General features: G+C 44.1%; 48 protein-coding genes and 2 pseudogenes (1 of these 50 running past the window's edge). 34 read left to right on the top strand and 16 right to left on the bottom strand.

The features are described 5' to 3' along the window. A protein-coding gene (locus R7040_RS21455) for a hybrid-cluster NAD(P)-dependent oxidoreductase (protein WP_054701811.1) crosses the window boundary here: on the bottom strand, positions 1 to 1,613 show its 5' portion. The gene continues 205 nt to the left of window position 1, outside the view; 1,613 of the gene's 1,818 nt are visible here — the first part of the coding sequence; the start codon lies at positions 1,611 to 1,613; the stop codon falls past the left edge of the window. A 267-nt stretch (positions 1,614 to 1,880) separates the two neighbouring features. Between R7040_RS21455 and R7040_RS21450 the strand changes: the two genes are divergently transcribed. Together R7040_RS21450 and pyrC are read left to right on the top strand one after the other, a co-directional pair. Further along, the gene (locus tag R7040_RS21450) at positions 1,881 to 2,045 is read left to right on the top strand and encodes a YqaE/Pmp3 family membrane protein (protein WP_005375297.1); all 165 of its coding nucleotides are present in this window, start codon (positions 1,881 to 1,883) and stop codon (positions 2,043 to 2,045) included. Between the two features lie 155 nt (positions 2,046 to 2,200). Then, positions 2,201 to 3,229, top strand: coding sequence for a dihydroorotase (gene pyrC / locus R7040_RS21445; RefSeq protein WP_064354886.1), 1,029 nt, complete (start codon positions 2,201 to 2,203; stop codon positions 3,227 to 3,229). A 95-nt stretch (positions 3,230 to 3,324) separates the two neighbouring features. Here pyrC and R7040_RS21440 read toward each other — a convergent pair whose 3' ends face one another. Continuing rightward, on the bottom strand, positions 3,325 to 4,230 hold the full coding sequence (locus tag R7040_RS21440) for a DUF808 domain-containing protein (RefSeq protein ID WP_062730918.1): 906 nt from the start codon (positions 4,228 to 4,230) through the stop codon (positions 3,325 to 3,327). Between the two features lie 172 nt (positions 4,231 to 4,402). On the opposite strand from R7040_RS21440, the gene R7040_RS21435 reads away from it, so the two are divergent. From R7040_RS21435 to R7040_RS21405, 7 genes are all read left to right on the top strand, one after another. Then, positions 4,403 to 5,323 (top strand): M14 family metallocarboxypeptidase, encoded by a 921-nt coding sequence (locus tag R7040_RS21435; protein ID WP_064354887.1) that lies wholly within the window; start codon positions 4,403 to 4,405, stop codon positions 5,321 to 5,323. A gap of 760 nt (positions 5,324 to 6,083) precedes the next feature. Next, on the top strand, positions 6,084 to 7,028 hold the full coding sequence (locus R7040_RS21430) for an ABC transporter permease (RefSeq protein ID WP_169628858.1): 945 nt from the start codon (positions 6,084 to 6,086) through the stop codon (positions 7,026 to 7,028). Further along, positions 7,025 to 7,978, top strand: a complete 954-nt coding sequence (locus R7040_RS21425) for an iron chelate uptake ABC transporter family permease subunit (RefSeq protein ID WP_085569337.1) — start codon at positions 7,025 to 7,027, stop codon at positions 7,976 to 7,978. Before R7040_RS21430 ends, R7040_RS21425 begins: the two co-directional genes overlap by 4 nt. Before the next feature lie 53 nt (positions 7,979 to 8,031). Then, positions 8,032 to 9,000 (top strand): siderophore ABC transporter substrate-binding protein, encoded by a 969-nt coding sequence (locus R7040_RS21420; protein ID WP_169628857.1) that lies wholly within the window; start codon positions 8,032 to 8,034, stop codon positions 8,998 to 9,000. A gap of 94 nt (positions 9,001 to 9,094) precedes the next feature. Beyond that, positions 9,095 to 11,275, top strand: coding sequence for a TonB-dependent receptor (locus R7040_RS21415; RefSeq protein ID WP_005375288.1), 2,181 nt, complete (start codon positions 9,095 to 9,097; stop codon positions 11,273 to 11,275). Positions 11,276 to 11,539: 264 nt separating this feature from the next. Beyond that, on the top strand, positions 11,540 to 13,150 hold the full coding sequence (locus R7040_RS21410; RefSeq protein WP_064354890.1) for an ATP-binding cassette domain-containing protein: 1,611 nt from the start codon (positions 11,540 to 11,542) through the stop codon (positions 13,148 to 13,150). After that, complete coding sequence (locus R7040_RS21405) at positions 13,147 to 14,838, top strand: ABC transporter ATP-binding protein (protein WP_064354891.1); 1,692 nt, start codon at positions 13,147 to 13,149, stop codon at positions 14,836 to 14,838. Before R7040_RS21410 ends, R7040_RS21405 begins: the two co-directional genes overlap by 4 nt. Before the next feature lie 203 nt (positions 14,839 to 15,041). Here R7040_RS21405 and R7040_RS21400 read toward each other — a convergent pair whose 3' ends face one another. Beyond that, positions 15,042 to 15,830: an AraC family transcriptional regulator gene (locus R7040_RS21400; RefSeq protein ID WP_025768515.1), complete on the bottom strand. Its 789-nt coding sequence runs from the start codon at positions 15,828 to 15,830 to the stop codon at positions 15,042 to 15,044. A gap of 98 nt (positions 15,831 to 15,928) precedes the next feature. On the opposite strand from R7040_RS21400, the gene R7040_RS21395 reads away from it, so the two are divergent. The 3 genes from R7040_RS21395 to R7040_RS21385 all read left to right on the top strand — a co-directional run bounded on the left by R7040_RS21395 (position 15,929) and on the right by R7040_RS21385 (position 17,882). Continuing rightward, the gene (locus R7040_RS21395) at positions 15,929 to 16,834 is read left to right on the top strand and encodes a DMT family transporter (RefSeq protein WP_017821248.1); all 906 of its coding nucleotides are present in this window, start codon (positions 15,929 to 15,931) and stop codon (positions 16,832 to 16,834) included. Between the two features lie 145 nt (positions 16,835 to 16,979). Further along, the gene (locus tag R7040_RS21390; protein ID WP_005375279.1) at positions 16,980 to 17,465 is read left to right on the top strand and encodes an acyl-CoA thioesterase; all 486 of its coding nucleotides are present in this window, start codon (positions 16,980 to 16,982) and stop codon (positions 17,463 to 17,465) included. 171 nt (positions 17,466 to 17,636) lie between these two features. Then, positions 17,637 to 17,882, top strand: a complete 246-nt coding sequence (locus tag R7040_RS21385; protein WP_005375277.1) for a hypothetical protein — start codon at positions 17,637 to 17,639, stop codon at positions 17,880 to 17,882. Positions 17,883 to 18,249: 367 nt separating this feature from the next. On the opposite strand, the gene malG is transcribed toward R7040_RS21385, so the two are convergent. The 3 genes from malG to malE all read right to left on the bottom strand — a co-directional run bounded on the left by malG (position 18,250) and on the right by malE (position 21,985). Further along, positions 18,250 to 19,140: a maltose ABC transporter permease MalG gene (gene malG / locus R7040_RS21380; protein ID WP_005375275.1), complete on the bottom strand. Its 891-nt coding sequence runs from the start codon at positions 19,138 to 19,140 to the stop codon at positions 18,250 to 18,252. Positions 19,141 to 19,152: 12 nt separating this feature from the next. Beyond that, the gene (gene malF, locus R7040_RS21375) at positions 19,153 to 20,727 is read right to left on the bottom strand and encodes a maltose ABC transporter permease MalF (protein WP_005375273.1); all 1,575 of its coding nucleotides are present in this window, start codon (positions 20,725 to 20,727) and stop codon (positions 19,153 to 19,155) included. A 79-nt stretch (positions 20,728 to 20,806) separates the two neighbouring features. Then, positions 20,807 to 21,985, bottom strand: coding sequence for a maltose/maltodextrin ABC transporter substrate-binding protein MalE (gene malE / locus R7040_RS21370; RefSeq protein ID WP_005375272.1), 1,179 nt, complete (start codon positions 21,983 to 21,985; stop codon positions 20,807 to 20,809). A gap of 672 nt (positions 21,986 to 22,657) precedes the next feature. Here malE and malK point away from each other — a divergent pair. The 17 genes from malK (at position 22,658) to R7040_RS21285 (ending at position 40,778) form a co-directional block, all read left to right on the top strand. After that, positions 22,658 to 23,776, top strand: coding sequence for a maltose/maltodextrin ABC transporter ATP-binding protein MalK (malK, locus tag R7040_RS21365; RefSeq protein ID WP_005375271.1), 1,119 nt, complete (start codon positions 22,658 to 22,660; stop codon positions 23,774 to 23,776). 420 nt (positions 23,777 to 24,196) lie between these two features. Further along, the gene (locus R7040_RS21360; RefSeq protein WP_318081526.1) at positions 24,197 to 25,597 is read left to right on the top strand and encodes an undecaprenyl-phosphate glucose phosphotransferase; all 1,401 of its coding nucleotides are present in this window, start codon (positions 24,197 to 24,199) and stop codon (positions 25,595 to 25,597) included. A 10-nt stretch (positions 25,598 to 25,607) separates the two neighbouring features. Then, positions 25,608 to 26,813 (top strand): outer membrane beta-barrel protein, encoded by a 1,206-nt coding sequence (locus tag R7040_RS21355; protein ID WP_136976514.1) that lies wholly within the window; start codon positions 25,608 to 25,610, stop codon positions 26,811 to 26,813. A gap of 12 nt (positions 26,814 to 26,825) precedes the next feature. Then, positions 26,826 to 27,359: a polysaccharide biosynthesis/export family protein gene (locus R7040_RS21350; protein WP_005375265.1), complete on the top strand. Its 534-nt coding sequence runs from the start codon at positions 26,826 to 26,828 to the stop codon at positions 27,357 to 27,359. Positions 27,360 to 27,374: 15 nt separating this feature from the next. Beyond that, positions 27,375 to 29,555, top strand: coding sequence for a GumC family protein (locus R7040_RS21345; protein WP_170960376.1), 2,181 nt, complete (start codon positions 27,375 to 27,377; stop codon positions 29,553 to 29,555). Beyond that, positions 29,533 to 30,342, top strand: coding sequence for a putative capsular polysaccharide synthesis family protein (locus R7040_RS21340; protein WP_005385848.1), 810 nt, complete (start codon positions 29,533 to 29,535; stop codon positions 30,340 to 30,342). The genes R7040_RS21345 and R7040_RS21340 overlap by 23 nt, the downstream gene beginning before the upstream one ends. A 2-nt stretch (positions 30,343 to 30,344) precedes the next feature. Beyond that, positions 30,345 to 31,397 carry a glycosyltransferase gene (locus R7040_RS21335; RefSeq protein ID WP_170960377.1) on the top strand — a complete coding sequence of 351 codons (1,053 nt, stop codon included), beginning with the start codon at positions 30,345 to 30,347 and terminating at the stop codon, positions 31,395 to 31,397. Next, positions 31,363 to 32,610: an O-antigen ligase family protein gene (locus R7040_RS21330; protein WP_064354895.1), complete on the top strand. Its 1,248-nt coding sequence runs from the start codon at positions 31,363 to 31,365 to the stop codon at positions 32,608 to 32,610. Before R7040_RS21335 ends, R7040_RS21330 begins: the two co-directional genes overlap by 35 nt. Before the next feature lie 15 nt (positions 32,611 to 32,625). Continuing rightward, on the top strand, positions 32,626 to 33,459 hold the full coding sequence (locus R7040_RS21325) for a putative capsular polysaccharide synthesis family protein (protein ID WP_005385851.1): 834 nt from the start codon (positions 32,626 to 32,628) through the stop codon (positions 33,457 to 33,459). Next, entirely contained in the window at positions 33,456 to 34,487 is a 1,032-nt protein-coding gene (locus R7040_RS21320; RefSeq protein WP_005385852.1) for a glycosyltransferase family 4 protein, read from the top strand. Before R7040_RS21325 ends, R7040_RS21320 begins: the two co-directional genes overlap by 4 nt. Before the next feature lie 8 nt (positions 34,488 to 34,495). Continuing rightward, positions 34,496 to 35,803 carry an oligosaccharide flippase family protein gene (locus R7040_RS21315; RefSeq protein ID WP_021707644.1) on the top strand — a complete coding sequence of 436 codons (1,308 nt, stop codon included), beginning with the start codon at positions 34,496 to 34,498 and terminating at the stop codon, positions 35,801 to 35,803. Positions 35,804 to 35,805: 2 nt separating this feature from the next. Next, the gene (locus tag R7040_RS21310) at positions 35,806 to 36,201 is read left to right on the top strand and encodes a VanZ family protein (RefSeq protein WP_053350073.1); all 396 of its coding nucleotides are present in this window, start codon (positions 35,806 to 35,808) and stop codon (positions 36,199 to 36,201) included. Positions 36,202 to 36,268: 67 nt separating this feature from the next. Next, complete coding sequence (gene yqfB / locus R7040_RS21305; protein WP_064376751.1) at positions 36,269 to 36,589, top strand: N(4)-acetylcytidine aminohydrolase; 321 nt, start codon at positions 36,269 to 36,271, stop codon at positions 36,587 to 36,589. Positions 36,590 to 36,639: 50 nt separating this feature from the next. Then, on the top strand, positions 36,640 to 37,239 hold the full coding sequence (locus R7040_RS21300) for a TetR/AcrR family transcriptional regulator (RefSeq protein WP_005385858.1): 600 nt from the start codon (positions 36,640 to 36,642) through the stop codon (positions 37,237 to 37,239). Between the two features lie 151 nt (positions 37,240 to 37,390). Beyond that, positions 37,391 to 38,425 (top strand): NADP-dependent oxidoreductase, encoded by a 1,035-nt coding sequence (locus R7040_RS21295; protein ID WP_064376750.1) that lies wholly within the window; start codon positions 37,391 to 37,393, stop codon positions 38,423 to 38,425. 14 nt (positions 38,426 to 38,439) lie between these two features. Then, positions 38,440 to 39,057, top strand: coding sequence for a glutathione S-transferase family protein (locus R7040_RS21290; RefSeq protein WP_005375238.1), 618 nt, complete (start codon positions 38,440 to 38,442; stop codon positions 39,055 to 39,057). 281 nt (positions 39,058 to 39,338) lie between these two features. Next, positions 39,339 to 40,778 carry a catalase gene (locus tag R7040_RS21285; protein ID WP_033906756.1) on the top strand — a complete coding sequence of 480 codons (1,440 nt, stop codon included), beginning with the start codon at positions 39,339 to 39,341 and terminating at the stop codon, positions 40,776 to 40,778. Between the two features lie 195 nt (positions 40,779 to 40,973). On the opposite strand, the gene R7040_RS21280 is transcribed toward R7040_RS21285, so the two are convergent. The 4 genes from R7040_RS21280 to norV all read right to left on the bottom strand — a co-directional run bounded on the left by R7040_RS21280 (position 40,974) and on the right by norV (position 45,079). After that, a complete protein-coding gene (locus R7040_RS21280; protein WP_318096991.1) occupies positions 40,974 to 41,852 on the bottom strand; it encodes an NAD(P)-dependent oxidoreductase in 879 nt (292 codons plus the stop codon). A 184-nt stretch (positions 41,853 to 42,036) separates the two neighbouring features. After that, complete coding sequence (locus R7040_RS21275; RefSeq protein ID WP_206959002.1) at positions 42,037 to 42,375, bottom strand: DUF1971 domain-containing protein; 339 nt, start codon at positions 42,373 to 42,375, stop codon at positions 42,037 to 42,039. A gap of 42 nt (positions 42,376 to 42,417) precedes the next feature. Then, on the bottom strand, positions 42,418 to 43,566 hold the full coding sequence (gene norW, locus R7040_RS21270; protein WP_206959004.1) for an NADH:flavorubredoxin reductase NorW: 1,149 nt from the start codon (positions 43,564 to 43,566) through the stop codon (positions 42,418 to 42,420). A gap of 10 nt (positions 43,567 to 43,576) precedes the next feature. Further along, complete coding sequence (gene norV, locus R7040_RS21265) at positions 43,577 to 45,079, bottom strand: anaerobic nitric oxide reductase flavorubredoxin (RefSeq protein WP_171345498.1); 1,503 nt, start codon at positions 45,077 to 45,079, stop codon at positions 43,577 to 43,579. Between the two features lie 191 nt (positions 45,080 to 45,270). On the opposite strand from norV, the gene norR reads away from it, so the two are divergent. From norR to azu, 4 genes are all read left to right on the top strand, one after another. Next, on the top strand, positions 45,271 to 46,803 hold the full coding sequence (gene norR, locus R7040_RS21260) for a nitric oxide reductase transcriptional regulator NorR (protein WP_258634038.1): 1,533 nt from the start codon (positions 45,271 to 45,273) through the stop codon (positions 46,801 to 46,803). Positions 46,804 to 47,202: 399 nt separating this feature from the next. Continuing rightward, complete coding sequence (locus tag R7040_RS21255; protein WP_318096988.1) at positions 47,203 to 47,721, top strand: transcriptional regulator; 519 nt, start codon at positions 47,203 to 47,205, stop codon at positions 47,719 to 47,721. A 256-nt stretch (positions 47,722 to 47,977) separates the two neighbouring features. Further along, on the top strand, positions 47,978 to 48,628 hold the full coding sequence (locus R7040_RS21250; protein WP_005385872.1) for an HAD family hydrolase: 651 nt from the start codon (positions 47,978 to 47,980) through the stop codon (positions 48,626 to 48,628). 335 nt (positions 48,629 to 48,963) lie between these two features. Then, positions 48,964 to 49,416, top strand: coding sequence for an azurin (gene azu, locus R7040_RS21245; RefSeq protein WP_005375211.1), 453 nt, complete (start codon positions 48,964 to 48,966; stop codon positions 49,414 to 49,416). A gap of 226 nt (positions 49,417 to 49,642) precedes the next feature. Here the strand turns inward: azu and R7040_RS21240 are convergent, their stop codons facing one another. The 6 genes and pseudogenes from R7040_RS21240 to R7040_RS21215 form a co-directional block, all read right to left on the bottom strand. Further along, the gene (locus R7040_RS21240) at positions 49,643 to 49,993 is read right to left on the bottom strand and encodes an ethanolamine utilization protein EutQ (protein ID WP_053303838.1); all 351 of its coding nucleotides are present in this window, start codon (positions 49,991 to 49,993) and stop codon (positions 49,643 to 49,645) included. Then, on the bottom strand, positions 49,990 to 51,306 hold the full coding sequence (locus R7040_RS21235; RefSeq protein ID WP_318081525.1) for an FAD-binding oxidoreductase: 1,317 nt from the start codon (positions 51,304 to 51,306) through the stop codon (positions 49,990 to 49,992). The genes R7040_RS21240 and R7040_RS21235 overlap by 4 nt, the downstream gene beginning before the upstream one ends. 12 nt (positions 51,307 to 51,318) lie before the next feature. Further along, positions 51,319 to 52,602, bottom strand: a complete 1,284-nt coding sequence (locus R7040_RS21230) for an NAD(P)/FAD-dependent oxidoreductase (RefSeq protein WP_318081528.1) — start codon at positions 52,600 to 52,602, stop codon at positions 51,319 to 51,321. Further along, a pseudogene (locus tag R7040_RS21225) lies at positions 52,591 to 52,752 on the bottom strand (rubredoxin); the annotation flags it as partial. The pseudogene R7040_RS21225 and the gene R7040_RS21230, both read right to left, overlap by 12 nt. Before the next feature lie 157 nt (positions 52,753 to 52,909). Then, positions 52,910 to 54,331, bottom strand: a complete 1,422-nt coding sequence (locus R7040_RS21220) for an aldehyde dehydrogenase family protein (RefSeq protein WP_005375192.1) — start codon at positions 54,329 to 54,331, stop codon at positions 52,910 to 52,912. A gap of 1 nt (position 54,332) precedes the next feature. Then, positions 54,333 to 55,520, bottom strand: a complete 1,188-nt coding sequence (locus R7040_RS21215; RefSeq protein ID WP_005375185.1) for an aromatic ring-hydroxylating oxygenase subunit alpha — start codon at positions 55,518 to 55,520, stop codon at positions 54,333 to 54,335. Positions 55,521 to 55,833: 313 nt separating this feature from the next. Between R7040_RS21215 and R7040_RS21210 the strand changes: the two are divergent. Further along, positions 55,834 to 57,576, top strand: a pseudogene (locus R7040_RS21210) (BCCT family transporter). Positions 57,577 to 57,671 lie beyond the last annotated feature (95 nt).

Raw genomic sequence — 57,671 nt, 5'->3', positions numbered from 1 at the left:
TTTTGGTTGTTGCCTACGACTTTAGTTCCATTAAAGTCAATAGCGAGACTTTTCTCTGGCTTTGACGTAAGAGAAGAAACTCCAAACGCTTCTTGATGGTAGTTTTCCTCTGGCAGCCCTTTTCTTAGTAGAAGACTTTTTGCTTTATCCATAAAGCCATCCGGGCCACACACAAACACCTGCCGCTGTTCAACATCTTTGATTTGCTTAATGTGTGACAAACTTAAACGCCCTTTCAAACCAAACCAATCAACAGCAGGTTGCGTTAAACAGACTTTTACTTCTAGCCCTGGGTGCTCACGCTTTAACTGCTCCAACTCTGAGCGACAAGGAATATCATTTTCGGTCCGACATTGATGGTAGAAAACCACGTTCTCCAACTGATTATGATCCGCTAAGTAACGTACCATCGATAGCATTGGTGTTACTCCGCTACCCGCAGAGAGTAACAATAGAGGCTGCGCTTCATGCGTTTTTAGGTGGAACTGGCCATCAGGTTGTTCTGCCTCTAAAACATCACCGACTTGTAAGTTGTCTAAGAGTGAGTTAGAGACTCTTCCACCCGCGATACGCTTTACAGAAATAGCATAACGACCCGGACGAGAAGGACTGGATGATAAGGTATAGCGTCGACCCACTTTCTTACCATCAATATTCACCTCTATTGGTAGGTGTTGTCCTGGCAAGTAATTAGGCAACGAACCTTTGTTTGGCTCTAACCATAAGGTCACAAAGTCTTGGGCAATTTCTTCACGCTCAACACATGTAAGCTTCATGCGCACTGGCGAGTTATCTGCGTAAAACTCCGGCTCTTTGTACTCCAATACTTCAACTTTATCGCCTTGACGAATAATGCCTTCATTTCGCGCGACAAGATTCTGGCCAAAGAACACACCACCGACATCGTTTGCACGGAACTGTTGCAAGGTTTTGAGCGGCTCTTTGCTCTCACGGAATGTGCCTCTTTGGGTATTCACCGTAGTCAGGATACAGCGCTCGCAAGGTTTGAGAGACTCAAACTCTACCTCACCGATTCGTATGCGCTTCCATGAATCTTCTTCAAATGGCTTAGTATCAGAGACAACTAAGTTAGTACGAAACTGATCCATTGAGTGTAGCTCTGAACTTCTTCGGTTCAGCTCATCAAGTGAAGCTTGGCTGATCACTAAAACCGGATAACCATCAGCAAAACTGACGTTTTGACCTAGCTTTTCACGGACACGATTCGATTGCTCACCACTAAACAACAACTCAACGCGTTGCCCCAACACACGACTAAACCAGTCATCTGCATCATCTGTCGTGGTATAGGCAGTAAATGTATCTTTCCAAACCGTTGCAGGTGTCTCCTGCATTTTGAAATCTTGGTAACGGATTTTAAGTGGCTCCATACCCAAACTACTAAACACCACTCCATCGGACAATAAGGCAGACTTAATGGTTACCATTTGCGGATACTTTCGCGCAGTGATCATCGAGCCATCAGCTTTCGCAATCATAAAGCGGCGATCGAAGCTCAATCCTTGTTTCTCAACCCATACGGACGACAGCGATAATCCGCCAACTGACTTAACCGGAAAAACATTAATTTGGGATAAAACGGGTTGCGACATGGCCTTCTTCCTACGGGTGTTTTTTATTTGTTGCGGTATTGTATACTCAAATCACATTAAGTTGCAGAGTCTACTGCCTCTTCATCCATCGCAACTTTCTCGAAACCATATTCTTATAAATTTGGTTTTAGTGACAAGTATTTACTACACTCAACATTCGCGTTTTTTAACACCGTTCTGACCAAATACCGTTTGATAAAGTGTGATACGACACACATAATTCACCCAAGTTATCACTACTCCCATTTATCGATTTGGAGCTTAATTATGGATACAAGAAAACTGGTTCTGATTTTGTTATGTATCTTTCTTCCGCCTGTCGCGGTGTTTATGGAGAAAGGTCTAAATAAAGACTTTTTGATTAATCTAATATTGACGTGTTTCTTCTTTCTACCAGGTACGATCCACGCGCTTTGGTTAACAATGAAGTAACCACTTACACTCTCACTCTTTATAAAATTGAAAAATGGGATGAAATATGAGGGCAATTCCTCTATCATCCTGTCGCCTAAGCGCAAGCGTTTGCTCAAAAGCAAATACGGCGCTTAGGCTCCAATCAGACAACTTTTCAATGGTGGGAGCAATTAATGACAACACTGACTATCACTCGTCCTGACGACTGGCACGTTCACTTACGCGATGGGGAAGTTCTTAAAGACACCGTTCGCGACATCAGCCGCTACAATGGCCGTGCGCTGATTATGCCAAATACCGTCCCACCTGTTACTACAACTGAGCTCGCCCTAGCCTACCGTGACCGAATTATTAAAGAGCAACATGGCGAACAGTTTGAGCCTTTAATGGCGCTTTACCTTACAGATAACACGACACCAGATGAAATACGTAAGGCTAAAGCAACCGGACACATTGTTGCTGCCAAGCTTTATCCTGCAGGCGCTACCACAAACTCAGATTCCGGTGTGACCAATGCGAAAAACATTTATCACGTTTTAGAAGCAATGGAAGAAGTAGGAATGTTACTTTTGGTTCATGGGGAGGTAACACATCACGATATTGATATATTCGACCGAGAAAAAGAATTCCTTGATACCGTCCTCGCTCCTATCGTCAATGACTTCCCTAATCTTAAAATCGTTCTAGAACATATCACCACCGCCGACGCAGCAAACTTCGTTAGCAACGCCTCAGACAACGTAGCGGCTACCATCACTGCCCACCACCTTCTTTTCAACCGTAACCACATGCTTGTGGGTGGTATTAAACCTCATTTCTACTGTTTGCCAATTCTTAAGCGCGGAACCCACCAGCAAGCGCTGATCGAAGCAGCAACTAGTGGTAGCAAGAAGTTTTTCCTAGGTACAGACTCAGCGCCACATGCGAAAGGGGCAAAAGAATCGGCTTGCGGTTGTGCTGGTTCTTACACTGCACACGCAGCGCTAGAGCTTTATGCAGAAGTCTTCGAAAAAGAAGGCAAGTTGGAAAACTTGGAAGCTTTCGCAAGCTTCAACGGTCCTGATTTTTACGGCATTGCACGTAACACAGATACGGTAACGTTAGAAAAATCCGCTTGGGATGTGCCAGAAACGATGCCATTTGGCAATGATATCGTTGTGCCTATTCGAGCAAATGAACAGATCGAGTGGAAAGTGAAGTAAGTACTTTACTGACGTTTCACCTATAAAACAGGGTCATGCTTTTTGTAAAAAGAAGTCATGACCCTTGTTACTATCGTCTCATGTTTTAGATGTGATTATTGACCACGAAGCTTTTCAACCATCGTCCATACCGCAACCACAACTAACCCTGCCACAAAGCCGATAATACCGTTCAATAAAATAGGCAAAATGGCTGTAGCAACCGAATGGCCACTAAAGTTCATAATAATCGGCTCTACAAAGTGATGAATGGCTGGCACGTTGTGCACCACAATTCCTCCACCCACCAAAAACATCGCAGCAGTTCCTACAATGGTTAACAACTTCATCAACTTTGGTGCAAAAGCGACCAAGGCCCCTCCGACTTTCGCCACCCAACCTTTACCGTTTGAGCGACTTTCAAGGTAAAGGCCTAAATCATCTAGCTTCACAATCCCAGCGACTAGTCCATAAACCCCAACCGTCATAATCACTGCAATTAAACTGACAACTAAAATTTGCGTAACAAGACTGGCTCCTGTCACGGTACCTAACGCAATCACGATGATTTCTGCGGAAAGGATAAAGTCTGTTCGAATTGCACCAGAAACTTTACGCCTTTCATACTCTTCTATCGACTCGCCAGTATTAACTAGCTCCTCTTTTTCTTCGTGCGGATGCGAGTGAGGAAACACTTTCTCAAGTACTTTCTCTGCCCCTTCAAAGCAGAGAAATAAGCCGCCAATTAGCAATAATGGCATGATAAGCCATGGAATAATCGCGCTAATAAGTAAAGCTGAAGGAACTAAAATCAATTTATTTTTGAATGAGCCTTTTGCAACCGCCCAAACTACTGGAATCTCTCGCTCAGATGCAACACCAGACACTTGTTGAGCGTTTAACGCTAGATCATCTCCCAACACACCTGCGGTTTTCTTTGCCGCCATTTTTGACATTAAGGCGACATCATCAAGCACCGTGGCAATATCGTCCAACAGTGTGAGTAAACTTGCTCCAGCCATTTTTGGTCTCTTATATGAAATTGAGTAAGTAACAAAATGTAACACCAATGAATCACTCATCAAAGTGATGATTTTGCAAAGAATACCACCCCAAATGGTGTTTTATATTGCCGTAAAGATAAGACGGGTCTAGTCTTGTGATACCTTTCAGCAGTCAAAAGAAAAAGTATAGATGAAAAGTGGATACATTTACCCGATCGGTACTCCTGGCCAACCTTGGACCGAAGAAGAACGTAAAGCTTGGTTAGCAACGCAAGAAGTAAAACGTAGCTACCAAGATGAAGTCGTCAGTAAAATCGATGCCCTACGCGGGCATTTTGATGTTGAACAATATGGTGCGCTCTCATACAACGAGGCACGCTTCCCTCTGTTTTGTATCAAAACACGCAATTGGGATTCAACTAAACCTGTTGTGTTGGTCACAGGCGGCGTGCACGGTTACGAAACCAGCGGTGTACATGGCGCATTAAAGTTTGTAGAAACGGAAGCAGAGCGCTATGCAGAGCATTTCAATATTGTCGTTGCCCCCTGCGTAAGCCCTTGGGGTTACGAGGTGATCAACCGCTGGAATCCAAACGCGATTGATCCAAACCGCTCTTTCTATAAGAATAGTCCTGCCGAAGAATCCGCTAACCTCATAAAGCTAGTTGCAACTTTAGGCGATGTGTTAATGCACATTGATCTACATGAAACGACAGATTCTGACGAAACTGAGTTCCGTCCAGCCTTAGCTGCTCGTGATGGTATTGAGTACATTGAAGGTATGATCCCAGATGGCTTTTACACGGTGGGAGATAGTGAAAACCCTCAGCCTGACTTCCAAAAAGCGGTCATTGAGTCAGTTGCAAAAGTGACTCACATTGCACCAGCAGATGAAAACGGCGAAATCATTGGTTCACCCGTCGTACAGTTTGGCGTTATCAACTACCCAATGGTAAAACTGGGCCTGTGTGGCGGCGTAACAAATTGCGTTTACGGCACGACAACGGAAGTGTACCCAGACAGCCCAACGGTGACCGACGAAGAATGCAACGATGCGCAAGTTGCAGCCGTAGTTGGTGGTTTGAATTACGTACTAAGTAAGCTCGAATAACACAGGTTAACAATAAAGCAACTGACGATGTCTTTGAATTGTGAATCAGCTTTACTTTGCTCCAAAAGCAAGTTGAGACATTAATCCGCTAGTTTATTAGAAATTACCGCATTAACATCGCTAACACTGAAGATGCGAAGCATCACGACTTTATGACGCTATTTTAATGCGGTATCTAATAAATCCTAAAATACAAATGACATCTAGACATCATCGTCACTACTAACTCCTCTTCCTGAACAAACTATCGTCATACCATTTAAATCAAACCTCAACCAACGAGCTTCTGAAGCGAAAAACATCCTTAAACAATAAGAAAGCTTAATGCTCTTTGGCTTTATTTTTTAATCACTTACCCAAAAGCACATGCATTAGCCATTGCCTTGTTTTTATACGCGATTGATCTTTTTAGAGAAACACATATGAACCTCATTGCTTAATCGAAAAAACAAAGATATAATGAAAATAATTATCATTTGTATTTTAATTTTAAATCGAGAACCTCTTTCTCTTTGCATTGAAAGCGGCACTTTTCTTTTGCTAGTTAATCCAGTTTTAAAGCCAAATCAGCACGTTGAATTTTTAGGTATGGCCTAGTGATACTTTGAGGGCTGGATTGTGACCTTAATGTTTATAAAAAATAACTTGGTTATGTTTTGTTGGAATTTAGAACCTATATGCGAATAGATATTCATTATTCGTATTCCATCCCCAAGTCATAAGTTAAGAGAAACTCACTTTATTTTGGGGCAGATTCTGTATGAGTATTCACGTAGTAAGCCTGTTTTTTATACTGTGCTTAACTTCAATTTTCGTCGGCGCAAACCAACTAGATTGGTCGTTATTGCTGACCATGGATGACAAAGCTTGGCTACCGATTACTGCTAGCAGATTACCAAGGCTAATCGCACTAATTCTTACCGGATCTGGTCTCGCAATATGTGGTGTTATTCTTCAACATATTGTTAGAAATCGTTTTGTTGAGCCGGGCACCACAGGCGGTATCGATGCGGCAAAGCTCGGTATTTTGGTATCTATCGTCATGCTTCCATCCTCAGACAAGCTTGAACGTGTGCTCTTCGCTGTACTATTTTGCTTCGCCGCTGGCCTTATCTACATTGCCATCGTACGAAAAATTAAATTCAGTAACTCTGCGTTAATACCTGTGATTGGGCTTATGTTTGGTAGTGTACTAAGTGCTATAGCGGAGTTTTATGCTTATCAAAACAACATCTTACAGAGTATGTCCGGTTGGTTAATGGGAGATTTCTCCAAAGTGGTCCAAGAACACTATGAAATAATTTTCTTGATTTTACCCATCACCCTACTGACTTACTTATATGCACATAAGTTTACTGTGATGGGAATGGGCGAAGATGTTGCGTCCAACTTAGGAATTAATATTGCGTTCACTGCCGCCTTGGGTCTAATGCTAGTTTCCGTGACAGTTGCTATAACAGTGGTGACCGTAGGTGCCATTCATTTTATCGGTTTAGTCATACCTAACCTAGTCGCACTAAAATATGGCGATCACCTTAAAAACACCCTACCAATCGTTGCACTAGGCGGCGCTTCGTTACTTATTTTTTGCGATGTCATAGGCAGAGTTGTTGCCTTTCCTTTTGAAGTCCCAATTGGATTAACAGCCAGTGCTATCGGGGGAGTCATGTTTCTTGTGTTTCTTTTGAAAGGAGCACGAGTATGAGATCACATTACTCAAACATGCGAGTGAGCATTATACTCGTTTGCATACTGTCTATCGCCTTTATCTTTACAAGCTCTGGGTGGGATTTTGATTACGTCATCCCTAAGAGGCTGATTAAACTTGGTGCCATAGTTATTGGGGGCAGCTGCGTGGCCATCTCTGCTGTTATTTTCCAAGCTTTAGCTGGTAATCGTATTCTTACGCCATCCATTATGGGATATGAGTCGGTTTATCTGGTTTGGCAAACCCTACTCTTATTACTAGGGGGCACTTCTGGCATTGCTACATTAGGTGTTGTCGGTAATTTCGCTGTCTCTGCAATACTCATTCTGTTGTATTCCTTAGCGATTCAATCTTGGGTACTCAATAGATTTAAACATGACATGCACCAAGTTCTGCTGATTGGCTTTGTTTTGACAATGGTGCTGACAACTCTTGCTCAATTTATCCAGCTCAGAATAAGCCCTGGAGAATTCTCTATCCTTCAAGGGCTCAGCTATACCTCGTTTGAGCGAGCGAAACCTTCTACGTTACTTTTTTCCAGTATTGCGTTAAGCGTTTTGGCACTCTTTGCTAACAGATGGTCACGCGAGCTAGATGTGATAGGTCTAGGTCGAGACCAAGCGATGTCATTAGGACTAAATGATAAGCAATATGTACCAAAGTTCTTTGCTGTAATCGCCATTTTAGTAGCAATTTCGACGAGCTTGATTGGCCCAACGGCTTTTATGGGAATTTTTATTGCCAATATTGCTTATTCCATTACTAGCGCACCGAACTACAGACACATATTGCTCGTTGCTTGTGCTATTGCAATTGTCATGTTCTTGTCTGGTCAACTTCTGGTAGAGCACTTATTTAACTTTAAAACCACCGTCTCTATTTTGGTGAATGTCCTTTGTGGGGGATATTTCCTAGCCATCACGATAAGAACAAGAAGCCACATATGAAAACTGTTACTCGCCTGTTTAAAGACAACTCACTGACAAAAAGGAAATACCCCATGTTTAAGAGCCCCCTACGTTTGAGTATCGCGCTTGCTTGCTGCGCTCTAGGAACCTTATCAGGTTGCGAGCCGGAAATAATTAAAATTGAAGATACTCAGCCATTAGAAAAGCTCATCGTGATTGAACACAATCTCGGAGCAACTACTATTTCTCATCGCCCTCAACGAGTGGCAGCATTAGATATGAACGAAGTGGACTTTTTAGATCAGCTAAATGTTCCAATCTCAGGAATGGTGAAAGACTTTGTTCCTCACTTTCTAGCGAAATACAAAGACACACCTGAGATAGCGGATCTTGGTGCGATAGTTCAGCCTAATATGGAAAAGATCTATGCCCTAAAACCAGATCTCGTATTGATGACTCCGCTACATGCGAATCAGTATGAAGAACTCTCTCAACTCGCTCCGACTTTACATTTTGACATCAACTACCGTAATAGTCGTGACCATCACGTCGATACCATTAAGAAACACCTTGTAGAGCTTGGTGAGATCTTTGAAAAGCAGGAGCTAGCCCAACAGAAAGTTGCCGAAATCGATGCAAAAGTCGCAGAAGTGCGCGCTGTTACGAAAGAGCGTTCTGAAAAAGCTTTGGTTGTCATGCATAACAATGGTGCTTTCAGCTCATTTGGCGTTGAGTCTCGTTATGGCTTCGTTTTCGATGTTCTGGGGGTAAAACCAGCGAGTGAAAAAGTGGAGACAGGTTTGCATGGTCAGCCAATTTCTAGCGAGTTCATTAGCCAAGCTGATCCAGACATTCTTTACATCATTGATCGAACAGCAGTAATGGAAGGAAAGCCTGTCATTGATGCGGAACACTTAGCAAACCCGCTACTCCGTCAAACCAAAGCATGGAAAAACGACAACGTCGTTTTTGTTGATGTCGATGCTTGGTACATCACTTCAGCAAGCATCACATCTCTGAAAATCATAATTGATGACATCCTAAAAGGTTACCAAAGCTAAATCTAATAACAATGAGTTGGATCTTAAGTAATTCAACACTCAACCGACGTCAGAACGGATGTGAGCTAGCCCAAACAAAGAAAAGGAATCTATAATGACTCATGACTATCATCAGATAGCGATGGACTCTTCACAGAAAAACAAACCAAGCCCGTGTCATATCGCCCTCTTTATTTCACTTCAATTTAGTACTTTTGTCGTACCAATTAGTATCGCTCAAGCTGAAGAAGTCGTAGATGAATCAATGACAGTTTATGGTGAAGCAAACAGAGTTTATGCCGCTGGCAAAGTTTCTCACGCGAGTAATATGGGAATGCTTGGCGACAAAAACTTCATGGAAACGCCTTTCAATACGATTGGATACACAGAAAAACACATTCAAGACCAACAAGCACGCGATATCTCAGATGTAATCTCAGCTTCTGATCCCTCTGTTTTCACCAGCGGTGAAACCGGCTTAAACAAAGAAAGTTTCAAAGTAAGAGGTTTCAACTCAGACATTAGCGACGTTATGTTTAATGGATTGTATGGTATCGCTCCTTATTACCGAACCTCTCCTGAAATGTATCAACGTATTGATGTACTTAAAGGTCCTGCTTCTTTGCTCAACGGTATGCCACCGAATGGATCTGTTGGTGGCACCATCAACTTAGTGACAAAAAGAGCACAAGAAACACCAATCACATCTTTCACCGGCAGCTACTTATCGGACACTCAATTCGGAGGACATATCGATATTGGACGTCGCTTTGGTACAAATGAAGAATTTGGTATTCGTTTCAACGGTGCATTTAAAGATGGAGACACCGCGATAAACAACCAAAGCAAAAAAACTCAACTTGCATCATTAAGCCTTGATTGGCGTAATGACATTGCTTTCCTTGAAGCAGATTTTTACTACAGTACAGAGCGAGTTGAAGGTGCAAACCGTGGGTTAAGCATCGCTTCTGGTCTCAAAATCCCATCACCTCCTCCATCTGACACATTATTGACGCCAAGTTGGGCCTACAATGATAGCGAAGATAAAGGGATGATGATTCGCGGGGAGCTAAACGTTAGTGACTCTGTAACTGTATACAGCGCATTGGGTGGTAGCCGTACAGATTTTCATTCAAATGTACCGCAACGAATCAAAATCATCGATAACGAGGGTAACCTAGAGGTATCTCTCGGATCAGTTAAGCTTGAGAACAAACGAACTTCAGGTGAGATAGGTGTTCGTAGCAACTTTGACATTGGCCCAGTAGAACACCACCTTGTACTGAATAGTACTTACTTTAGAGAAGATAAAAATGATTCTCCAACAGGTAATAATAATCCAGCCCCTTGGAACTCGAATATTTATGATCCTGTTTGGGGACCAGAAAATTCAGTTTACGACAACTACTATGGTTTACCTGTCGATTCAACTCAGGTCAGCTATGGCATTGCCGATACGTTATCTTTTGTTGATGGGAAATATCAAATCACGCTCGGCTTGCGTTACCAGAGCATTGATTATGAATCTGGAATAATAATGAACGGAATGTCGCTTCCTACCACCAAGTTTAAGGAAAGTACTTACACTCCCGCACTTGCAGCATTATACAAAGTTTCGAGCTCAGTTTCGCTTTATGGTAACTACACCGAAGGCTTAACGAATGGGAAAACAGCAGGCTCTAGCGCCGCAAACGCAGGAGAGGCTTTTGAACCCCAAAAAACCAAACAGACTGAAGCAGGCGTGAAGCTTGACCTGGACGGCTTTGCTCATACGTTCAGTTTATTTGAGATTAAAAAGCCAAATGGGTACCAAGATCCGGATACCAACATTTTTTCTTTCGGTGGTGAACAGCGCAATCGCGGTATTGAATGGGGGTTCTACGGCACACTATCAAAGGACTATACGCTCATCGGTGGTATCGCCTATACAGATGCAGAGATTACAAAAGCAACAGATGTGACAGAGGAGGGGAAACAAGCAACTAAGCTACCCGATTTACAAGCTAAACTCGCATTAGAATGGAACCTCCCTGCGATGCGTGATCTCACGCTTATCGGCCAAGCGAACTATATGTCTGAACAGTACATTGATGCACAAAACACTCAGGCATTACCTGCACAGACTATTCTTGATCTTGGCGCACGCTACAACTCAAAAATTGCTGAAACAAGCGTGGTTTGGCGCCTTAGCGTAAACAATGTCCTGGATGAAGATTACTGGACAACCACCCACTATGCGGACCTAGCTCTAGGCGCACCACGCACAGTGATGCTGTCAGCTACTGCGGATTTCTAATCCCTCCACCTCCCCTTTAGCCTGCCTTCTAAGGGGGACTTACTCCCATTTGGCTGTTCATGAAAATTCACAACAAATCAAAGGAAGTACTCATCTTCAACATTCAAGCAGACAAAGAGCTCGCAACACCTACGGCCAAAGTTAATTCAAAACATAATCCATCAACGTCCACTTCCATAGGCTTTATATGAAAAACGATAAGAGCTCAATATGCTCTACCACGTTCTCCTTATTTTCGCTTGATAGGCTAGATAAGGTGACAATATGATAAGTAAAATCAGCCAACATTACGTTACGCCTAGCTTAATGCCAGCCTTAAAGCCATCGATTAAGAAGCTTGCTTTGGGAACGTTTTGTGAAGCACTTGCCGCTGTGGCAAAAGTTGGTGCACTGCTATGCTTGATAAACCTTATCGATAAATTTGCAAACCAATGGATTTACGGTGCCATAGGACTTTGGGCGGCTAGCGCACTTGCCTCATCAGTGGGCTCGTGGTTAGTTCATGATGCCGAGTCGCAGTTTTCCACTCGATTACGTCGCCAAGTTGCTCAGCACTTGACGCGCTTGCCAAGCAAGACCATCTCTCAATATGGTGATAATCAACTGCGTCGCATAGTTTCCGAAGACATCGGCACGCTTCACCACATGGTTGCGCATTTGCCTTCAGAACTCGTGACATTCATTGTCGTACCCGCAACTTCTATTTTTATCATGTTGAATCTCACAGGTCCGGTAGCGATGCTTACTCTGCTCCCTGGTCTAATTGCATCATTGTACTACCTACTCTTTTTACCTAGGTTCGCCGCTAAACATGGCAAAGAGCGCATGACAATAATGGGTGATATCGTTACCGCAGTAAACGACTACACAAGAGGTATCCGAGTAAATCGAATTTACGGCACGCAAGCAGGAGCACTCGACAGCTATAATGATGCCACAAGACGCTTTACTCACGGCATAGTGAAATGGGTTGGTAGCGTTGCCCTTCCAGCAGCAATTGCTACCGCATTACTTCAAGCGGTTTCGACTTTCGCAATGGCCTATACCATTGGCTATGAATTAAGTCCCGTGGCAATGGCGTCGCTATTCTTTTTTGGTTTGGCCGTCGTATCACCCGCACTGAAGCTTGGCCATGGATTGGACTACGTTAACGCAGGAAAGAATGCTGCAAAGAACATCAGCGACTTTTTACAGCAACCACAAATAGAAAGTGGCAGTTTGAGCGCGGGAGAAAAACCGCTATCACTACAAGCATCAAATATCGTAGTGGCTAATGGAACTGTTAATATTATTGATAACTTCTCCCACTACTTCCCACGGGGTTCATTTACAGCCATCATGGGGCCTAGCGGAGCAGGCAAAAGTACGTTACTACGTCTATTAGCAGGTCAAGAAACACCTCTTTCAGGCTTCGTTACCTTAGGAGGCAATCAACTGTCTAAACTCTCTGAGATATCCCGATACTCCGCCATACGCTATGTACCCCAAGATATCGGTGTACTCAAAACTACCATTAGGCAGAATTTGAAACTATCAACGCCAAGTTCAAGTGACGACGAGCTGAACCAAGCTTTGCAACAAGCTCAATTAAAGATTGACCTCAATTCTGATGCAAGCGTGCTTTCAGGAGGCGAGCAACAACGTGTCGCAATAGCTAACACATTTCTAACTCAAGCCAACGTTCTATTACTGGATGAACCAACCAGTGCTCTCGATAAAAATACGGCCTTCACTGTGATCAGAAATCTCGCGAAGTTTGCGAAAACACAAGACAAGATATTGATCATAATTACTCACGACTCAGAACTCGCGAAACTTGCAGACACTACATTGATGCTCAACAGAAAGGCTCAACGACAGGATGAAGAAGTATGACGGCTCACAATACCCTCTATTCCAATTCGACAATTCCACAAAGTGCAAAGCACCGTCTATATCGAGTCGCTATAGGTTGGGGACTAGTTGCATTATTTGAGGCAACGGCTTACACATTTCTTGCAATATCTATTGTCGAACAAGCTTCACCATTGAACGTCATAATAGCTGCTGTTCTAACTGTGATAGTTACCGTTATTGTAACTCGTTCTGGATTTCTCTCTGGTGCGAAACTGGCTGGGGATCTTTATTCATCAGTAGGTCATTCGCTCAGTAAAGCAAAGTTAGCTTGGTTTAATGATCAGCATAGAACTCAGCTCACTCAACTAGCAGAACGAGGAATACCTGGCTTTATAGCCATTCCTGCTCATCAGCTACAAACATTTTTACACGCTCCAATGTTACCCATATTTTTAATTATCGGTATTGGGGTCGTTGGAGGAGGTGAAATTGCACTACTCAGTGCCGTACTGTTACTAGTTGCACTGCTCGTTCAGTACAAGGCGCAAAGATACCTAAGTCGCTCAGATAGCGACCGACATGACGCAGAGCTTCAAGCGACTAAATCAACACTTGAGCTCATAGATCACCTTGAGTTACTTCGCTCAACAGCGGGGCCTGAGCGCTCAATCGAGCGTATTGAACAGAGTTGGCACGCACAAGAAGAAGCTCATTCAACTATTAATCGTAACGCTTCTATCGCAACCTTAGTATCAGGATTGGCAACGATTTTACCCCTTGCAGGTATCGCCATCTATCTCGTCTTAGAGCCGATTACTCAACCCTTATTAGTCTTGGCTTTATTGATATTGATTACCCGTGCAGCTGCACCTTTGGGTGAACTCGCGTTGGCAGGCTTTGCGATTAACGACGTAAAATCCTCAATTAAAAATTACGCTCAGTTAACGAATGTCCCTGTTCTGCCTGAGCCTAATCCTCAATTTGCAACCTCCCCCAAAAACCATAAGTTCGAACTGAACCTTGTGGGCCATTTAGATCTCTTTGAAGATGCTAGCACGGAGATCAAACAAGGTGATACCGTCGTCATCAATGGAGTCAGTGGCAGTGGCAAAAGCACTTTACTGGGCCTGTTTCTAAGGTTTGATGATCCTGACCAAGGTCTTATTTCGCTCGGAGGGATAGATCTAAAGAATATCCCTTATGACGTGCTCACCCAGCATATAGCCTATGTTGCTCAAGAACCGGTCATTTTTACTGGCACATTGGCGGATAACATTCGGTTAGGTAATCCCAATGCAAGTGATTATGAAGTTGAGAGCTTTGCAAGACACGCACAATTGGACAAACTTATTGACTCATCTCCTAAAGGAATACATCAAACAGTAGGACAAAGAGGCTCAGGGTTGTCAGGAGGTGAAAGACAGAGAGTCGCAATTGCGCGAGCTCTCATTAAAAAGGCGCCAATCCTCATTTTCGACGAAGCGACGGCAGCATTAGACGAAGCAACCGAAAAAAGTATTGCTCAACATATTCAAACATTGAACTCGACCGTGATTATTGTGACGCATCGCGATCAGAATATATGGTCACCCACATTGGAACTCACGATTGAGGGTAGAAGAGTTATAGTTGCACAGTACAACTCTACTTCCTTGAAAAGTAGGGACAAATTGGCGGCTGAAGAAACTAATAACAATCAATACTTAAATCTAAGCGGTGTCAATTGAGTTTTTTGTCACTTTAGCACATTGTATCATCTAAAGAATCTTACAGGCATGTTGTAAAGCAATAATAATAAAGCGAATTCTCAAGGTTATAATTCTGACTCAATCTGACACAAGATAGACGTAAGTCTTTCCAATACCATCAGCTTTTCGAGTCGGTCATCATACAGCGCATTGTCAATTTTTTTAAAATAGACTCTACACTTTTACAACAATCGATTCTTGTATTGCTCCGGTGTCATGCCGGAGTATTTCTTGAACATCGCGATAAAAGGGCTAGCTTGGTTATAACCTAACGTCAGAGCGACTTCTTTTACGGTCTGCCCTTTACGCAGCAACTCCATAGAATGTAAATATCGCACACGTAAGCGCCACTCAGTAAAGCTCATGCCCAACTCACTCTGGCAATGTCTCGCTAACGTGCGTTCTGTAGTATGCACTTTTGCCGCCCACTCCGCCAAACTAATTTCATCGGTTGGCGATTCTTCTACTGCTTTTAAGATTGGCTGAAGATATTTGTTGTCGGTTGTCGGTAAAAAGTGATGTTCCACTTCTTGTTTCGCCAGTTGATCCAACAACACTCGCACCAAGCGTTTGTCTTCATCGCTCTGCGCGACGTTAATGTCACGCTGACGAAAGTCCTCAATGATGGCAGAAACGATGGGGGTGACTTTGATTAAACTGGTTTTGGTTGGAAAATGCGCCGTCAATTCAGGGGCAATGTTCAAAGAACAATATTCGATTGGCTTACGGTTGTAGCTAGTGTGACGAACTCCGGCGGGAACCCAAATAGCAAGATGTGGAGGTGCTAGAAATCTTGTGTCTTCTGCATCCATCTCCAGAATCCCACCGCTGATCAGTTGCACTTGCCCCCAAGGGTGGCTATGAATTCGTGTTTCTGTATTAGAGAGAAACGCTTCGAAATTCATAAATACATCTGATGGCGCACGATCGATTGATAAGGAGGGGTGAAGATTTCTGGCGCTCTTTTTCAAAATTGTCTTCCTATCGCTTACGATGTCTTTTAAGAGATACTTTTTATTATAAAGACCTGCCAGACTAGCGCCATCAATAATTGTGCTATAGGGTTCTCATGATTTATTTACTTCCGTTTTTCACCGTTATGATTTGGGGTGGTAACTCAATTGTGAACAAGATGGCTGCGAGCGCCATTGAACCAAGTGCGATGAGTTTCTACCGTTGGTTTGTCGCAATGGTACTCCTAACGCCATTTTGCCTGCCTGCAATCATCAAACAACGACACATTATTCGACCTTACTTAGCTAAGTTGGCGTTTCTTGCGTTACTTGGTATGGTTCTCAACCAGTCACTTGGATACTATGCCGGTTTAACAACAACGGCCTCTAATATGGCCCTGATCACCTCTTTAGTTCCTTTGATCAGTGTGTTTTTAAGTGTCCCATTGCTCGGTAAATCTATATCAATGTTAAGTATCGTCGGTGGTGTCATTTCGCTCGGCGGCTTGGCATTTATGCTTGGTCACGGTGATATCACTTACTTTTTACATCAAGACTTAACGCAAGGTGACAGCTTAATGCTCGTTGCTGCCATGGTATACGCGGCTTATTGTGTTCTGCTAAAACGCTGGAAAATGCCATTCAGTAGTTTGACTCTGGTTTACATGCAGGGCTTCTTTTCTGTTTTGATGCTCACACCACTTTGGCTCTCTAGTGAGCAACTGTTACCAAGCCAAGACGCGCTACCATTAATCGCTTATGCTGGTATTGCTGCTTCCATTTTCGCGCCGCTGATGTGGGTCAAAGCGATTGATTCAATTGGTGCTGATTCAAGTGCTATGTTCATGAACCTAATGCCTGTGGTTTCCGTCATACTTGCTTCAACACTAATTGGTGAGAAAATTTACGCTTACCACATTATTGGTGGGTTGTTAGTCATCTCTGGCGTTATCTTGTCGCAAATAAAAGTAAGACAGAGAAAACCATTATCCAATTCTGAGATTGCCTCTACCGCCAATTAACATCTACACCCCAAGCCACAGAACTACGCTGTGGCTTGTCACTTCCAGCGTTCGAATAAAAGTTAATATTTTGTTTCATTCGCTATTCCCGAAAATTCATCTTGCTGCTAAATTGGGAAAACAATAACCCATCAAGGAAAGACAGATGAGCAGTGGTCAAAGAGACATTACCCTTCGCTTTTTAGCAGAACCCAGCGATGTAAATTTTGGCGGAAAAGTGCACGGCGGCGCCGTAATGAAATGGATCGACTTGGCAGCGTACGCCTGCTCTGCAGCGTGGAGTGGTAAATATTGCATTACCGCATATGCTGGCGGCATTCGGTTTGTTGCGCCGATTCATGTCGGCAACTTAGTCGAAGTTAGCGCGAAAGTCATTTATACCGGACGAAGCTCAATGCACATTGCGATTGACGTGCAAGCTAGTGATCCAAAGCAAATGAAAAACAGACTCACCACTCACTGTATCGTTATCATGGTTGCTGTAGATGAAAACGGAAAACCAACCGATGTACCGAAATGGATTCCAGAGTCAGATGAAGACAAAGCCTTAGAGCAATCCGCTATCCGTCTTATGAACATGCGTAAAGAGATTGGGGAAGAAATGGAAGCACACGTTAAATATCTCAAGTAACTGGCATCCGTTAAGAACGCTATTAAGTACCTCAACGTTACCTAGACCCAGAGTGTGGAGCAACATCATGGTTTTGCCATTTGTTTCACGCTCGCCCTTCTCTGTCATAAATCCTTCACCTAGCTTTGCTTAAATCCATCAATTATTTTAGAGTTGGATAGAGTTTGGATCTTGAGACTAAAAGAAACGACCTTAAGTGAAGAGACGTTGACCAATTTAAAAGCGGTCGAGTACCAGTGGGTGAGAACCATGTACGTCGAGGGGTATAACGAAACAGAAATTAATCATTACATTCAAACTTGCTTTGGCGGTGACGTTACCTTTGCTAATCTATTTCGTCGCGTCGCACTGCAGCAAGAAAGTTTGTACACGCTGCTTCAATACGTTGGATGCGCACCTTCCAGCCGAGAGTTTTAATCTCTTCCTTCCCTACCTCAATTTAGCTTTTTACTAAGCTCTAGTTATTTATGTGAAGTGCTACGCAGGGCATTATTCAAGCCCTGTGTAATCCATTGCAAAGCCGCTAGTCTCTGTCTACTTATTGCAAAATTGCCTTTAACAGGCATAAAAAAACCTGAGTCTAAACTCAGGTTATGGTTACAAAAACTGTTAGTGATTGAATCGTAAGGAACTAAGCTAACAGCCAGCTATGCGTAACGCCAATAAAAGCCAAGATATTACTGATCGGCGGCCAAACCAAAAGTGTAATATCCGTGCTAAGTATAAGGGCGACCATGTGGTCGCCCTTTTCTAGTTATTCTTATCAATCTCAGACCACAAGAGATTATCCTTTCACACCACCAGCGGTTAGACCACCAACCAACCAGCGCTGCGCAAGTAAGAATACGGCAGTGATTGGCACTGCTGAAAGTACAGCAGCTGCGGCAAAGTCACCCCACAAGTAGTTTTGTGGATATAGGTATTGCTGCATACCCACTGCAAGTGTGTACGAGTCTACATCAGAAAGCAGTAGTGACGCTACAGGAACTTCACCAATTACCATGATGAACGACAATATGAAGACTACCGCTAGGATTGGCACAGACAGTGGCAGCAATACCAAACGGAATGCTTGCCATGGTGTAGCACCATCAAGAGCCGCTGCTTCTTCTAGAGACGAGTCAATACTTTCGAAGTAGCCTTTAATGGTCCAAACGTGCAGTGCGATACCGCCTAAGTAAGCGAAGATCAGACCGCCATGCGTGTTCAGACCAAGGAAAGGAATGTACTGACCCAGTTTGTCGAACAACGCGTACAGAGCAACCAGTGCCAACACCGCAGGGAACATCTGGAAGATCATCATCGCTTTAAGAATGGTGTTCTTACCTTTGAACTTCATACGAGCAAACGCGTAAGCCGATGTGGTTGATAGCGCCACGATTAGGATTGCAGAAATACCACCCACTTTTACCGAGTTCCACAGCCATGTCATTACTGGGAATGGTGGCGGTGTAACTGTACCGTCTGGATTAGTCACCGAGAAACCTAATGCCAATTTCCAGTGATCAAGTGTTGGGTTGTCTGGGATCAGGCTACCCGTTGCAAAGTTACCTTCACGGAATGAAATCGCGATGATCATCAGCAAAGGGAAAATAATCAGTGCCAAGAATGCCCACATTGCAATATGAGTAGCCCAAACACGATACTTTAATGACTTACCTTGTACCATTGCCATTGTAATTTCTCCTTAGTCCTGAGCTACTTTAGTTACGCGTAGGTTGATAAGTGCCAATGCGCCAACCAATAGGAAGATAAGCGTTGCTACCGCACTTGCTAGGCCGAAGTCTTGACCGCCAGCACCTTCGAATGCGATTCGGTAGGTGTAACTTACTAGTAGGTCGGTGTAACCCGCAGGCTCTGATGTACCAATCATATTTGGACCACCGCCAGTCAACAACTGGATAAGTACGAAGTTGTTGAAGTTAAATGCAAAACTCGCGATCAACAATGGTGTTAATGGCTTCAACATCATTGGTAGTGTGATACGTGTAAAGTTCGTGACAAAGTTCGCACCATCAATTGCTGATGCTTCATATAAATCGTCTGGAATCGCTTTTAGTAAGCCCATACACAAAATCATCATGTAAGGGAAACCAAGCCAAGTGTTCACAATTAAGATCATGGTTTTCGCCATGAACGGATCAGAGAACCAAGCCGGGCTAATGCCGAACAAGCCTTCCAACAACATGTTGATCTCACCAAAGCTTTGGTTAAACAAACCTTTAAAGATCAAGATAGAAATAAACGCCGGAACTGCATAAGGCAGGATTAGCAACAAACGGTAAACTGAGCGACCTTTAAGTGCTTCCCACTGAACCACACTGGCAAGGACAAGACCAATAACAAGCGTAAACAATACGGTTAGCGCAGAGAAAACAATGGTCCAGATAAAGATACTGATAAACGGCTCTTTGATACCATCATCTTTCCAAACACGCTCAAAATTGTGGGTACCAATGTTCACCACGAAACCTGGTGACACTGTGCTACCAACAAATTGACCGTTTTCATCGACAGGCTGGTAGTAACCTACTTCCATATTTGGACGTAGCGTTTCTTCAGTCCGGTTGTTGTAAAGCGTTTCACCATCTTCTTGTAATGTGTACAAAGGTACAACTGCAGCAAATTTGCGCAGCCCACTCATGCGGATATCATCACCACTTGGCAAATGTAAATCGACACTGCTCAACGCACTGCGGTTCTTAACAATCGCCTTGATTGATTCTTTTTCACCCGTTACTTCTTCAATTGGTGAAAGATCAAACTCCGATGCTGAAAGGTTATCAAGCTGAAAAGTCGGGCTTGCAAGTAGCTCACCATCTTTTTCAACCACAAGTTGATGGCCTTGCTCCGTTTTATACAAAGTGAACGGGTAGCTATCACCACTTTGGTAAGTTCGGTCCAAAAGTACGTTCTGAGCGCGATCAAAAGAGAGTTGGTTCTTCGCGCTATAGTTGGTAAACGCCAAACCTATGGTGTACGCCAAAGGGAAAAGAATGAAAAGGATCATCCCTGCTATACCAGGGTAGATGTAACGGTGTGCGTACGTCTTTTTACTACCAAAGATGAACAACGCTAAAGCGGTAAGAATGAGCGTAAGTAGTGCAAACGCAATCTCACCGCGAGAATACATAAGGATTGTTGCGTAGCCATTGATGATGCCGACTGTGCCTAAAAGTGACCATTTCATGAACACTTTTTTGCTGCTCGGAAGGCTGGCTTCTGGTGCTGTCATAGCATTTGTACCTTGAACTGACTGCATAGGGAACCTGCTAGCGAATATAGAATAAATATAGAAAAGTAAGGAGGAGTTGCCCCCTCCTTAAAAAGGTCTTACTTAATTATTTAGTCATTTGTTTTTCTGCATCTGCAAGAGCTGCATCGACAGTTTGACGACCGTCAACTACGTTGATGATTGCGTTCTTAGCCGCACCCCAGAATGCGTTCATTTGAGGGATATTTGGCATGATTTCGCCGTTCATCGCATTGTCCATTGTTGCTGCGATACGAGTATCTGAATCAAGCTCACGTTGGAACGAGTTAAGTGCTACCGCACCTAGAGGCTTATCGTTGTTAACCATACGTAGGCCATCGTTTGTTAGTAGGTAGTTCTCAATGAACTCAACTGCTAGGTCTTTGTTTGGAGACGCAGTGCTGATACCAGCCGTTAGAACACCAACGAATGGCTTAGAAGATTGACCTTGGAACTTAGGTAGCGTAGTCACGCCGTAGTTAACGCCAGACTTCTCAATGTTGCCCCAAGACCATGGACCGTTAATCGTCATCGCTGTTTTGCCTTGGTTGAACGCAGACTCAGACACGGAGTAATCCATATCCGCAGAGATTACGCCTTTATCAACTAAGCCTTTTACGAAGCTCATTGCGTCTTTAACACCTTCTTTCGCGATACCAGCGTCTTTAACATCGTAACCTTCAGAAGTGTATTTGAACGCGTAGCCGCCATCAGCCGCCATTAATGGCCAAGTGAAGTACGGTTCTTTTAGGTTCCACATGATTGCAGACTTGCCGTCTTTTTTAAGTTTTGCATCTAATGCTGCAACCTCTTCCCAAGACTTTGGTGGGTTTGGAACTAGGTCTTTGTTGTAGATTAGAGATAGAGACTCAACCGCAACTGGATAGCCGATCAATTTGCCGTCGTAACGTACTGCATCCCAAGCGAAATCAACGATACCTTCTTGAATATTCTTAGAAGGTTTAATTTCTGCTAGCAGGCCAGCTTCTGCGTAACCACCGAAACGGTCGTGAGCCCAGAATACGATATCAGGACCGTCGCCAGTCGCTGCAGTTTGAGGGAATTTGTCTTGAAGGCCATCTGGGTGAGCCACAGTCACTTTAATGCCGGTGTCTTCTTCAAATTTCTTACCAACTTCAGCAAGGCCGTTGTAGCCTTTATCACCGTTGATCCAGATAGTAAGTTGTCCTTCTTCGATGGCAGCATTAGCACCAAAAGAACCCAAAGCAACAAGAGTACCTAGTGCTACAGCGCTTAACTTTTTCATGTTCGTATCCTTTTTATATTTTTGATGTAGGGCTAGTCCATTGAGGTTCAGCCGTATTTCGACATATATCATCTGAAATAATCCAATATGTCTCATCCTCCTAATCCCTACGCCCTTACAATTATGACGTATTTTCGTGATCTAAATCGCCAAGGGTAAGAGACTCAAATCACAAAATGGATAGTTCCTGTGATCGGTTTCAACTTTAGGTGGTGCAATAATGTGATTTCCGACCAACTGCTTTCTTCCTCCTCCTTTTTTACTCCTCCCTTTCTACTCCCCCTACAATTATTTCTATTAGGAGGATGTCGCACTACGCACAATCTTAGAAACTGCAGTCATCCAAGAGTGGATGGTAAGAACCCTTTCCCAGCAGTGCCTACGTATTAGGAAAAAGATTTGCTGGTTTTGCATTGCCAGACGAGTGGAATGTCATTATTAGTGTTGTTTGTGGTAATTATTTCACGGGGGAGACAATACGAATAATGTGGGGGAGAGAAACTCGTACTTGGCTATGATGGGTAGCACTTCTATTTAGGACATTTTATTGAAGTGCTACCCTACTTTTCTTACCAACCGCAAGAACTTACCGATTCCTACTGTTACTGCTCGCTAGATAATTCATATAATGATGAGCGGTGAATAATAAAAAATTGATCGAGGACGAGCTACATGGCGAGTGTCACGTTAAAAAATGTTTGTAAAGCGTATGGCGACGTACTGATTTCTAAGAACGTAGACCTAACAATCAACGAAGGTGAATTTGTTGTTTTCGTAGGTCCATCAGGTTGTGGTAAATCTACCCTTTTACGTTGTATTGCCGGTCTTGAAGACATTACTTCAGGTGATTTGTATATTGGTGACCAGCGCATGAATGACGTCGAACCATCCAAACGTGGTGTTGGTATGGTATTCCAGTCTTACGCTCTTTACCCGCACCTTAACTTATATGACAACATGTCATTTGGCTTGAAACTAGCAAAAGCAGACAAAGCAGAAATCGACAAGCGTGTTGAACAAGCAGCAGAAATCCTACAACTAGGCCACTTGCTTGAGCGCCAACCAAAAGCACTTTCTGGTGGACAGCGTCAACGTGTGGCGATTGGCCGAACATTGGTATCGCAGCCAAATGTATTCCTTCTAGACGAGCCACTATCAAACTTGGATGCGGCACTGCGTGTAAACATGCGTGCACAAATCACGAAACTTCAGCGCCAACTTGGTTGTACCATGATCTACGTCACGCACGATCAGGTAGAAGCGATGACAATGGCAGATAAAATCGTTGTACTAGACGGCGGTTATGTATCGCAAGTTGGTAAGCCGCTTGAGCTTTACCATTACCCACAAAACCGCTTTGTAGCTGGCTTTATCGGTTCTCCGAAAATGAACTTCATGAGCGTATTCATTGATGAAGTAGAAGCAGAGCGCGTCAAAGTTCAACTATCTAACGGCGTATCTTTCTGGATTCCGGTGGATGGTACAACAGTTAACCGCGGCGACCGAATGTCTTTAGGCATTCGCCCTGAGCACCTATTATCCGCTTCTGAAGCTGATGCAAGTATTCACGGTGAAGTGATGATTGTTGAGAAGCTAGGTAACGAAACTCAAGTATACCTAAATCTAGAAGGCGCGGACGCCGACGTTATTTTCCGTCAGCCGGACACGCTTGCAGTCGACACTGGCGATAAAATCGAGATCGGTATTCCAGCTCATCGTTGTCACCTGTTCCACAGTGATGGTCGCGCATGCCGCCGCCTATACAAAGAAAACGGCGTAGAAGTCGAATAGTTCATTCGTCCTTACTCAAAAATCCCTCTCACTTGAGAGGGATTTTTTTATCTTAATAAATATCAGCAATTCGATACTAAATCATTAATCGTGAACGAATCAAATCACCCGTTTCTTCTACCCTCACATAAACCATTGTCTTTGTACTGATACTTCATTTTTAATACTTTTCCTCATCCCTCATAAGTAAGTACCAGCTTTTTCCTAACCCGCCAAACTTAGCCAAAGGGCTAAATATCATTCTTATTTCCACTTACCTCAACAACGCAAATTTTTACACTTATCAACGAAATTACACGTGACAAAAAACTCAGCAGCATTCCACAGAATGCTCTGTGCACTAACTACTAATAACGTTCACGACACGGCAATTGGGGAAGACACCCAAGGGCGGTAGCGTGTCAGAAGGGAAACTGAGTCATGAAACAAAAAGGACTTATCCGCTCTCATGAGATGGAGTTCGCTTTTTTATATCGCATCTCAGATCTTGCTGTCATCGTCTCTTTTATGCTGCTTTTAGTGTTCAAAGACATGAATACTGCGATGGGGAAAGATTACGTCATATTGGCTTTCGTTGGAGGCATCTCCTTTCTATTTATGGCAGAAAGCGGCAATCTGTATCGCTCTTGGCGAACCAGTTCGTTTAAAGAGCAGATGTTTATTGTCTGTGTTGCTTGGGCGGTGACTTCTGCACTTATCTTTATTGTGCTGTATTTTTCTGAAGTCCATACCTTATTTGATAACACAATTTTAGTGCTGTGGTTTGCGATTACGCCCGCTCTGCTCTTAGCATGGCGAGTAACATTCCGTACCGGATTAGCCTATTTGAGAAAGAAAGGATTCAACACTCGCACTGCGATCATCATCGGCCAAACTCCTCACGGCATTACCCTAGCTAACGAAATTCAAAACCACACAGAACACGGCGTGCTTTTTGATGGCTTTTACGACGAACGATCTTCCGACAGATTGCCAAATTCTGATTATCCTATTAAAGGAGCTGTTGACCACGCCCTTGAGCGAGCTAAAAAAGGGGAAGTAGATTACGTCTATATCGCGATGCCAATGCACGCAAAAGAGCGCATTGCGTCACTTCTTAACCAATTCTCAGATACCACCGCAAATACGTATCTGATTCCCGACTTCTTCACTTATAACCTTTTACATTCTCGTTGGGCGCAGATCGGCCAAGTTCAAACACTAAGTGTCTTTGATACACCTTTTGCTGGAATTTCTTCTTGGGTAAAACGGTTTGAAGACATCTTGTTTTCGAGCATTATTTTGGTCTTAATCGCCCCTATTCTATTCGTCATTGCGATTGTCATTAAGGCAACGTCTAAAGGCCCTGTCATCTTTAAACAACATCGGTACGGTCTTGATGGACGCAAGATTGAAGTCTGGAAGTTCCGTTCAATGACAACCATGGATCAAGGTTCCAACGTGAAACAGGCGACAAAGAACGATCCTCGTATTACGCCTTTTGGCGGATTTCTACGTCGCACCTCTTTGGACGAACTACCTCAATTTATCAATGTACTGCAAGGGACCATGTCTATTGTCGGCCCACGCCCTCATGCCGTGGCGCACAATGAAGAGTATCGCCAGATTGTTGACCGATACATGCTACGTCACAAAGTAAAACCAGGCATTACTGGCTGGGCACAGATTAATGGTTATCGCGGCGAAACCGACACCTTAGAAAAAATGGAAAAGAGAGTCGAGTTTGATTTGGATTACATCCACCATTGGTCGGTTTGGATGGACATCAAAATCATCTTTATGACTGTTTTCAAAGGCTTCACTGGTGCTAACGCTTACTAAGGTTGAGATTATGAAGAAACTGACAATGGCAATAGCATTGAGTCTGTTTTCTACTGACTTGCTCGCAGAACCGATGGCTTACCAAACCGAGTCTGGTATAGAGTTGATTCCCCTCGTAAAAACTTTCTACGAGGGAGATGACAACATCAATAAAGCGGAAAAATCCGGCAATGTGGAATCGGTCAATATTTGGGGTATAGAACCAAGCTTACTAGCACGTATAGAACGGAATCGCTATCGCGCAGATATTTTATATAAGTTAAAAGCGGGCTTTTCATCTGACGATCGCAACGACTTCGACGACCACACTTTTCAGTTTTCCAACTTTTTCGAATTTAATCATCGTCATCGTTTAGTGGTTGATTACCGTTTTCGCGCCCAGCATGAAGTTCGAGGAGAAGATATTACCGAAGGTAATGGTAGCGCAATCGACTCACCAATAGAGTTCAACCGTAACGATGTAAAAACCAATTATGTCTTTGGCTCTAACGGTGCCAAAGGCAGACTCGAATTCGGTTTAGGCTACAGTGATAAAACCTATCAAAACTATCGTGACGGCTTGCCTGGTCGCCCAAACGCTAAAACTAAATACAACGATTTTCGAGCTCCCAATGCACATTTGGAGTTCTATTTAAGAGCGACGCCAAGAACCTATTGGTTAGTCGGAACAAACCAAATCGTAACCGAGTATCAGCACCGAAATTCTGCGCAGCCATCGAAAGATAACAACACCAGTTTCTATTACACCGGTGCCGAATGGGAAGTCACAGGAAAAACCAAAGGCATCGCTCGACTCGGTTATCAAATCAAAGATTTTGACAGCGCTAAACGAGAGACATTTAAAGGCTTTAGTTGGGATATCGGCTTTGAATGGTTGCCTCAAGAACAAACTCTAGTCAGCGTGAAAACCACTCAGGCGGCGGTTAACCCCGATCAAGATGGCGATTACAACCTACAAACTCGTTACCGACTGAACCTCAAGCACGATTGGAATAGTTACCTTGCAACTCGCTTAGGTGCTGTTTATCAACAAGATGATTACACGGGAATCTCCAGAAACGACGATCGGTACACTCTATCTTTTGGTATCGATTATCAGATCAAACGTTGGATACAGCTGCAAGCCGATTGGCAATACCAAGATAAAAACTCTAGCCGATCGGGTTATAGCTTCGAACAAAACATTTGGACTTTAAGCGCACAGTTTTCTCTGTAAAAAGGATTATTAATGAAGGCATTCATCAAATTCATGAGTGTAGCGTTGTTGCTATTTAGCACTTTGGTCAACGCTGACTCAAACGAGGAAGATTACTTACTCGATACTGGCGATACCATTTCCGTGCAGGTCTATGGTGAAGAAGATCTTACGATTAAAAATATTCTAATAACGTCAGATGGCTACTTTGATTACCCCTACCTTGGCCGAATTAAAGCAATCAAAAAAACACCAAAACAACTCAAGTACGAAATAGAAACGGGCTTAAAAGGCGATTATCTCATCAATCCAAAAGTGATGGTCACCATCAATAACTTTCGTCTATTTTACGTTAATGGCGAAGTCAGGAAACCTGGTGGATTTGAGTACCGTCCAGGGTTAACCATAGAGAAGGCCATCGCTCTAGCAGGTGGCTTGACCGACAGAGCCTCACGCAAAGGCATTAACCTAACCAAGCATAAAACGGGTCAAACGATGGAAGGAGTCAGTATGCACCGCAACGTTGAACCTGGTGACATTGTATTTATTGACCAGAGCTTCTTTTAAGTGACAGGGAATCAAATGAACGGGACTCATCCAAATAATCTCCAGATGAACAAAGTAGAACTGATTCGTTTTGGCCATCACTTCAAAGCGATTAAAAAGAATTGGCTAAGCATCGCAGCATTCACGCTTCTGTTCTCATTAACTTGTACTTGGTATATCTACTCCAAAGCATCGATATACCAAGCTACAGCTACGCTACTCATCCAAGAGGAGCAAAAAAGCGCCCTTTCAATCGAGGAAGTATATGGCGTCGACACGACAAAAAAAGAGTACTTTCAAACGCAAATCGCCATTTTAAAATCGAATCATATTGCAGATAAGGTCATTAGAGAGCTGAACCTCACCCAATTACCTGAATTCACAAGCTCAGGGGGGTTAAATAAAAAAATCGACCAAATAAAGTCGATTCCTTTTGTTCAAGACCTACTGAATGTGGCACCAAGCCCAAAAGAAACCGCCCAGTTTTCAGAGTCCTATTATCAGGCACTTCAAGCTTTCAGAAGTAAACTCGATATTGAGCCAGTACGTAACACCCAATTAGTCAGAATTCGCTTTCGTTCTACCGATCCTAAGCTTGCGACGACAATCGCCAACGCGGTCGGCCAAGCCTACATTGACGCAAATTTTGAAGCCAAATTGGTCGTTACACAAAATGCGGCTACTTGGTTGACAAATAACTCTCAAAAATTGGAGGAGCGATTACGTAACTCGGATCAAGCGCTGCAAGAATTCTTGTTAAAAGAAGGGTTGATCGATATAAACGGTATTGATGAAATTTACGCAAATGAGCTAGAAGAACTCACTCGCAAGCTGAATATCGCTGTTAATAAGCGTATTGAAGCGCAGACGTTAATCCAACTGTTACGACGTAAATCTTCGCAAAGTTTAGACAGCTTGTTGTCAATTGATGAATTCGCTAATCAAGCGCAAATCCGCGATCTAAAATTGTCGGAAGCACAGGCAGCCAAAAATCTCTCTGAACTGGCACAGCGCTACGGACCTAAACATGATCGAATGATTCAGGCGAAAGCGCAGCTTGCTGAAATTCAATCTAGAACCCAGCAACTCATCCGTGACATTTCCTTCAGTAAGCAACAAGACCTTCTTGCTGCAAAAGCGCAAGAGGACATGCTTCGCGCAGAACTCGATAACAAAAAGTCAGACTTCCAATCGTTAGGGTCACAAAAAGCGCGTTACGAACAGTTAAAACGCGAGGTTGAATCCAATAAGGCACTCTATGAAGCGTTCTTAAATCGTGAGAAAGAGACCAACGCCACCAGCGACTACAAGAATGTCACTGCTCGCTTTACTGATAAAGCCATCATTCCTCTATTCCCGGTGGCACCACAACGAATCAAACTGGTACTAATTGCCACCTTTTTTGGCTTTGCCATTGCTTGCGCTCTAGTCATCATCTTAGAAACGATGCGAGAAGTTATCCGAAGCACAGCCGATGTGCAGGAAAAACTTGGTGTTACGTGTTTAGGTGTGATTCCTATGGTCAAAAAACGCAATTTGCGTAAAAACGGCGTCAGTTATACCGCGTATTTAGATGATGAAGAAAAGCTATTTAGTGAAGCTTGCCGCTCCGTCAGAACCTCGCTTCTGCTCAGATTAACCAACACGAAGCAAAAGATATTGCCCTTTACCTCTGCTATTCCAGAAGAAGGAAAAACATCAACCAGTATCAATATGGCGGTGTCGTTTTCAAAAATGGAAAAGGTATTGATCATCGACTGCGATTTACGTCGACCTTCCATAGCAAAGCGATTCGGTATTGCTGAATCAAGCCCTGGCTTAACGCATATCCTGACGATGGATACGCCAATCAAAGATTGTGTTACACATATAAAAGAAGCCAACTTAGATGTATTATCGGCCGGCCTAATTCCGCCAAACCCACAGGAATTATTGGCTTCTGATCGCTTTAAAAAGTTGCTCGAACATTTTCAAAATAAGTATGACCGGATCATTATCGATACACCGCCCCTACTGTCAGTGAGTGACGCACTTATTCTTGGTCAGTATGCCAATGGTCTGATTACCGTCATTCGCTCAGAATCGACAAAATCATCACTGGTTAACCTTGCGTTGTCTAAACAAATACAACACTCAGTTCCATCTCTTGGCGTCTTAATCACACAAGCCAAGGCCAAGGAAGGAGAGACGCTTTATGTCCAGAAATACGCCTACTAACGTAAACCTATCTTGGTACCAAACGTTGAAAAGCCAAGAACAGCCGGTATTGATCTATCAAATGGGCAAAGTAGGTTCGAGTGCATTAGAGCATTCCATTCCTGACTCGATTCACTTGCACGACCTTATGACCGTCGATGCGCAAAAACAAATATCCCCCGTTCGAGCGCAATTGCATAAGCCTCAGATCAATGCGTTAAAGCGACGACTAAAGCGTATAACGATGAGCCATATGTTAAAGCGCAAAAAAAAAGTTCGAATTATCTCGCTGGTGCGTGAACCGATCGGACGAAATGTCTCAATGTTCTTTCAAGCACTTCCTTTTTGGATGGCGGACAAATATCTAAAGGATGACAGCGCAATACGTACCGAACGACCGCAATTACTCCAAGAAGCATTTGATAAGCACATGAATCATCAATATGCGCTGCAGTGGTTTGACAACGAGATCAAACAACTAACAGGGATTGATGTGTTTAACGAGTCTTTTAATCACGAAGTAGGCTATCAAACATACCATAACAATAACTTCTCACTGTTGGTCATTCGAAGTGACAAGCTAACGAAGGCTAACTCCGCAGTTGAAGACTTTTTAGGTTACCCCGTGGATGTTGTTTATGAAAATCAATCAGACAACAAATGGTACTCGCCACTAATGAAAGAATTCAAAACGCAATTTCAACCTACACCCGAGTACGTTGAAGAAATGCTGAATTCTAAATTGACGAAGCACTTTTTCTCAAATGCAGAAATCACCGACCTTAAACAGCAATATCTGACCAATTAATTATGAAAACCAAGATTCTACATATTATTAATGATCTTTCTCAGAACGGCGGTGCTCAGAAGTTCTTAGTCGACCTTGTTTTAGAACATAAGCCTGAATACGAAATCAAAATTTTGGTCTTGTGTGATGAAAATGATTACTTACCAATGCTATCCGCCCAAGGGATAGAGTGTTTTAACTGGCGCACATTGTCATTGAGTGAGAGATTCTCTTTGCTGCGTTGGCCGGATGTCGTTCACGGGCACCTCTACCCTTCCATTTACCTAGCGCTATTGGCGGTAGGTAAAAAACGAATCCAGACTGAGCACTGTTCTTATAACCGTCGACGTGACTATCCGCTGTTTAAGTTCATGGAATACGTCTTATATTGGGGCCACGACTTGACGGTCAGTATTAGTGAAAAAGTACAAGATGAACTGGTGAAGTTCATGCCTCGCTACCAACATAAATATCACGTGGTGCACAATGGCGTTGATTTAAAAAGGTTTTCTATGACGCCAAGATTCGCCAGCCACCTAATCGACAAACCAGTTATCAAGATTGGAATGGTGGGCCGACTTCACCAACATAAAGATCATGAAACGCTTATCCAAGCACTTATCCATTTACCAAGACGATACGAACTCCACCTTGCGGGAGATGGAGAAAAAAAATCGTCACTGCAAGCATTGGCAACAAAAATCAACGTCGCGCAACGTGTTCACTTTCATGGCGTAGTTTCTGACGTTCCAGCCTTTTTGAACGACATGGATATTTACGTGCAATCGTCGCACGTCGAAGGCTTTGGCTTGGCGGCGGTTGAGGCCATGGCAGCAGGCTTACCCGTATTATCATCGGACGTACCTGGTTTGGATGACGTCACCGGACGTGCCGAATATTTATTTCAAGTTGGTAACGCCACTGAACTGAGCCAAAAAGTTCTCCAGCTGTGTGAAAGTGTTGAGCGGTATGACGCTGCAAGTCAATACTCAGTCAATAGGGCCTCTCTCTACACCATCGATAAATTTCGTGAAGGTTACTATGGAATCTACCAGCAGCTTTGCGCCAACAAATAGTTCCGTGCCATCGAGCCATCGCGCCTCATTGCTTGCAGCATGCCTATTAGCATTGTTCTTTATTCCTATGAAGTTTCGTGCTGGAGGAATAGCGCTAGCCCCATCTGACATCGCAAGCCTTTTGTCCATTGGTTTTACTGCATTAGTGGTATTGGAAGGAAAAGCTGAAAAACTCATGCATCCCTGTATGGGGTTCCTCATATTGTTCACTGGGTATGTGTTCATAAATGGTCTGCTAAATCGCGTCCCTTTAATGCCGCTAGTTATAGAAACTGTGCAATGGTTAGCGATTTTGTGCCTACTGAGCCTAATGTACGCCTATGGCGTGTTTGATGACGAACGGATAATGGTTTATTTCACGTATTTGTTGTTTTTCATCTGTACGCTCGTTGCCTTATGGCACTTTGCTCAGGGCTATCAAAGCGGGTTTAAGTTACTCGGGGTAAGTAAATATGGGTTCGGTGTACTGTGCTCACTACTGTACCTTTATCGAGATAAAATTCGCGCTTTCCACCTTTTGATGCTCGTAGCTTTAGTATTACTGGTGTTGTCACAAGAAAGAAAAGCGCTACTTGGTTTTTGTCTGCTTTTCTTCTTTGACCAACTGCTCGTAAAAAACTTAATGAGAAAATCGCTCAGCGAAACGTACACGTGGGCGATTTTATTAGCCTTGAGCTTCATTGTGTTTACTGCCGTCACAACCACACTCTACGTTGGGTTTGAAACTCTAGCAGACACATTGGAAATAACCCAAGAAGACGTCTTATTTGCCAACCAAAGTGAAGCCCGCTGGGTATCGAATCTTCATAGAAAACTTTTACTTGCCAATGGGCTAGATATTTTACTTCAACACCCAGTGTTAGGTGTCGGCGCGAAAATGTTACCCAACTTTATGATCAGTTACTTTAACTATGATGAGCTGGCGATCTACACCCACAACTTTGTGTTAGATACCGCAATTGAATACGGATTGCTTGGTATTGGTCTGCTGTTTGGTGGTTATTTTCTTTTTATTCGCTTTTGCTTCCGTAGTCTTAATGAAAACAGAAAAAGCTTATTACTTGCGATATACGCCCTCATCATGGTGTTTTTCGTTGCGGTAAACACCACCATAATTTTAATACTCTTGTTACCCGTCATGATCAGCATGAGCAACGACTCAAGGGCCATAGCTCATACTTTTCCGGTAAACCATCACCACGAATATGAATAATCAAGGATAGGATAGATGAAGTATTCAATCTCTCGACAATTTGAAAAGAACCGAGAACTCCAAGCTGATAATTTTGTTTTAGTTTACCAAATGGGTAAAGTTGGCTCCTCATCAATTGAGCACACGCTAGGGGAGAAAAATATCCCGAGCTATCACATCCACACCTTTGATGATCACGAAGAATTTCACATGTATCACAATAAAAAAGACGTGAGTAAATTCTTCGACTTCCGAAACCGCGCACTCTATCGCTTAGTGCTCAAGCAGCGAAAACGTATCTTACAAAAACGCGAGCAGATTAAAATCGTTACGCTGGTCCGCGATCCAATCGCAACTGTCTTTTCTCGCTTCTTTCAAGATCTCCATTTGCAATTTATCGAAGGCAAAAAGAACGATGCAATTCACCGAGATATGGAAGTCACGTATCAGCACCTCGAGCATTGCTTTGATAACTATATCAATCTCAACTATTTTGCGGACTGGTTCGACAACGAGTTAAAGCGTAATTTCAATATCGATGTGATGCGCCAAGAGCTGGACAACACTCACCCTTTCTTCACATTCCAGAACGATCAGGCCAACGTCATGCTAATCAAATGCGAACAGCTCAGTTCTCTTGATAAAGAAATCGGTGAGTTTCTTGAGTTGCAAGACTTCGTGCTGAAAAACAGCAACGAAGCGAAAAACAAGTGGTACTCCAATATCCACCAACACTTTAAGAATCACTACGACTTCTCAAAACTGTTCTATATGTACGATCTTCCCTTGTATCGCCACGTTTATTCAGAGCAAGAGCGTGATGCTTTTAAACACAAATGGATGCAAACACCAGGGACAAAATCATCATGAAGAAAGTGCTCCATGTTACAGAAGCATTTGGAGGTGGCGTTCAAACCGCCCTCTATAGTTATGTTCACTCATCCAGAGACGAGCCTTATCAGCATTTCTTGCTAGCCAGAGCCCGAGAAAACGACTTGACCAATGAGAACAACCACCACATTTTCGTACAGACAAAGTGGGTAGAAGGCGGCTTGCTTCAATTTATTCGCGATGCAAACCACATGATTGCATCACTTGGCCCCGACGTCGTGCATTTGCACTCGAGTAAAGCGGGATTTCTCGGCCGATTTCTAAAGCTTGGCAAGGCACGCTTGGTTTACACACCGCACTGTTATGCCTTCGAACGTGAAGATATCTCAGAGCTTGCACGCCAGATCTATAAAGCACTAGAGAAAGTAAAACTGAGCAAAATTGATGTGGTTGCAGGCTGTAGCCAACGAGAGTGTGACCTAGCCATTAGCATTGGTGCGAAACGTGCCGAACTGCTCAACAACTACGTGTCTTATCAAAGTGAAGATCGTATAGAGCGAAACAAGCAAGAAGCGCTGAAGCTCGTTGTACTTGGTCGTGTCGCGCCCCAAAAAGATCCTCAGTTTCTTATCAGCACATTGCAGTTCCTTAATCGGTATGCGCTTAACCGCCCGATAGAGATCACATGGATAGGTGGCGGGGACCACGTACTCGAACAGAAATTACGCACTGAAAATGTGGATGTAACGGGCATGCTGCCTCGCGATGAGGTAGTTGAAAAGCTCAAGGGTTCAGACCTTTATCTACATACTGCAGCATGGGAAGGGATGCCGTTAACCATTCTAGAAGCATCCAAGTTACATCTTCCTATGGTTATTCGGACCATCGGCGCAACCAAAGATCTCAACTACCCGTTTTTAGCGCTCACACCTGAAGAAATGGCCAAGCAGATCGCGCATTGTGTCAATCATTATGAAGAGATCGATTTTCGCCAATATACAGCAGAATTAAACGATGCCTTCAGTGAAGAAAAACAGCGCCTCGCACTCAATAATATTTACGGTTAAATGCCCCTATGTTTCACACTGTTCAACAAAAATTACTGTTGATGCCCAGCGGTAAAAAAAGCTTGTTATCTACTGGATTAAAAACCGCAATCACGCGTGTGTTGAGTGCGCTATTTGCTTTTTTACTGACTCTGATTGTATCGAAGACCAGTGACGCTTCGACGGCCGGTCAATTTTTCTTTTTATTCAACCTAGTCTCGCTACTCGCTATTGTTTCTCAGCTAGGTTTTGATGTCTCGTTAGTTCGTTACAATGCGATCGCTTTTAATAACAAAGAGAAGCTTGAACAAAGCCAAAACTATAAAACCGCACTTTATCGAAGTATGGCATTTTGCTTGCTCGCCATAGGCGTTTTGTTGGCAGGGTTTAATCTGTTTCCAGAACAGCTAAACCAGACTCAATCACCAATGTATGCGATTACTTTATGCTTGCTTTGTATACCTTTCTTGGTGCTTGCGCAAACCAACAGTCGGGTGCTTCAAGCATGTAGAAAAGTCGTATCATCTCTGTTTGCGTTGCAGCTTGGGGTAAGCATGTTGATGGTCATTTTTGTCTTTGCCCTAGACTATATCGGTCAGCAAAATATCAACAATCTAATGACCGCTCTGCTTTTAGCGAGCATAGGCGTCGCGGTCATATCTAGTGCCAATTGGCTTGGCTCAGATCAATATCAAACATCGGCTTTCGTACCAAACAAAAAAATGGTCTCTTCTGCCAAGCAAGTCTGGGTTGGCAGTATCTTCACGAATGTTCTTCAATGGGGAAGCCTTGTTATTACGGGCTTTTTTATCTCAACAGCGGAACTCGGTTTGTTAGCCGCAGCCCAACGTACATCACTACTGATTGGCTTCGTGCTGATTACCATTAACTTTGTGGTCGCCCCGATGTTTGCCTCTCTCTACAAAGAGCGTCAAATGCGCAAACTGCAGAACCTGAGCCGCTTGGCGTGCCGAGCTAATGTTGGTTTAGCGATTGTACCCGTAATTATTTGCACCCTCTTCCCCGAGTTTGTAATGCAGTTTTTTGGTGAGGAGTTTCTCGCCGCGGCGCCACTATTAGTCGTCCTTTCTCTGGGGCAGTTAGTCAATGTTGCGACTGGTTCAGTAGGTTTTTTATTATTAATGAGTGGTCATGAGAGAACCATGAAATACATTACAATTTCCTCCGGTACGGTGTCCATCTGCCTACTTGTTACGCTTTGCCAAATGTTTGGGGTGATTGGTGCAGCGTGGGCAATGGCAATTGGCATGGCTATCCAGAATTTAGCTGCACTGTACTTTGTAAAACGTTACTTAGGCTTCTTTCCAATAGGTTAATTATGGCTTTAATACTGGCACGCACGAGTTTTGTTTTAGTCCTGATGCTAACCGCTTCACTCTCTTTGTGGAAAAGCTCTGACCTACACCATACTGCTTACCTGCAAATGGAAACCTACTTAGGCGGATCGAGTACGCTTCACTTTACTTTCAGTTTATTGATCGGCTTTTTATCGGTTTTCACGTTCCCTTCTCTGGTGAGCTCGAATAAAACCGACGTTTTTGGGATTCGTCTTTTGCTACTGCTGTTGGCTATCGTTTCAATGGAAGAAATAAGCCAACTTTTTATTCCAAATCGATCATTTAGTTTTGATGATCTCAGCACCAACTGGATAGGCGTTATCTCAGGTTACTTTAGTGCCAAGTTAATTCGCTTCATCCGCACTCGATCGTTCTAGTAATACAGGAATCTCTGGGGGATTTGGGTATATAATTGCGCCAAACATCCAGACTAACGAGTACATCATGCCATCTCATCCAACCAAGATTACTTTTTTTGAATTCTTAACCCCGTTGATCACGTCAGGCAAAAAGACGATAACGATTCGAGATGAATCAGAAAGCCATTACGTTCCCAATACAGAAGTCGAAGTTTTTACCTTAGAAACGGATAGTAAAGTCTGCGATATCAAGATACGTTCTGTAGAACCACTTCACTTTGAAGATATTAATGAGTTTCATGCAGAACAAGAAGCCATCGAACTACCAAAACTCAAGCAGTTAATTCGAGAAATCTACCCAAATACCGACACGCTCTTTGTTATTGAGTATGAGCTGATTAAATAACCCACAACAAACACTAGACGACTGGTCTAATTCATTCTATAGTACACTCCATGAACGCAAAGACGAATGACACACGCCAACATATTCTCGACGTCGGATACGAGTTGATCGTAAACCGAGGGTTCACGAGTGTTGGTCTTTCAGAGCTGTTAAAAAAGGCCGCAGTGCCAAAAGGCTCGTTTTATCATTACTTCAAGTCCAAAGAACAATTTGGTGAAGCGATGATTCAAGACTACTTTACTAAGTATTTTGAGCGTTTAAACGCACGCTTTACCAATACTGAACTGAGTGGCTACCAACGCCTAATGAGCTATTTCGAAGAAATGGTCAAAGTAGAAGACGACGTGTGTAATGCGAACAAATGTTTATTGGTCAAGTTAAGTGCAGAAGTCTCCGATCTCTCTGAGTCAATGCGCTTGGCATTACGCCAAGGAGCAGACAAAACCATTCAAGCGATAGCGGATTGCATAGACATCGGCATTCAAGATGGCTCAATCCCCAATGGTGACAGTGCGTTATTAGCAAGGCAGATATACTACCTTTGGAATGGCGCTAGCTTGCTGAACAAACTTTATCAAGATCAGGCAGCATTGACGCAAAGTCTGACCTATACTCAACACTTACTGCAGAATACGCGCACTTGTCCATAACAGGCGGCGTGGAAGCAGAATGAACACCCTACACACGTTTCACTGTCAGAAAAAGCGTCAGTGTTAACACAGTAAACCTTCCCGCTTTAAATAAGCGGGATATTTTGAAATAAATACTAGACGACCGGTCTAATCAACAAGTGAGATAGATATGACTAACGCAACAAATCGCAGAATCGTACTCGCGTCACGTCCCCATGGTGCACCGACACAAGAAAACTTTCGTTTAGAAGAGGTAACGAAACCGACTCCGAGAGAGGGTGAAATGCTATTGAGAACGGTTTATTTATCTCTAGATCCATACATGCGTGGTCGCATGAGTGATGCCGAATCATACGCTGACCCTGTTGCAATTGATGACGTAATGGTCGGTGGTACAGTTTGTCAGGTAGAAACATCAAACCACCCAGATTACGAAGCAGGTGAATGGGTTCTTGCCTACACTGTTGGCTGGCAAGACTACGCTATCTCAACTGGTGAGATGGTCATTAAACTTGGTAAAGAACCGCAAAATCCTTCTTACGCGCTAGGCGTTGCAGGTATGCCAGGATTTACCGCGTACATGGGTTTACTCGACATTGGTCAGCCAAAACCAGGGGAAACCATCGTGGTAGCAGCTGCTACGGGGCCTGTAGGCGCAACAGTTGGTCAAATTGGTAAAATCAAAGGTTGCCGAGTTGTTGGTATAGCAGGCGGAGAAGAAAAATGCCGTTACGCTAAAGAGGTGCTTGGCTTCGATGAGTGTATTGATCACAAAGCTGAAGACTTTGCAGAACAACTGAAAAATGCCTGTGACAAAGGTATTGATGTTTACTTCGAAAACGTAGGTGGCAAAGTATTCGAGGCTGTAATGCCACTTCTGAATACAAATGCGCGTATCCCACTTTGTGGTTTGATTTCTCAGTACAACACGACAGAGCTGCCTGAAGGTACCGACCATCTTCCATTACTAATGGGTAAGCTCCTGACCAAACGAATCAAGGTGCAAGGCTTCATCATTTTTGATGATTACGGACATCGTTACGGTGAATTTGCGCAAGATATTAATCAATGGTTGGCAGAAGGAAAGATCCAATACCGCGAACATCTAGTACAAGGACTGGATAATGCGCCAGAAGCATTCATCGGTCTGTTGGAAGGTAAGAATTTCGGCAAGCTTGTAGTACAGATTAACGACCCATTATAAAAAGGGATATGTAAATGATTAAACTTCACCACCTCAATCAGTCTCGTTCAAAGCGCATCATTTGGTTACTTGAAGAGCTAGATGTAAATTACGAGATTGTACCCTATGTCCGTGATTCCGTGACCTTCATGGCACCGCCAGAACTAAAAAGTGTTCACCCATTAGGAAAGTCACCTGTTCTTGAAGATAACGGCGAGATTATCATTGAGTCAGGTGCAATGACCGAATATTTGATTGAGAAATACAGTGACGGAGCCTTTGCTCCTGAGCGCGGTACAAAAGCACACACAGAATATTTGCAATGGATGCACTTTGCAGAAAGCTCTGCAATTTTACCTATGCTGCTAAAAATCTTCGTAAGCAAAGAGCCAAATGAAACTCAGTTTTTATCAGGCTATGCCGACAAGGAAGCAATGAATGTACTAGGCTACTTCGAGCAATCTTTAGAAGGCAAAACTTACCTAGTAGAAGAGCGTCTGACTGGCGCAGACATCATGATGTCTTTCATTGTCGAATTGGTTCAAAAGTTTGGTTTAGTTAATCACTTCCCTAATATTGAACGTTATGGGAAACAGCTCGCGACACACCCAGCATTTGCAAAAGCTGAACAACTTGAAGTGAAGTACTCTTAATTACTTCGCCCCTTTGATGACGCGTAAAACTTCATTTAAGGGGCGATATTACTAACATCGTAGACACGCTAACTGGATAGCGCTCCCCCCAGTCAATCGCTTTCGAGAACGTCGATTGTTATGTCAATCAAGCTAATGTAGTAAATTTCTGATTCTAATATAGTTTCGACCATAGTCACCATCTATTGAATTGATAAGCAATATCAGTTTTCTCCCCCAGCTTTTCCGTAATAACCTCCTATACAGTTTCTAAGGTATTGAACCCTGGAGGGGGAAGAAAAATGACAAACAAGAAATTGACTACAGCAGCAGGTTGCCCTGTCGCACATAACCAAAACGTTATGACTGCAGGTCCTCGTGGCCCTCAACTATTACAAGACGTTTGGTTCCTTGAAAAATTGGCACACTTTGACCGCGAAGTGATCCCAGAGCGTCGTATGCACGCAAAAGGTTCTGGTGCTTACGGTACGTTCACAGTAACGCACGACATCACAAAATACACTCGCGCTAAGATCTTCTCTGACATCGGCAAAAAAACAGAACTATTCGCTCGCTTCACTACCGTAGCTGGTGAGCGCGGTGCAGCAGACGCAGAACGTGACATCCGTGGTTTCGCACTAAAATTCTATACTGAAGAAGGTAACTGGGACTTGGTTGGTAACAACACACCAGTATTCTTCCTACGTGACCCACTAAAATTCCCAGACCTAAACCACGCAGTAAAACGCGACCCTCGCACTAACATGCGTAGCTCTACCAACAACTGGGATTTCTGGACATCACTACCAGAAGCATTCCACCAAGTGACTATCGTAATGAGTGACCGTGGTATCCCCGCTTCTTACCGTCATATGCATGGTTTTGGTAGCCACACATTCAGCTTCATCAACGCAGAAAACGAGCGTTACTGGGTGAAATTCCACTTCAAAACTCAGCAAGGCATCAAAAACCTAACTGACCAAGAAGCAGAAGCAATCGTAGGTAAAGACCGCGAAAGCCATCACCGTGACCTCTACGAAGCGATTGAGCGTCAAGACTTCCCTAAATGGAAGATGTACGTACAGATCATGCCTGAGCTAGAAGCGGATGAAGTCAACTTCAACCCATTCGACCTAACACGTGTATGGTCTCAAAAAGACTACCCACTGATCCCAGTTGGTGAGTTCGAACTGAACCGTAACCCAGAAAACTTCTACGCAGAAGTTGAGCAATCAGCGTTTAACCCAGCAGCAGTTGTACCTGGTATCGGCTTCTCTCCAGATAAAATGCTACAAGGTCGTCTGTTTGCTTACGGCGATGCTCAGCGTTACCGTCTAGGTGTGAACCATCATCAAATCCCAGTGAACGCACCTCGTTGCCCTGTTCACAGCTACCACCGCGATGGCGCAATGCGCGTTGATGGCAACTTTGGTTCAACACTAGGTTACGAACCAAACTACAAACAAGAATGGGCAGAGCAACCAGATTACTCTGAGCCACCTCTACGCATCAACGGCAACGCTGATCACTACGATCATCGTGTAGACGAAGACTACTTCAGCCAAGCGGGTGACCTATTCCGTCTGATGAGCGAAGAGCAACGTCAAACTCTGCTCGATAACACAGCTCGCGCAATGGACGGTGTACCAGAGTTCATCCAACAGCGCCACGTTCAACACGCATACCAAGCGGACGAAGCGTACGGCAAAGGTCTTGAAATTGCACTAGGCTTAAACAAGTAAGCGAACGCTGCAATCATTACACTGTGTGATTTAAAGACGAAAAAAAGGAGGTACTCTACAGTACCTCCTGATTTCAAATCACTAATCCTTAATCACAAGTCACAAAACATGCTCAAGGTGATTCATTATGATTAACTTAGATTTCTTTAAGCTCTTTGATACCAAAGAACTGTTTATCTATTACTGATTCATCAACTACTGATTTTTAGCTACCGCTTTGATCAGTACTGATGTATCCATGCGACCTAAACCATCACGTTGAAGGTCTGCGTATTGCTCATCCACTTTCTTAGTCAGTGGAAGTTCTAGACCCACTCGCTCAGCTTCTTGCAGACAGAAACCTAAGTCTTTGCGCATCCAATCAATAGCGAAGCCAAAATCGAACTTGTCTTCAGCCATCGTATTTGCGCGGTTTTCCATCTGCCAAGAACCTGCAGCGCCATGCTTAAGTGTTTCTACAACTTGAGCAATGTCCAAGCCTGATTTTTGTGCTAGCAACAAAGCTTCACTCAGACCTTGTAAAACGCCTCCAATACAGATTTGGTTTACCATCTTACAGCGTTGACCCTGACCGTTTTCACCCAGTAGCGTCATCTGCTTCGCGTACACATCCATCGCCGGAGAAACACGGTCAAAAATGCTTTGTTCACCACCACACATGATGGTTAGAACACCATTTTCTGCGCCCGCTTGACCACCAGAAACTGGCGCATCAATAAAGTGATTACCGTACTTAACACACGCGTCAGCCAGCTCAACCGCTAGGTCTGCAGAAGTGGTCGTGTGATCGACTAGCACTGCGTCCGCTTTCAAGCCGACCAGAATGCCCTCTTCACCGTAAACAACGCTACGAACGTCATCATCATTACCCACACAGGTAAAAACGATGTCACAGCCTTCCGCCGCTTCACGTGGTGTTTCACAAGCTACGCCTTGGTATTCTTCAGCCCATTTGTAGGCTTTCGCTTTTGTGCGGTTGTATACTTTGGTTTCAAAGCCCGCTTTACTTAGGTAACCAGCCATTGGGTATCCCATCACACCCAGACCAATAAATGCTACTCGTTGTTTTTCCATTGCACGCTTCCCTTAGTTCACCTGACTGAAATGTTTCGTAACATGCTACTAAAGAATTGAAATCATTACTCGTGATTTCTCTTTCCACGGTCTCGATGATCCAGTGTTTCAGTTCGTTTATTGCGCCTTCTACACCCCTTTACTTGACGATTAGCGTAACAGTCAAAGCACTTACAAAGGTTCACTACTGCTTAGCGTGGAACATCGCTTGCCCACTCTTGTCCTTGTTCGACCAGAAATTGATGTTGAACTGAGCATCATCGCTCATCTCAATGCGGTGCCAGTACTGCGGTGGACTTGTAGCAAACTGGCCTGCATTAATCACCACCACTGCTTCTGCTTCTGTGGCATTTTCATCAGCAAAGCCGTAGTAAGTCACTTGCCCTTCCATGACGCACAGCTGCCCAAACACACCCTCAGCGGTATTGTGATGAGTAAGTAGCGCTGGTGGCACATTGTCTTTAGTGAAGAAAGGCGTTGAACGTTGAACAGTCCAGTCTTTAGGAATTCGTAGATGCGACATAATAATACCCTCTCTAATTACAATTCTTTTCGTTTAAATCGGTTAAGCCTGACCGGCTTGAGACAACTCTCGAAGCAATGGAAATGCTTGCGTAACTTGTTCTCCCGTCACGACGAAGCCCATGAGTCGGCTATTTTCATCTTCTGCTTTCGCGGCAATGCCTGTTTGAGAAATCTGCACGCTCCAGTTCGTCACCGAACTAAAATCGCCTGCCAATTGAATTGGGTAGCTCGGCGTTTTGACCTTTACCATCATGGGTGGTAGTTTCAACTCTGCTTCTTGCCCCAGTAGTTGTTTGCCCAAAGCATTGGCACTTAGCACGATCGGTTGGAGGTACGGCATCATTCGACCTTGGATCTCAGCGCAATCGCCTAATGCAAATACATTGGCTGCTGATGTCTGTAATCGAGCATCCACCTCGATGCCTTTATTGATACTCAACCCACAAGCCTTCGCTAACCAAGTGTTAGCACGTAAACCCGCCGCTGAAATCACTACATCAGCTTCGATTGCCTTACCTTTGCTCAAGCTTGCCACCAGCGAATCATCCGAGTGATTGATCGCGACAACTCCAGTCTCCAAGGCAAGTTGAATACCTTGCTGCTTAAGTTGATTTTCAAGCGGCAATGCGACGAATTCAGGAATCAAGTTAGCGAGCAAACGGGGATTTGGCTCAACCACCGTAACTGCTTTACCACTGGTTGCGAGATCCATGGCGATCTCGACGCCGATCAAACCACCACCCATTACTAGAATTCGTTTCGCACGGCTAATTTGCTCTTCCGCTAATTGATATTCTTGTAGCGAGTTTAGCGTTATCACCTCAGGTGCTGCATCGCCAGATATTGGTGGCACAAAGGCTTTCGCGCCTGTCGCAAGCACCAGTTTGGAGTAAGGATAGGTTTGGCCGTTGGCGACCACTTGCTGAGCTTGCACGTCGACATGCTCAATCATGGTATGGGCGAACAGTTCGATGTTGTGTTCCTGTGCGAACGCCTCACCACTTTTAACTACCAAGTCTTGGGCGGTTTGCTTGTTGCTGAATACATGACTCAAATCAGGCTTGTTGTATTCCGCGCCATCATCAGCAGTAAACACTTGCAGCGGAATATGTGCGTCAATTCGACGCACTGTTTTCACCAATTGGTAAGCCGCAAAGCCGCTACCAATAATCACAATAGGTGCTTGCATATTCGCCCCCTTACCCGTTGTATTCGACAAAGACGTCTTTACCCAAGTGACATTCTGGGCACAAGAAGTAATCTGGCACTTCAGACCATGCCGTACCCGGTTCAACGCCTTGATTAGGCTCACCTTTAGCTGGGTCGTATACCCAATTACAAACTGTACACACCATGCATTGACAATCTGCGGGATGCGCCTCGGTAGTAGGGTTATTAGGAGCAGCATCTATCACAGCTTGTGTTGTCGCTGGCGCAGCGGGTTGTGATTGAACTTGTGGTGCAGACGCCACAATCGCCGGAGAAATAACAGGACTTGTCAGGTCATGCTTTGCCCACAATTTCGCGATGTTTTGACCATGTTCGCGACACTCACGCATCGCTTTACCATCTGGTCGCCATTTGGTTTTCAAGCTCACTGCGGTTTCAAAACCTGCGTCGGTCAATCGAGCATGGATACGATCCACCGCGCCACCATTCCACCCGTAGCTACCGAATGCAGCGGCTTTCTTCGCCTTAAAGCGCAGACCGGTAATTTCTTCTAGCATGCCTGCGATCTTCGGCATCATGACGTTATTCATGGTAGACGAACCAACCAAGATGCCTTTTGAGCGGAATACGTTGGCGAGAATTTCATTCTTATCATGCTTAGAGACATTAAAGACTTTGACCGCCACACCAGGATCGACATCGTGAATGCCTTGCGCGATTGCATCTGCCATCATTCGGGTGTTATTTGACATTGAATCGTAGAAAATCGTAATGCGATCTTCTTGATAATTGTCTGCCCATGCTAAGTATTGCTCGATGATTTGAACCGGATTATCGCGCCATACAATACCGTGTGACGTTGCGATCATGTCGACAGGCAAATTAAAGCTCAGCACTTCTTTGATTTTAGCGGTTACCAAGCTGCTGAATGGCGTTAGGATGTTTGAGTAGTAACGCAAACACTGTTCCATCAACTCATTTTGATCCACTTCATCATTGAATAAGCGTTCATCGCAGTAGTGCTGACCAAATGCGTCATTACTGAATAACACTGCATCGCCCGTTAGGTAGGTCATCATGCTGTCTGGCCAATGCAGCATCGGCGCTTCCACGAACACTAGTTGCTTGCCATTACCGATATCGATGCTGTCGCCCGTTTTTACGGTTTTGAAGTTCCACTCAGGATGGTGGTGATGACCCACAATCGAATCAATCGCCGCTTCTGTACAGTAAATTGGTGTGTTCGGAATTTTCTCCATCAATGCAGACAATGCGCCCGAGTGATCTTCTTCTGCATGGTTTACCACGATAAAGTCGATAGACTTAAGGTCGATTTCCATCTCTAAATTTTGGATGAATTGTTGACTGAATCGATGATCGACCGTATCAATCAATACGGTTTTCTCTTCACGAATTAGATAACTGTTGTAGCTGGTACCTTTTGTCATTTTGTATTCTGTACCGTGGAAGTCTTGAACTTCCCAATCGCGTTGACCTACCCAGTGGATGTTGTTTTTTACGTGAATTGTCATAATTACTACCTTGAATGACGGGATAAACAAAAAATAATTTCTTCTTGTATTGCACTGGGCGCGCCAACTTTTAATTACTATATATTTCAACACCTTAATTAAAATCCAACTTTAAAAACTGTCATTTAGACACAGTTGAAAATTGTCATTAAGACACTACAATAGTCATATTGACACAATCGGTATTGGCTATGACTTCTTTAATCGCGCAATGGCTACACATCACGCAAGACCTTAACTCGGCCCTCACTCAACAGGCTCGCTTCGATACGTTGTTAACCACGATTCGAGACGTATTGAAGTGTGACTCTTCTGCCCTTCTTTTGTATGAAGACCAGCACTTTAAACCTTTAGCGATCAATGGATTGGCGAAAGAAGTGCTTGGACGCCGTTTCTCCATTGAGCAGCACCCAAGATTAGAAGCCATTGCCCGAGCAGGCGATATCGTGCGCTTTCCCTCTGACAGCGACTTACCTGATCCATACGATGGTTTGATCCCTAACCACGATGACAAACTGCATGTCCATTCCTGCATTGGTTTACCTCTGCTGATCGACGATCAACTGATTGGTGCCATTACGATTGACGCCTTCGACCCCAACCAATTTGATGGGCTACGCAACCAAGAGTTACGTTTTGTCAGCGCATTGGCAGCAGGTGGCTTGCACACTGCACTCCTACTAGAACAGCTAGAGACACAAGCGAGCCTGCCACGCGACTCTTACGCCGAGAAACGCACCTTAAGTAATGAAATCATTGGCAACTCTCAGGGCATGCAAAATCTTCAAGAGCAGATTGATGCAGTCGCCGATACGGAGTTGTCTGTATTGGTCATGGGAGAAACGGGCGTGGGTAAAGAGTTGGTTGCGAGCGCTATTCACCATCGCTCTAGCCGCTCGAACAATACTTTGGTTTACCTCAACTGTGCGGCGCTGCCAGAATCAGTCGCGGAAAGCGAGTTGTTCGGCCATATCAAAGGCGCATTCACAGGCGCGATCAGCAATCGTAAAGGTAAGTTCGAACAAGCCGACGGCGGCACACTGTTTTTGGATGAAGTCGGCGAACTGTCGTTAGAACTGCAAGCTAAGTTACTTCGAGCCCTACAATACGGCGACATTCAACGTGTGGGTGATGACCGCCATATTCGAGTCAACACACGCATTGTCGCCGCAACTAACCGTATATTGCATGAAGAAGTGACTGCTGGGCGCTTCCGAGCCGACTTATATCACCGTTTAAGTGTCTTCCCGCTTCATGTTCCACCTCTTCGTGAACGTGAAGACGATGTGGTGTTACTCGCAGGCTTTTTTGCCGAACGCTTAAGAAGCAAATTGGGATTGAACAGCATTCGTTTGTCCCCCACTTTAGTACAAGCACTCAAAGACTATTCATGGCCGGGCAACGTGCGAGAGCTAGAACATGTCATTAAACGTGCTGGTGTTTTGGCAAAAGCGCGTACCCACGCCATGGACATTGAGTTAGTTGAGCAAGATTTTGATATTCGAACGCCGAATCAGAACATCAAGAACGTTGAAAAAACGGAACAAAAATCTCGGCTTGAGCTACCAGAAGGCGGATTAAAGCCTGCCACAGACGCCTTCCAAAAAGCGATGATTGTTCGAGTTCTGGAAGAGAACCAAGGTAACTGGGCAGCAACGGCACGTCAGCTTGAATTAGATAACGGTAATTTACACCGCTTAGCAAAACGCCTAGGGATAAAATAGACACTAACGAATATCACCTAATATGGCATATTCATCGCCAAATAATGTGCCTGATGCCCAACCGCGCACTCAGCCCACCATAAGTAGTGGGCTGAGTGCTCAGATAGAATAGCCACCTAAGTTTGACGGTATTTTCTTCTAAATTTTATTGTCTTGAACCACCTCACAGATTTAATAACCCTTAACAATAAACACAATAATAGTTAAGGTATTTTTATGAGCTAGATCTAATAAAATTAAATATATAGTATTTATTTTAAGAATTTAAACTTTCAAAGTTCATCATAATAAATACAACCTCTATATATACAATTTACCTTCAAAAAACATCAAAATATAATCCCTTCGATAAAAAACACTTAAATGAATTTAACTGTATAAAAGTGAGGAGAATAAAATATGGGATATGGGGCGACAGTATATTCATTAGATACTGAAAAGGTTTTTAACGTACTAAAGAATGAGCGTAATCCAGAGCTAGAAAAAGCCATCATGGAAAGGTGTCAAGACTCCTTTAAGGCGATTAATGAAATGCTGGAAAGTAGTGGCGAAAGCATCCGAGCTGAAGAGCTTCTTATGCAAATGTTGTCTGAAGAGATAAAATACAGTCACTTGGGTTACGCCTATGCTTACTTGCTTGAAGCTATATGTAAGATAACTGGTTATTACTTATCCAATAACTCTTGGTATCCTTGCGATGTAAACGATTTCTGCGATATTCCATTCACTAATACCGATTATCCTATAAAATTCCCATTCCCTGACGATTTCCCTGTTGTTTTTATGATAAAAAATCAAGATATTCACCAAGATAACGTTGACTTCGGAGGCTTATCAGAGCAACAAATATCTGAAGTCAAGAGCTGGTACACTCATGAAGTCGTAAACAATCGTGACTTGGTATTATTTTATTATTAATAAATCATTCAATAGTTAAAATAACAATAGGATATTAATAAAACTCTAGCTTATATTAAGATAGAGTTTTATCTATTTAACTGAAATTTTTCTAATTTTAAAAACATTATATTTCACACCTAGTTTATAGACTCTGTGTATAGTGTGTTCAAAGGCAATGTGAACTCATAGGATCAAAATCAAGTTCTAATTTTTAGAAGAAAAACCGATCTGCTTGTGTCAAAATGCGCCATCCCAACCAAAAAGTCTTAATGTAATGAACTACCAAGCTGCTATTTTTGATATGGATGGTTTGCTCCTTGATACTGAGCGCGTCTGTATGCATATTTTCCAAGAAGCATGTGAAGCCCAGAACCTACCCTTCTATAAAGATGTTTATCTTTCAATCATTGGTCGCAATGCAGCGGGCATTGAAGTGATTTTTCGTAAAGCTTATGGGGATGATCTTGACCGCTTACACCAAGAGTGGCGCGACCGTTACGACGCTGTGGTTAAGCACCAAGCGATACCGGTAAAAGAAGGGGTGATTGAGCTGCTTGAGTGGTTGAAAGGCCAAGGGTTGCCAATTGCAGTCGCCACTTCTACAGCAAAAGAAGTGGCACAGAAGAAGTTGGAGTTAGCGGGCCTAAGCAAGTATTTCGACAACTTAACGACAGGCTGTGAAGTGTCACACGGCAAACCTGATCCAGAGATCTACCTGCTTGCAGCAAGTCGTCTAAGCGTAGATCCAACCAAATGTCTCGCTTTTGAAGATTCAAATAATGGCGTACGTGCTGCGGTAGCAGCGAACATGATCACTTATCAAATTCCTGATTTGGTTGAGCCTTGTGACGAAATAAAGCAATTAGGCCATACTGTCGCACCTTCACTGCATGATGTGTTGCACACGTTAAAGCAAACTCGCTAGGCCTACTTGTCGTCTGTTCTCTAGAAGCTCAGCAATTTAGCTGAGCTTCTTTCTTGAAACCTCTCCAATACCGTAAAACCAAACAATTCTGCCACCCGTTTAGAGAGATTATTTTCACCTTAACTCTGGCTAATCACGACTTTTGATTTAACTCACGCAATCGCATGAAATAAGGCATTTGAGTGATCAAATAGCGGAACTGACCAGTACAAGCTTGCAACAAAACGTCAATATACCGATTGAAGCACGTTTTTGGAGTGAAAATTGGCTGATAATGAGAACTATTGGATAAGATCAATCCAAGTCAGCCTAAAATACAAAATGGAGAGTGTTATATGTCTTTACGTTTATTAGCAACAACCTTCGCATTAGTAGGAATGAGCTTTGGTGCCCAAGCCAGTGCCGAGTGTGAAGTGTCATTAGATGCTAACGATATGATGCAGTTTTCTACTAAAACATTGAGCGTACCAGCCACTTGTAAAGAGGTAAAACTAACGCTGAATCACACAGGTAAGATGCCAGCGCAATCGATGGGTCACAACGTGGTCATCTCTGACACAGCCAACCTACAAGCAGTCGGTACTGATGGCATGGCAGCTGGAGCAGAAAATAACTACGTAAAACCAAATGATGATCGCGTCTACGCTCACACAAAAGTAATTGGTGGCGGTGAAAGCACCAGCATTACGTTCAGTACTGAGAAAATGAAAGCCGGCGGTGACTATTCATTCTTCTGTTCGTTCCCGGGTCACTGGGCAATCATGCAGGGTAAATTTGAGCTAAAATAAAAGCTTTAGCCAAGCCAAAAGAAGACTCATTATAGGGAAGCCAAGGCTTCCCTTTTTGATAGATAAAATAGCAATTGAGAAAGGTCTAACACGTCTGGAAACGTGACCAAGAAACATAGCAAGTATGAAACCCTTGCTCCACTGAGATTAAGTTCTTTTGCGAAAAGTTATGGTTAAAAATCAGATTTTTATTTTGCCTTTCCGAAACACAACTAAATGATAAAAGTCATTCAATACCATGTAACTCTTTCCAGTTTCCTGGATGAACCACATAGCCGAACAGAGCATGCCCACCATAAACCAATTCAGTCCCTTCCGGTATCCACAGCATCTGACCTGGGTGCACAAAATGTGTTTCACCATTTGCGGTCAGCTCGAAACAGCCTTCAATCACGAAAATAACCTCATCATAAAGCACTGTCCAAGCCACTTTAGCGCCTTCCCATTTAGCAAAGCCTACGCCTATGTTTGGTGAAATTTCTGGGCTTAACGCCCTGGCAACATACGCCATTCCCGGCGTATCACCACGAACATTAAAATCTAGGTTTTTACTATCAACAAGTTTGACTTGCTTCATAATTCACTCCGGCTTTGCCATTTTGCTAATTGGATACGCGTTTTTACTCCCAAACCTAAAAAAGGCTCTGGCGGATTCAAACAAGGCATTCCTGTCACTTGCTGTATGTCATCCAATGATTTAGATGTCGCACCAACGACATAGTCAGCTAACAGTGTTCCAGAAATGGTTCCCCACGCAGCACCAACACCATTGTCACAAGCGCTGGCATAAACACCTTCATCTAATTGGCCGAAAAAGTTAGTAAAGTTACGAGAGATGGCATACACCCCACCCCATGTGTGAGTAAATGGTACGTCGGCCAGCTCGGGATAACGCGCCAGAAAGACCTGACGATGATCGTCGCGAATTTGTTCTCTGACTTTATCGTTCATGCTTGAGCCATATTTCGGCACGTGTTTGTAAGTATTGCGGATCAAAATACGTCGATCGGCGGTCATACGTAACGTCGTTCCCGCATGATCAGCTGGAGTTAACCCCCAATTCAGCTCACCTCCGTATCGCTGCATTTCTGCGTCGGTTAATGGACGCGTCCAGCTTGCAAACGTCATCACTGGAAGTAATCTGTTTTTAAGATAACCAAACTCCCGAGTAAAAATGCTGGTCCCAAGCAGCAGTTCAGGGGTTTCAACAGAGCCACTATCTCCATGTAATACCCAGCAACCGTTTTCTTTACTGAGCTTGCGGATTGGCGAGTTTTCTAACACCTCGACGTTCTCTGGAAGGCTTTCCCCTAGCCCACGCACCAAAGCAGCAGGTTGCATTAAATAACCACCTGGCGTGTAAATTGCTCGGCTGTAGTAGTTGGTTCCCAAGACTTTCGCCAGCTCACTGCCATTAACATGGAAGTATGGTTCGCCAAGGTCTTTCATTAGGTGCTCAAAGTGATCGAGATATGCTTCACCGCGCGCCCCTACGGCTCCTTGATATTTGCCCTTTGCTGACCACTGACAAGAAATACTGTGCTTCGACACTAAAGTGTTTAGCTGAGCAATCGCAGAACGGTTGAGTGATAATAACTTTTGCTTGTGCTCAGGGTCGGGATGCTCAAGTGAAAACTTATGAGGCAAATCGATAACAAAGCCCGAATTTCTTCCTGAAGCCCCTTGGCCGATACGTTGCGCATCAATCAGTATAATTCGTGCATTAGGCATAAGTTCAGCTAAACGTCTTGCCATAGCTAGGCCTGCGAAACCGGCACCTAACACGGCATAGTCAGCACTTTGTTTACCTTTTAACGCCGATTTTTCTGGAATACTTGGCAACGTATGATACCAACCACACGTCACGTCATCATTGGGTAAATGAATCATCTTTTTTCTCCGCTACGCTGCTGACAGTTTCAATGACAATTGATCTAGCCAAGGGCCGCGTAATGACTGTACTTTTCTTCCTAGCAACGCAAAACCGAGCATTGCTCCTTCTGGTGAATAAAACGCAGCGGTCAATTCATCTGCTTGGTTCTCGATGTACCATTGTCCCTGTTCTTCAGCGGCTACCGGGAAAATCGTGAGTGGAAGAATCGGCGTTTTTACAATCACTGGAGTTGGTGTTAACGAGATAGAGGCGACATCGCCTAGCAAGCTTTTCGCTACAGAAGGGATCATTTGATTAATCGGCGCAATATAGGGCTGCCACCCGTGATCAGTTTCAACACAATCACCTAGCGAGTAAATATTCTCATCACTCGTCTGGCCGAATTGATTCACTTTAATGCCGCGGCCCACTTCGAGCCCTGCTTGCTCAGCCAGAGAAACATTTGGCTTGAGTCCAACCGCGCTCAGCACTAGATCTGCTTCAATCTGCTTGCCACTGTTCAGATGTAAAACCGCACTGGATTCGGACCTTGGCTCGATTCTGGCGATACTGTCTTGTAGAGCCCATTGCACGCCTCGTTCGGCGAGTGCACTTTGTAATGATTCACCCAACTGTTGCGGGATCAAACGCTCCATTGGCCATTGACCCAACCCGATAACTGTCACTTCATAACCGCTTTCGATCAGGTCATTCGCGAACTCACAGCCAATTAAGCCATCACCTAGGATCGCGATGCGCTTTTTGTCTTGCAGCTCCGATCTGAAACGGCGGTAGTCAACTAAGTCGTTCACACTCATAACCCAAGAGCGATCGCCCTCAATTGGGATTTCAATCGGTGATGCACCTGTTGCCAGTACCAAGCGGCTGTAGGCGTATTTACCGATGGAGGTATGTAGCGTTGAATTGGCACGATCGATCTGTTCAACACGCGTATGCGGGTAAACGCGGATATTGAGACGGCTTTCCCACTTCAACGCGCTTTCACTTTGCAGCGCGTCGCCGTCTTTGTTCATGACCAACGCATTAGACAAAGCTGGTTTGCTGTACAAAGCGCCATCATCAGCGGTAAAGACGGTGATAGCAACCGTCTCGGATTGTGCTCTAAGTGCCGCCGCCAACTGGTAACCACTGTGGCCACTACCTATGATAACGATAGGGTCATTTGAGAATACAGGTTGAGTAACTTCAGATGGAAGAGGCTGAGCCGTATTTCGCTGAACAGACGCTTCTACCGACACCGAAGACACAGCTGCAACCTCTTCTAGTGGCGCATCGTCGGTGATTTCGATCATTTCAAAATCGGCCTTACCCACTAAACAGTCAGGACATAACCAGTCATCCGGTACATCTTCCCATGCTGTTCCTGGTGCAATGCCATCGGATGGCCAACCTTGTGCTTCATCATAGATTAAGCCGCAAATAATACAGAGCCACTTTCTCATCACTTATACTCCAACTACCTTGTTCAGAATTTCCGTGTTTACAAACCGCTGTCAGATTTGTTGTGATTCCATCAACCTCGCCCTAGCTTGTGGTCTGAAATCCAAGCCGGTACGAGGTGATGAAAATACAGTTACACGGTAGCTATACGTTGCTGTCTTACTGCAAACGAATGGCAATATTGCGTGTCTGGACGTAGCTATAAATCGCTTCTTGTCCTTTTTCTCGCCCAAACCCGGACAAGCCCACGCCACCAAATGGTGTTTCGATGCCACCAGCAAACCATTCATTGATGAACACTTGTCCACCACGCAGTTGCTGTGCCACACGCAATGTTTGGTTTAGGCTTTCACCAAAGACACCAGCGACCAGGCCAAAATCGGTGCCATTCGCGATTTCAACGGCCTCTTGCTCGGTTTCAAACGGTGTAATTACCAGTACAGGGCCAAACACTTCTTCTTGAGCAATACGCATATCTGGTGAGGCTTCAATCACCGTCGGTGCCACAAAGTAACCTGACAAATCAGGGGCGTACCCACCCGTTAGGATGTTCGCGCCGTCGGCTTTTGCTTGTTCTATCATTTCAAGCACGCGTGCTTGTTGATCAGCCGATACCAACGGTGTGATGTCCGGCTGGCTTTCGCCTTGACCAATAGTTAGGCTTTTTGCCATTTCCACTACCGCCGCTTTTACTTCTTCATAACGCTCTTTTTGAATTAGCAAACGAGACATTGCCGAACAAACTTGACCAGCGTTAAAGAAAATGCCGACTTGAACGCTTTGTAAAAGCGTTTCGAGACTCACATCTTTCAGTGCGATAGCGGCCGATTTACCACCCAGCTCCATCACAGATGGTGTGGCGCGTTGCGCTGAATCTTTCAGTATGCGTTGGCCGGTCGGCACAGAACCTGTAAAGACAATTTGATCAACGTCTTGATGCTGCACCAAGTGGCTGCCAACGACTGAGCCTTTGCCACATAGCAAGTTAATCGTGCCTTTTGGGAAGCCCGCTTTTTCAATCGCTTTAATCAACAACGTCATAGCGAGTGGGGAAATCTCTGGCGATTTGATCACCACTGCGTTACCAGCAGCTAATGCAGGTGCTAATGAGCGTGCACAAATAGAAACTGGGAAATTCCACGGCACAATCTGCACTGACACACCAAACGGCACATATTGGGTGAAATCGACATAATCTTTACCCAATGGAATTGACGTGCCTTCCAGCTTGTCGGCCATGCCAGCGTAGTATTCGAAGTAACGTGCCGATTCTAAAAACTCATCTTTGGCATCTTGCAAAGATTTCCCATTTTCACGGCAGGCAACTAACCCACCTTCATCAACCATTTCACGAATAGCCGCGGAGGCTTTTAACATCCACTCGGTTCTGACGGCTGGACGAACGTCCGAAAGAAGACCTTGCTTGACCACTCGACGTGCCGCTGCCATTGCGCGGTCGGCATCGGTGATAGTGGCTTCTGCAATCGTCGCATACGCTTCGGCTGTGCCAGGGTTAATGACGGTCAGCGCTTGCTCTGAATCGCACCACTCACCATCAATATAATTAAGGTAATGCATCATATTACTGCTCCAGTGCCGCTTTCACTTGCTTTGCCAACCAGGTTTGAAAGAAATGCGTCGGAACATCCATTTCTGGTGAGAACACACCACCACCAAAGCCAGGTGAGTAACGACCTTCCTGCATGCCCTCGACCGCTCCAATATCTTCGCCGAATACGACTCGCCATGACTCAACGGTAGCAGTACGGCACGCAGCGAACTCATCTTTCGTTGCTTCATCACCCACATAGAAAACACGTAGGTGCTCAACACTTTTATTCGCAGTGATTGGTTCAATCATCATTGCAAAGGCATGATCGGCTTGAATACCAAGCAACACGTTTGGAAAGAGTGCAACATATTCTGCATGACGCAGTTTATCTTCTGGCCAGCTTGGAAATTTAGGTAAGTGTGTTCCTGCAGTATCAGAGAGGTTGTATGCGAGACTACCTTGGCCAGCAAAACGCTCTGCAAACATGATGTTGTAGTGATCCTCTAGGCGAGAATAACTGTTCAAACTCGGATGCACCCAAGGTAAGTGGTAAGCTTCACAGTAGTTTTCTACGGCAAGCTTCCAGTTACTTTTCACTTCTATCTCTAAGTTGCCACCCATGTTCACGCGGCGAAGAAGCCCTAATCCTTCTTCACCTAAGAATTGCTGCCAACGTTGCTCTAGCGGCGCGATATGCTCTTCAAAGCTTTCTGCATTGCCCGATAAGTTGACGAATACCATGTCCATCCAAACGGCTGAACGAAGTGGCTTAAGGCCGTGCTTTTCACACTTAAATCGGTCATCTTTGTGTTTTGCGATACCACCGATGTGTGGTGTGCCTTTTAGATTGCCGTCAAGATCGTACGTCCATGAATGGTAAGGACAGCGAATCATGCCTTGAACTTCGCCTGCCTCATGAACCAGCTTCATACCTCGGTGGCTACACACGTTGTGGAAGACTTGGACTTCACCTTGACGATTTCTCATCATGAGTAGTGGAAGATTCATGAAATCAAGTGGCATTACATAACCATTTCTAAGCAGGTCTGATGCAAAACCAATACATACCCAAGTGTTACCAAACACCTGATCACGCTCAAAAGTAAAATACTCTTCGCTGGTGTAGGCCTGATTCGGCATTCCTGTTGCTTCACTGATTGGGTTCAGTACATTATCAACAAGTTCAACAGGAATAATGGTTTGGTTGACATTGCTCATATTCTTATCTCCGAGAGTCGAGTTGCATCCAGTGCGTACAACATCGTGTTGTGTTAGTGGAGATAATTTTGATTAACAACCCGGCAACAAACAAACGACTTTTTCGCCGGGCTTGGATGAGTTTTTGTCATTCATGCATTGATCTCGAACAAAAAAATAACCTTTTAATTAACAATGATCTTCTTGTCATGATTAATACTCATTAACCGATGAGTATTAATCAGTTGAAACACAAAAGCCCTCTCTCTACTCTCTTTCAAAAATTAACAATAACGCAACAAACAATAACGTTAAAACAAACGCACTGTGAGGGATGCCTATGAGAGCAACATCTGGGATATTGAAAGGACTCAATCCGACTGTGACAATCGCATCAAAGATCGTCGTTATCGGTTTTGTACTTTTCTGCGCCATTCTCGCCAATCAAGCGGGCCAATACTTCGAAACGATTTCCGGCATTTTGCTACAGAATATGAAGTGGTTTTACATCGGACTTGTTTCACTCGTTGTCGGTTTTCTTCTTTACCTTATGGTTAGTCGATATGGGCATATTCGTTTGAGTAAAGATGACGAAAAACCAGAGTTTAGTTATTTGTCTTGGGTATCCATGCTTTTTTCCGGAGGCATGGGGATAGGCTTGATTTTCTGGTCGGTCGCCGAACCGATGTGGCATTACGCTGACAACCCATTTACTCAAGGCCTGACCAATGAAGCCGCAACAACATCAATGAAACTGACATTCTTTCACTGGGGTCTACATCCTTGGTCTGTCTTTATCATTGTTGCACTCGCATTAGCTTACTTTTCCTACCGTAAAGATCTGCCTTTTACCCTACGCTCTATCTTGTACCCTTTGATTGGTGATCGTATTTATGGGCCTATCGGGCACACGGTTGATATCCTAACAGTCGCGGTGACTGCTTTCGGTATCTCTCAAACCTTGGGGATGGGAGTTATCCAAATAAACTCTGGTTTGAATCAAGCCTTTGGTCTAGAAATTAGTTTGGGGATTCAACTCTTTATTATCGTTTCCCTTTGTACTTGTGCGGTTGCGTCGGTGCTATCTGGTGTAGGAAAAGGTATTCGCCGTTTATCAGAATGGAACATGCTGCTTTCACTCGCACTCGTGCTAGTCGTACTTTACATTGGTCCAACTCGCTATATCTTAAATACGCTACTTGAAAGCACAGGGCTTTATGCACAAAACATTGTCGGTATGAGCTTATGGAGCGATGCACAGAATGACTCTGGCTGGCAAAACTGGTGGACGGCTTATTACTGGCCTTGGTAGATGACTTGGGCACCTTTCGTTGGCATGTTTGTGGCTCGTATCTCTAAAGGACGCACAATACGTGAACTTATCGGCGGTGCTCTAATCGTACCCACGCTGATCACGTTTTTATGGATTTCAGTATTTGGTGGTGCAGCGTTGAAGGTAGAGCAAGACGCTCGTGTTGCTCATCAAGAGCAAGTCACTGCGGCACAAGAAGCCAAACAAACACCACCTGCGGATTTTTCTGGCGGCCCGATTCTTGAAGCGACTAAAGCCGATACGACACGCGCTTTGTTTACGCTATTCGACAATCTAGATACAGGTATGTTTGGTAAACTACTTAGCGTGCTTGCGTGTCTATTACTCGGTACTTATTTCATTACCTCCGCAGACTCGGGTACCTTGGTTCTATGTACCCTCGATGCCGCTGGGCACAGTGAGCCTCCCACCTCTATACGCGTATTGTGGGGGATCATGATCGCAGCCATTGCGGGAGTACTTCTATACGCAGGAGGGTTAAAAGCAATGCAAACGGCCTCCATTATTGCCGGTTTCCCTATCGCCATTTTTATCGCGGTGATGAGCTTAACGCTGTTTCATAGTATTCGACGCGAACCTAAGCCATGGGCAATGCTTCCAGAGCATGTTCACCCAGAGCAAGAGAAACTTGATGGTCCTGTTGAACCGCTTGTTGAAAGCAAAACAGTGGTTTCCGAGCCTATTGCTTCAACATCCTCACTAAAAGATGATTCCACACTCAATCAGGGACCAGTACTAAGTTAGTGAGTCGTTTCATCAATCTGACCCGTCCTGATATGGGTTGACACTTTTTAACTAAAACGCTCGATGTACTTCATCGGGCGTTTTGTATTTTAAAG

It is taken from the genome of Vibrio sp. 1069 (assembly GCF_033340555.1).
This window is presented reverse-complemented; position numbering and strand designations above follow the sequence as displayed.

What these genes read in the sequence shown, in the direction of transcription:
- R7040_RS21295 (WP_064376750.1), top strand. Translation starts at nt 37,391, where the DNA reads ATGACTAACGCAACAAATCGCAGAATCGTACTCGCGTCACGTCCCCAT.
- R7040_RS21275 (WP_206959002.1), bottom strand. Translation starts at nt 42,375, where the DNA reads ATGTCGCATCTACGAATTCCTAAAGACTGGACTGTTCAACGTTCAACG.
- R7040_RS21340 (WP_005385848.1), top strand. Translation starts at nt 29,533, where the DNA reads ATGTCCAGAAATACGCCTACTAACGTAAACCTATCTTGGTACCAAACG.
- norR (WP_258634038.1), top strand. Translation starts at nt 45,271, where the DNA reads ATGACTTCTTTAATCGCGCAATGGCTACACATCACGCAAGACCTTAAC.
- R7040_RS21290 (WP_005375238.1), top strand. Translation starts at nt 38,440, where the DNA reads ATGATTAAACTTCACCACCTCAATCAGTCTCGTTCAAAGCGCATCATT.
- R7040_RS21420 (WP_169628857.1), top strand. Translation starts at nt 8,032, where the DNA reads ATGTTTAAGAGCCCCCTACGTTTGAGTATCGCGCTTGCTTGCTGCGCT.
- malG (WP_005375275.1), bottom strand. Translation starts at nt 19,140, where the DNA reads ATGGCAATGGTACAAGGTAAGTCATTAAAGTATCGTGTTTGGGCTACT.
- R7040_RS21405 (WP_064354891.1), top strand. Translation starts at nt 13,147, where the DNA reads ATGACGGCTCACAATACCCTCTATTCCAATTCGACAATTCCACAAAGT.
- R7040_RS21300 (WP_005385858.1), top strand. Translation starts at nt 36,640, where the DNA reads ATGAACGCAAAGACGAATGACACACGCCAACATATTCTCGACGTCGGA.
- R7040_RS21315 (WP_021707644.1), top strand. Translation starts at nt 34,496, where the DNA reads ATGTTTCACACTGTTCAACAAAAATTACTGTTGATGCCCAGCGGTAAA.
- R7040_RS21435 (WP_064354887.1), top strand. Translation starts at nt 4,403, where the DNA reads ATGAAAAGTGGATACATTTACCCGATCGGTACTCCTGGCCAACCTTGG.
- R7040_RS21310 (WP_053350073.1), top strand. Translation starts at nt 35,806, where the DNA reads ATGGCTTTAATACTGGCACGCACGAGTTTTGTTTTAGTCCTGATGCTA.
- R7040_RS21430 (WP_169628858.1), top strand. Translation starts at nt 6,084, where the DNA reads ATGAGTATTCACGTAGTAAGCCTGTTTTTTATACTGTGCTTAACTTCA.
- R7040_RS21335 (WP_170960377.1), top strand. Translation starts at nt 30,345, where the DNA reads ATGAAAACCAAGATTCTACATATTATTAATGATCTTTCTCAGAACGGC.
- malE (WP_005375272.1), bottom strand. Translation starts at nt 21,985, where the DNA reads ATGAAAAAGTTAAGCGCTGTAGCACTAGGTACTCTTGTTGCTTTGGGT.
- R7040_RS21395 (WP_017821248.1), top strand. Translation starts at nt 15,929, where the DNA reads ATGATTTATTTACTTCCGTTTTTCACCGTTATGATTTGGGGTGGTAAC.
- R7040_RS21440 (WP_062730918.1), bottom strand. Translation starts at nt 4,230, where the DNA reads ATGGCTGGAGCAAGTTTACTCACACTGTTGGACGATATTGCCACGGTG.
- R7040_RS21230 (WP_318081528.1), bottom strand. Translation starts at nt 52,602, where the DNA reads ATGATCGAAATCACCGACGATGCGCCACTAGAAGAGGTTGCAGCTGTG.
- R7040_RS21345 (WP_170960376.1), top strand. Translation starts at nt 27,375, where the DNA reads ATGAACGGGACTCATCCAAATAATCTCCAGATGAACAAAGTAGAACTG.
- azu (WP_005375211.1), top strand. Translation starts at nt 48,964, where the DNA reads ATGTCTTTACGTTTATTAGCAACAACCTTCGCATTAGTAGGAATGAGC.
- norV (WP_171345498.1), bottom strand. Translation starts at nt 45,079, where the DNA reads ATGACAATTCACGTAAAAAACAACATCCACTGGGTAGGTCAACGCGAT.
- R7040_RS21350 (WP_005375265.1), top strand. Translation starts at nt 26,826, where the DNA reads ATGAAGGCATTCATCAAATTCATGAGTGTAGCGTTGTTGCTATTTAGC.
- R7040_RS21320 (WP_005385852.1), top strand. Translation starts at nt 33,456, where the DNA reads ATGAAGAAAGTGCTCCATGTTACAGAAGCATTTGGAGGTGGCGTTCAA.
- R7040_RS21235 (WP_318081525.1), bottom strand. Translation starts at nt 51,306, where the DNA reads ATGATTCATTTACCCAATGATGACGTGACGTGTGGTTGGTATCATACG.
- R7040_RS21425 (WP_085569337.1), top strand. Translation starts at nt 7,025, where the DNA reads ATGAGATCACATTACTCAAACATGCGAGTGAGCATTATACTCGTTTGC.
- norW (WP_206959004.1), bottom strand. Translation starts at nt 43,566, where the DNA reads ATGCAAGCACCTATTGTGATTATTGGTAGCGGCTTTGCGGCTTACCAA.
- R7040_RS21220 (WP_005375192.1), bottom strand. Translation starts at nt 54,331, where the DNA reads ATGATGCATTACCTTAATTATATTGATGGTGAGTGGTGCGATTCAGAG.
- R7040_RS21415 (WP_005375288.1), top strand. Translation starts at nt 9,095, where the DNA reads ATGACTCATGACTATCATCAGATAGCGATGGACTCTTCACAGAAAAAC.
- malF (WP_005375273.1), bottom strand. Translation starts at nt 20,727, where the DNA reads ATGCAGTCAGTTCAAGGTACAAATGCTATGACAGCACCAGAAGCCAGC.
- R7040_RS21240 (WP_053303838.1), bottom strand. Translation starts at nt 49,993, where the DNA reads ATGAAGCAAGTCAAACTTGTTGATAGTAAAAACCTAGATTTTAATGTT.
- R7040_RS21215 (WP_005375185.1), bottom strand. Translation starts at nt 55,520, where the DNA reads ATGAGCAATGTCAACCAAACCATTATTCCTGTTGAACTTGTTGATAAT.
- R7040_RS21410 (WP_064354890.1), top strand. Translation starts at nt 11,540, where the DNA reads ATGATAAGTAAAATCAGCCAACATTACGTTACGCCTAGCTTAATGCCA.
- R7040_RS21355 (WP_136976514.1), top strand. Translation starts at nt 25,608, where the DNA reads ATGAAGAAACTGACAATGGCAATAGCATTGAGTCTGTTTTCTACTGAC.
- R7040_RS21250 (WP_005385872.1), top strand. Translation starts at nt 47,978, where the DNA reads ATGAACTACCAAGCTGCTATTTTTGATATGGATGGTTTGCTCCTTGAT.
- R7040_RS21325 (WP_005385851.1), top strand. Translation starts at nt 32,626, where the DNA reads ATGAAGTATTCAATCTCTCGACAATTTGAAAAGAACCGAGAACTCCAA.
- yqfB (WP_064376751.1), top strand. Translation starts at nt 36,269, where the DNA reads ATGCCATCTCATCCAACCAAGATTACTTTTTTTGAATTCTTAACCCCG.
- pyrC (WP_064354886.1), top strand. Translation starts at nt 2,201, where the DNA reads ATGACAACACTGACTATCACTCGTCCTGACGACTGGCACGTTCACTTA.
- R7040_RS21360 (WP_318081526.1), top strand. Translation starts at nt 24,197, where the DNA reads ATGAAACAAAAAGGACTTATCCGCTCTCATGAGATGGAGTTCGCTTTT.
- R7040_RS21450 (WP_005375297.1), top strand. Translation starts at nt 1,881, where the DNA reads ATGGATACAAGAAAACTGGTTCTGATTTTGTTATGTATCTTTCTTCCG.
- R7040_RS21280 (WP_318096991.1), bottom strand. Translation starts at nt 41,852, where the DNA reads ATGGAAAAACAACGAGTAGCATTTATTGGTCTGGGTGTGATGGGATAC.
- R7040_RS21330 (WP_064354895.1), top strand. Translation starts at nt 31,363, where the DNA reads ATGGAATCTACCAGCAGCTTTGCGCCAACAAATAGTTCCGTGCCATCG.
- R7040_RS21390 (WP_005375279.1), top strand. Translation starts at nt 16,980, where the DNA reads ATGAGCAGTGGTCAAAGAGACATTACCCTTCGCTTTTTAGCAGAACCC.
- R7040_RS21285 (WP_033906756.1), top strand. Translation starts at nt 39,339, where the DNA reads ATGACAAACAAGAAATTGACTACAGCAGCAGGTTGCCCTGTCGCACAT.
- malK (WP_005375271.1), top strand. Translation starts at nt 22,658, where the DNA reads ATGGCGAGTGTCACGTTAAAAAATGTTTGTAAAGCGTATGGCGACGTA.
- R7040_RS21255 (WP_318096988.1), top strand. Translation starts at nt 47,203, where the DNA reads ATGGGATATGGGGCGACAGTATATTCATTAGATACTGAAAAGGTTTTT.